The 56864-nt window shown below is 71.8% G+C and carries 53 protein-coding genes, 2 tRNA genes and 1 pseudogene (2 of these 56 running past the window's edge); 37 read left to right on the top strand and 19 right to left on the bottom strand.

Annotated features, from left to right (window positions below):
- The 3 genes from ADL34_RS04825 to ADL34_RS04815 form a co-directional block, all read left to right on the top strand.
- On the top strand, positions 1–1542 hold the 3' portion of the coding sequence (locus tag ADL34_RS04825; protein WP_062665263.1) for a HelD family protein. It extends 816 nt beyond the left edge of the window; the window shows 1542 of its 2358 coding nt (coding positions 817–2358); its start codon lies off the left edge, out of view; its stop codon occupies positions 1540–1542.
- Positions 1543–1860: 318 nt separating this feature from the next.
- The gene (locus ADL34_RS04820; RefSeq protein ID WP_062665261.1) at positions 1861–3282 is read left to right on the top strand and encodes an NAD-dependent malic enzyme; all 1422 of its coding nucleotides are present in this window, start codon (positions 1861–1863) and stop codon (positions 3280–3282) included.
- 352 nt (positions 3283–3634) lie between these two features.
- The gene (locus ADL34_RS04815; protein ID WP_007498188.1) at positions 3635–3916 is read left to right on the top strand and encodes an HU family DNA-binding protein; all 282 of its coding nucleotides are present in this window, start codon (positions 3635–3637) and stop codon (positions 3914–3916) included.
- An 84-nt stretch (positions 3917–4000) separates the two neighbouring features.
- On the opposite strand, the gene murA is transcribed toward ADL34_RS04815, so the two are convergent.
- Entirely contained in the window at positions 4001–5347 is a 1347-nt protein-coding gene (gene murA, locus ADL34_RS04810; RefSeq protein WP_062665259.1) for a UDP-N-acetylglucosamine 1-carboxyvinyltransferase, read from the bottom strand.
- A 299-nt stretch (positions 5348–5646) separates the two neighbouring features.
- Between murA and ADL34_RS04805 the strand changes: the two genes are divergently transcribed.
- From ADL34_RS04805 to ADL34_RS04760, 10 genes are all read left to right on the top strand, one after another.
- Positions 5647–6219, top strand: coding sequence for a YqgE/AlgH family protein (locus ADL34_RS04805; protein ID WP_062665257.1), 573 nt, complete (start codon positions 5647–5649; stop codon positions 6217–6219).
- Positions 6220–6248: 29 nt separating this feature from the next.
- On the top strand, positions 6249–6536 hold the full coding sequence (locus tag ADL34_RS04800; protein WP_019754409.1) for a DUF3039 domain-containing protein: 288 nt from the start codon (positions 6249–6251) through the stop codon (positions 6534–6536).
- Positions 6537–6753: 217 nt separating this feature from the next.
- Positions 6754–8067 carry an extracellular solute-binding protein gene (locus tag ADL34_RS04795; RefSeq protein WP_062665255.1) on the top strand — a complete coding sequence of 438 codons (1314 nt, stop codon included), beginning with the start codon at positions 6754–6756 and terminating at the stop codon, positions 8065–8067.
- The gene (locus tag ADL34_RS04790) at positions 8064–8969 is read left to right on the top strand and encodes a carbohydrate ABC transporter permease (protein ID WP_062665254.1); all 906 of its coding nucleotides are present in this window, start codon (positions 8064–8066) and stop codon (positions 8967–8969) included. The genes ADL34_RS04795 and ADL34_RS04790 overlap by 4 nt, the downstream gene beginning before the upstream one ends.
- Before the next feature lie 5 nt (positions 8970–8974).
- Positions 8975–9817, top strand: coding sequence for a carbohydrate ABC transporter permease (locus tag ADL34_RS04785; RefSeq protein ID WP_062665252.1), 843 nt, complete (start codon positions 8975–8977; stop codon positions 9815–9817).
- Between the two features lie 11 nt (positions 9818–9828).
- Positions 9829–11460 carry a beta-N-acetylhexosaminidase gene (locus ADL34_RS04780; protein WP_062665302.1) on the top strand — a complete coding sequence of 544 codons (1632 nt, stop codon included), beginning with the start codon at positions 9829–9831 and terminating at the stop codon, positions 11458–11460.
- Positions 11461–11684: 224 nt separating this feature from the next.
- Positions 11685–12578 carry an FAD binding domain-containing protein gene (locus tag ADL34_RS04775; RefSeq protein WP_062665250.1) on the top strand — a complete coding sequence of 298 codons (894 nt, stop codon included), beginning with the start codon at positions 11685–11687 and terminating at the stop codon, positions 12576–12578.
- The gene (locus ADL34_RS04770) at positions 12575–14080 is read left to right on the top strand and encodes a 2Fe-2S iron-sulfur cluster-binding protein (RefSeq protein ID WP_062665249.1); all 1506 of its coding nucleotides are present in this window, start codon (positions 12575–12577) and stop codon (positions 14078–14080) included. Before ADL34_RS04775 ends, ADL34_RS04770 begins: the two co-directional genes overlap by 4 nt.
- The gene (locus ADL34_RS04765) at positions 14077–16386 is read left to right on the top strand and encodes a xanthine dehydrogenase family protein molybdopterin-binding subunit (protein WP_062665247.1); all 2310 of its coding nucleotides are present in this window, start codon (positions 14077–14079) and stop codon (positions 16384–16386) included. Before ADL34_RS04770 ends, ADL34_RS04765 begins: the two co-directional genes overlap by 4 nt.
- A gap of 242 nt (positions 16387–16628) precedes the next feature.
- Positions 16629–17816, top strand: coding sequence for an SUKH-4 family immunity protein (locus ADL34_RS04760; RefSeq protein ID WP_062665245.1), 1188 nt, complete (start codon positions 16629–16631; stop codon positions 17814–17816).
- Positions 17817–17868: 52 nt separating this feature from the next.
- Here ADL34_RS04760 and ADL34_RS04755 read toward each other — a convergent pair whose 3' ends face one another.
- Complete coding sequence (locus ADL34_RS04755; RefSeq protein WP_062665244.1) at positions 17869–19098, bottom strand: LPXTG cell wall anchor domain-containing protein; 1230 nt, start codon at positions 19096–19098, stop codon at positions 17869–17871.
- Positions 19099–19312: 214 nt separating this feature from the next.
- Positions 19313–19384, bottom strand: a tRNA-Cys gene (locus ADL34_RS04750).
- Between the two features lie 208 nt (positions 19385–19592).
- Here ADL34_RS04750 and ADL34_RS04745 point away from each other — a divergent pair.
- The 6 genes from ADL34_RS04745 (at position 19593) to ADL34_RS04720 (ending at position 27081) form a co-directional block, all read left to right on the top strand.
- On the top strand, positions 19593–21047 hold the full coding sequence (locus ADL34_RS04745; RefSeq protein ID WP_062665243.1) for an MFS transporter: 1455 nt from the start codon (positions 19593–19595) through the stop codon (positions 21045–21047).
- Positions 21048–21345: 298 nt separating this feature from the next.
- Entirely contained in the window at positions 21346–23136 is a 1791-nt protein-coding gene (locus ADL34_RS04740) for a DEAD/DEAH box helicase (RefSeq protein ID WP_062665242.1), read from the top strand.
- A gap of 372 nt (positions 23137–23508) precedes the next feature.
- Positions 23509–24150, top strand: a complete 642-nt coding sequence (locus tag ADL34_RS04735) for an IclR family transcriptional regulator (RefSeq protein WP_062665241.1) — start codon at positions 23509–23511, stop codon at positions 24148–24150.
- A 74-nt stretch (positions 24151–24224) separates the two neighbouring features.
- On the top strand, positions 24225–25037 hold the full coding sequence (locus tag ADL34_RS04730) for a hypothetical protein (protein ID WP_062665240.1): 813 nt from the start codon (positions 24225–24227) through the stop codon (positions 25035–25037).
- On the top strand, positions 25034–26143 hold the full coding sequence (gene menC / locus ADL34_RS04725) for an o-succinylbenzoate synthase (RefSeq protein ID WP_062665239.1): 1110 nt from the start codon (positions 25034–25036) through the stop codon (positions 26141–26143). The genes ADL34_RS04730 and menC overlap by 4 nt, the downstream gene beginning before the upstream one ends.
- Before the next feature lie 146 nt (positions 26144–26289).
- The gene (locus ADL34_RS04720; RefSeq protein ID WP_062665238.1) at positions 26290–27081 is read left to right on the top strand and encodes a PDZ domain-containing protein; all 792 of its coding nucleotides are present in this window, start codon (positions 26290–26292) and stop codon (positions 27079–27081) included.
- Positions 27082–27092: 11 nt separating this feature from the next.
- On the opposite strand, the gene ADL34_RS04715 is transcribed toward ADL34_RS04720, so the two are convergent.
- The 5 genes from ADL34_RS04715 to ADL34_RS04695 form a co-directional block, all read right to left on the bottom strand.
- On the bottom strand, positions 27093–28013 hold the full coding sequence (locus ADL34_RS04715; RefSeq protein ID WP_062665300.1) for a glycine betaine ABC transporter substrate-binding protein: 921 nt from the start codon (positions 28011–28013) through the stop codon (positions 27093–27095).
- Positions 28014–28093: 80 nt separating this feature from the next.
- A complete protein-coding gene (locus ADL34_RS04710) occupies positions 28094–28924 on the bottom strand; it encodes an ABC transporter permease (protein WP_062665235.1) in 831 nt (276 codons plus the stop codon).
- Positions 28921–30159, bottom strand: a complete 1239-nt coding sequence (locus ADL34_RS04705; RefSeq protein WP_062665233.1) for a betaine/proline/choline family ABC transporter ATP-binding protein — start codon at positions 30157–30159, stop codon at positions 28921–28923. The genes ADL34_RS04710 and ADL34_RS04705 overlap by 4 nt, the downstream gene beginning before the upstream one ends.
- Positions 30152–30799: an ABC transporter permease gene (locus tag ADL34_RS04700; RefSeq protein ID WP_062665298.1), complete on the bottom strand. Its 648-nt coding sequence runs from the start codon at positions 30797–30799 to the stop codon at positions 30152–30154. The genes ADL34_RS04705 and ADL34_RS04700 overlap by 8 nt, the downstream gene beginning before the upstream one ends.
- Positions 30800–30826: 27 nt before the next feature.
- Entirely contained in the window at positions 30827–31306 is a 480-nt protein-coding gene (locus ADL34_RS04695; protein WP_055624583.1) for an Lrp/AsnC family transcriptional regulator, read from the bottom strand.
- A 125-nt stretch (positions 31307–31431) separates the two neighbouring features.
- Between ADL34_RS04695 and hppD the strand changes: the two genes are divergently transcribed.
- A complete protein-coding gene (gene hppD / locus ADL34_RS04690; protein WP_062665226.1) occupies positions 31432–32577 on the top strand; it encodes a 4-hydroxyphenylpyruvate dioxygenase in 1146 nt (381 codons plus the stop codon).
- Positions 32578–32599: 22 nt separating this feature from the next.
- Here hppD and ADL34_RS04685 read toward each other — a convergent pair whose 3' ends face one another.
- Complete coding sequence (locus ADL34_RS04685; protein WP_062665296.1) at positions 32600–34048, bottom strand: tetratricopeptide repeat protein; 1449 nt, start codon at positions 34046–34048, stop codon at positions 32600–32602.
- A gap of 102 nt (positions 34049–34150) precedes the next feature.
- On the opposite strand from ADL34_RS04685, the gene ADL34_RS04680 reads away from it, so the two are divergent.
- Positions 34151–35557, top strand: a complete 1407-nt coding sequence (locus ADL34_RS04680; protein WP_062665225.1) for an FAD-binding oxidoreductase — start codon at positions 34151–34153, stop codon at positions 35555–35557.
- Between the two features lie 19 nt (positions 35558–35576).
- Here the strand turns inward: ADL34_RS04680 and ADL34_RS04675 are convergent, their stop codons facing one another.
- The gene (locus ADL34_RS04675) at positions 35577–35990 is read right to left on the bottom strand and encodes an SsgA family sporulation/cell division regulator (RefSeq protein ID WP_062665223.1); all 414 of its coding nucleotides are present in this window, start codon (positions 35988–35990) and stop codon (positions 35577–35579) included.
- A gap of 262 nt (positions 35991–36252) precedes the next feature.
- Between ADL34_RS04675 and ADL34_RS04670 the strand changes: the two genes are divergently transcribed.
- Together ADL34_RS04670 and ADL34_RS04665 are read left to right on the top strand one after the other, a co-directional pair.
- On the top strand, positions 36253–37698 hold the full coding sequence (locus tag ADL34_RS04670; RefSeq protein ID WP_062665219.1) for an RDD family protein: 1446 nt from the start codon (positions 36253–36255) through the stop codon (positions 37696–37698).
- Positions 37699–37787: 89 nt separating this feature from the next.
- Complete coding sequence (locus tag ADL34_RS04665; protein WP_062665217.1) at positions 37788–38525, top strand: RDD family protein; 738 nt, start codon at positions 37788–37790, stop codon at positions 38523–38525.
- A gap of 7 nt (positions 38526–38532) precedes the next feature.
- On the opposite strand, the gene ADL34_RS04660 is transcribed toward ADL34_RS04665, so the two are convergent.
- A complete protein-coding gene (locus ADL34_RS04660; protein WP_086871270.1) occupies positions 38533–38790 on the bottom strand; it encodes a hypothetical protein in 258 nt (85 codons plus the stop codon).
- A 389-nt stretch (positions 38791–39179) separates the two neighbouring features.
- Here ADL34_RS04660 and ADL34_RS04655 point away from each other — a divergent pair, with 389 nt between their 5' ends.
- Positions 39180–41525, top strand: coding sequence for an immune inhibitor A domain-containing protein (locus ADL34_RS04655; protein ID WP_062665212.1), 2346 nt, complete (start codon positions 39180–39182; stop codon positions 41523–41525).
- A 158-nt stretch (positions 41526–41683) separates the two neighbouring features.
- Positions 41684–42049 carry a hypothetical protein gene (locus ADL34_RS04650; RefSeq protein WP_062665210.1) on the top strand — a complete coding sequence of 122 codons (366 nt, stop codon included), beginning with the start codon at positions 41684–41686 and terminating at the stop codon, positions 42047–42049.
- A gap of 23 nt (positions 42050–42072) precedes the next feature.
- Here the strand turns inward: ADL34_RS04650 and ADL34_RS04645 are convergent, their stop codons facing one another.
- The gene (locus ADL34_RS04645) at positions 42073–42663 is read right to left on the bottom strand and encodes an isochorismatase family protein (RefSeq protein ID WP_062665208.1); all 591 of its coding nucleotides are present in this window, start codon (positions 42661–42663) and stop codon (positions 42073–42075) included.
- Between the two features lie 134 nt (positions 42664–42797).
- Positions 42798–44156 (bottom strand): nicotinate phosphoribosyltransferase, encoded by a 1359-nt coding sequence (locus tag ADL34_RS04640; protein ID WP_062665202.1) that lies wholly within the window; start codon positions 44154–44156, stop codon positions 42798–42800.
- Between the two features lie 91 nt (positions 44157–44247).
- On the opposite strand from ADL34_RS04640, the gene clpS reads away from it, so the two are divergent.
- From clpS to ADL34_RS04610, 7 genes are all read left to right on the top strand, one after another.
- On the top strand, positions 44248–44565 hold the full coding sequence (gene clpS, locus ADL34_RS04635; RefSeq protein ID WP_055623360.1) for an ATP-dependent Clp protease adapter ClpS: 318 nt from the start codon (positions 44248–44250) through the stop codon (positions 44563–44565).
- A 12-nt stretch (positions 44566–44577) separates the two neighbouring features.
- Positions 44578–45186 (top strand): DUF2017 domain-containing protein, encoded by a 609-nt coding sequence (locus ADL34_RS04630; protein WP_062665196.1) that lies wholly within the window; start codon positions 44578–44580, stop codon positions 45184–45186.
- Between the two features lie 351 nt (positions 45187–45537).
- A complete protein-coding gene (locus ADL34_RS04625; RefSeq protein WP_062665192.1) occupies positions 45538–46977 on the top strand; it encodes an amino acid permease in 1440 nt (479 codons plus the stop codon).
- 158 nt (positions 46978–47135) lie between these two features.
- Complete coding sequence (locus ADL34_RS04620) at positions 47136–47558, top strand: Mov34/MPN/PAD-1 family protein (protein WP_062665191.1); 423 nt, start codon at positions 47136–47138, stop codon at positions 47556–47558.
- A 136-nt stretch (positions 47559–47694) separates the two neighbouring features.
- The gene (locus ADL34_RS37095) at positions 47695–47790 is read left to right on the top strand and encodes a putative leader peptide (protein ID WP_309544746.1); all 96 of its coding nucleotides are present in this window, start codon (positions 47695–47697) and stop codon (positions 47788–47790) included.
- Positions 47791–47903: 113 nt separating this feature from the next.
- Positions 47904–48182 (top strand): MoaD/ThiS family protein, encoded by a 279-nt coding sequence (locus ADL34_RS04615; RefSeq protein ID WP_062665190.1) that lies wholly within the window; start codon positions 47904–47906, stop codon positions 48180–48182.
- 5 nt (positions 48183–48187) lie between these two features.
- Positions 48188–49138 carry a PLP-dependent cysteine synthase family protein gene (locus ADL34_RS04610; protein WP_062665189.1) on the top strand — a complete coding sequence of 317 codons (951 nt, stop codon included), beginning with the start codon at positions 48188–48190 and terminating at the stop codon, positions 49136–49138.
- 12 nt (positions 49139–49150) lie between these two features.
- Here ADL34_RS04610 and ADL34_RS04605 read toward each other — a convergent pair whose 3' ends face one another.
- Complete coding sequence (locus ADL34_RS04605) at positions 49151–49609, bottom strand: type II toxin-antitoxin system PemK/MazF family toxin (protein WP_062665292.1); 459 nt, start codon at positions 49607–49609, stop codon at positions 49151–49153.
- Positions 49610–49830: 221 nt separating this feature from the next.
- Here ADL34_RS04605 and ADL34_RS04600 point away from each other — a divergent pair, with 221 nt between their 5' ends.
- Positions 49831–50583 carry an MBL fold metallo-hydrolase gene (locus tag ADL34_RS04600; protein WP_062665187.1) on the top strand — a complete coding sequence of 251 codons (753 nt, stop codon included), beginning with the start codon at positions 49831–49833 and terminating at the stop codon, positions 50581–50583.
- Between the two features lie 78 nt (positions 50584–50661).
- Here ADL34_RS04600 and ADL34_RS04595 read toward each other — a convergent pair whose 3' ends face one another.
- Both ADL34_RS04595 and ADL34_RS04590 read right to left on the bottom strand, forming a co-directional pair.
- Positions 50662–51915, bottom strand: coding sequence for a PTS transporter subunit EIIC (locus tag ADL34_RS04595; protein WP_062665186.1), 1254 nt, complete (start codon positions 51913–51915; stop codon positions 50662–50664).
- 162 nt (positions 51916–52077) lie between these two features.
- Positions 52078–53367 (bottom strand): PTS transporter subunit EIIC, encoded by a 1290-nt coding sequence (locus ADL34_RS04590; protein ID WP_062665185.1) that lies wholly within the window; start codon positions 53365–53367, stop codon positions 52078–52080.
- Between the two features lie 176 nt (positions 53368–53543).
- Here ADL34_RS04590 and ADL34_RS04585 point away from each other — a divergent pair, with 176 nt between their 5' ends.
- The 4 genes from ADL34_RS04585 to rdgB all read left to right on the top strand — a co-directional run bounded on the left by ADL34_RS04585 (position 53544) and on the right by rdgB (position 55800).
- Positions 53544–53777: a glucose PTS transporter subunit EIIB gene (locus ADL34_RS04585; protein ID WP_030943649.1), complete on the top strand. Its 234-nt coding sequence runs from the start codon at positions 53544–53546 to the stop codon at positions 53775–53777.
- An 88-nt stretch (positions 53778–53865) separates the two neighbouring features.
- Positions 53866–54612 (top strand): ribonuclease PH, encoded by a 747-nt coding sequence (gene rph, locus ADL34_RS04580; protein ID WP_062665184.1) that lies wholly within the window; start codon positions 53866–53868, stop codon positions 54610–54612.
- A gap of 146 nt (positions 54613–54758) precedes the next feature.
- Positions 54759–55163, top strand: a complete 405-nt coding sequence (locus tag ADL34_RS04575; protein WP_062665182.1) for a hypothetical protein — start codon at positions 54759–54761, stop codon at positions 55161–55163.
- Positions 55164–55197: 34 nt separating this feature from the next.
- A complete protein-coding gene (rdgB, locus tag ADL34_RS04570; RefSeq protein WP_062665181.1) occupies positions 55198–55800 on the top strand; it encodes an RdgB/HAM1 family non-canonical purine NTP pyrophosphatase in 603 nt (200 codons plus the stop codon).
- Positions 55801–55857: 57 nt separating this feature from the next.
- Here the strand turns inward: rdgB and ADL34_RS04565 are convergent.
- The 3 genes and pseudogenes from ADL34_RS04565 to ADL34_RS04555 all read right to left on the bottom strand — a co-directional run.
- Positions 55858–55941, bottom strand: a tRNA-Leu gene (locus ADL34_RS04565).
- Positions 55920–56615: an HNH endonuclease gene (locus tag ADL34_RS04560; RefSeq protein WP_079034020.1), complete on the bottom strand. Its 696-nt coding sequence runs from the start codon at positions 56613–56615 to the stop codon at positions 55920–55922. The genes ADL34_RS04565 and ADL34_RS04560 overlap by 22 nt, the downstream gene beginning before the upstream one ends.
- Positions 56612–56864: pseudogene (locus ADL34_RS04555) on the bottom strand (HNH endonuclease signature motif containing protein) (its annotated part continues 248 nt past the right edge of the window); the annotation flags it as partial. The pseudogene ADL34_RS04555 and the gene ADL34_RS04560, both read right to left, overlap by 4 nt.

Raw genomic sequence — 56864 nt, 5'->3', positions numbered from 1 at the left:
ATCCTCATCGTCTCGCCGACCCCGCTGCTCGTGGCGTACACCGAGGGCGTGCTCCCCTCGCTCGGCGAGGAGGGCCAGGTCGCCATCCGCGCCATCGGCTCCCTGGTCGACGGCGCCGAGGCCACGCTGTACGACTCCCCGGCCACGGCCCGCGCCAAGGGCTCGTACCGCATGCTCAAGGTCCTGCGGAAGGCGGCGCGCGGCGCGCTGGAGCTGGGAGCGGCCGCCCGCGCGGGAGGCGGGGACCGCGGCGGGCAGCTCGCGTTCGGCGACGACCCCGCCCAGGTGCCCGCCGGACCCCCGACCCGGCTGCGCGTCGTCGCCTTCGGGCGCCGGCTGGAGCTGGAGGCCGGCGCCCTCGACCGCGTCCGCCGCACCGCCCTCGGCGGCACCGCGCCCGTGAACCTGCTGCGCCCGCGCGCCCGCAAACTGCTGCTCGACGCCCTGTGGGAGCAGTCCGGCGGCGCCAAGCGGCACAGCGACCCCGAGCTCGCCGCCGAGCTGCGCTCCTCCTTCGACGAGGACGTGACCTCGGAGGACAGCTTCATCTCGTTCCTGGACGCCTGGTGGCCCGAGCTCACCCCGGCCGCCGTCCTCGCGGCGATGGCCGACGAGCGCCGGCTCGGCCGCTGGGCCCGCCGGGTCCTCAACCCGGGCGAGGTCCGCAAGGTCGCCCGCTCGCTGCGCCGCGACGGCCTGTCCGTGCACGACATCGCCCTGCTGGACGAGCTCCAGGCGATCCTCGGCACCCCGGCCCGCCCCCGCCGCAAGCGCGAACTGGACCCGCTCGACCAGCTCACCGGCCTTGAGGAGCTGATGCCGGTGCGTGAGGAGTCGCAGCGCGAGCGCGCCGAGCGGCTGGCCGCCGAACGCACCGAGTACGCGCACGTCATCGTCGACGAGGCCCAGGACCTCACGCCGATGCAGTGGCGCATGGTCGGCCGCCGCGGCCGGCACGCCACGTGGACGGTCGTCGGCGACCCGGCCCAGTCCTCCTGGTCCGACCCGGACGAGGCCGCCGAGGCGCGCGACGAGGCCCTGGGCAGCCGGCCCCGCCGCCGCTTCCAGCTCACCGTGAACTACCGCAACCCCGCCGAGATCGCCGAACTCGCCGCGAAGGTGCTCGCGCTCGCCATGCCGGGCTCCACCTCCCCGTCGGCGGTGCGTTCGACCGGCGTACGGCCCCGCTTCTCGGTCGTGGAGGACTCCCTCGCCGGGACCGTCCGCGCGGAGGCGGCCCGGCTGCTGGACCAGGTCGACGGCACGGTCGGCGTGGTCGTCGCCATGCAGCGGCGCGAAGAGGCGGCCCGCTGGCTGGCCGGGCTCGGCGACCGGGTCGTCGCGCTCGGCAGCCTGGAGGCCAAGGGGCTGGAGTACGACGCCACGGTGGTGGTCTCCCCGGCGGAGATCGCCGACGAGTCCCCGGCCGGACTGCGGGTGCTGTACGTGGCGCTGACCCGCGCGACCCAGCAGCTCACGGTGGTGTCGGGGGAGCGCGACGAGCCGGACGCCGCCGGGGTCCCGGACCTGCTGAGGGACTGATGGGAAGGAACCCCGCCGGAGGGAATGGCCTCAGGCCATCCGTTTGTTAGCCTGGACGTGACACCGGCTCGATCCAAGCCCCCGGGCCCAACCTTCGTCGCTACGAGCGACCACTTGCCGCGAGGCGAGCATGGCGGGTCGGTGTCACCTACGTAGGGGAGAGGCCCGCGTCACGAAATGTGACGCGGGCCTCTTCTCCTTTGAAGACGTGGCGAACAAAACGTTCGCAATCCCGGCCCGGCTAACTCCTACTCGACGGTAGGTGCGACGATCGGACGGCAGATCGCAGCTATACGGTGAAAGCAGAGGAAGTCGGCCATGGCAACGGCGCCCAGCGTCTCCTACTCGATGACGGTCCGGCTGGAGGTGCCCGCGAGCGGAACCGCGGTCTCCCAGCTCACCACGGCCGTGGAGTCCCACGGAGGCTCGGTGACCGGCCTCGACGTGACCGCGTCCGGCCACGAGAAGCTCCGGATCGACGTCACCATCGCCGCGACCTCCACCGCGCACGCCGACGAGATCGTCGAACAACTGCGCCTGATCGAGGGCGTCACGCTCGGCAAGGTCTCCGACCGTACGTTCCTGATGCACCTCGGCGGCAAGATCGAGATGGCGTCCAAGCACCCCATCCGCAACCGTGACGACCTGTCCATGGTCTACACGCCCGGCGTGGCCCGGGTCTGCATGGCGATCGCGGAGAACCCCGAGGACGCCCGCCGGCTGACCATCAAGCGCAACTCCGTCGCGGTCGTCACCGACGGCTCCGCGGTCCTCGGCCTGGGCAACATCGGCCCGAAGGCCGCGCTGCCGGTCATGGAGGGCAAGGCGGCCCTGTTCAAGCGGTTCGCGGGCATCGACGCCTGGCCGATCTGCCTGGACACCCAGGACACCGACGCGATCGTGGAGATCGTCAAGGCGATCGCCCCCGGCTTCGCGGGCATCAACCTGGAGGACATCTCCGCGCCGCGCTGCTTCGAGATCGAGGCGCGGCTGCGCGAGGCCCTGGACATCCCCGTCTTCCACGACGACCAGCACGGCACGGCGATCGTCGTCCTGGCGGCGCTGACCAACGCCCTTCGGGTCACGGGCAAGGCGATCGAGAACATCCGCGTGGTGATGTCGGGCGCCGGCGCCGCCGGTACGGCCATCCTCAAGCTGCTGCTCGCGGCAGGCGTGAAGAACGCCGTCGTGGCCGACATCCACGGCGTGGTGCACACGGGCCGTGAGGACCTGCGCCAGGCCCCCGCGGACTCGCCGCTGCGCTGGATCGCCGACAACACCAACCCGGAGAATCTGACGGGCACCCTCAAGGAGGCCGTGCGCGGCGCCGACGTCTTCATCGGCGTCTCGGCCCCCAACGTGCTCGACGGGGACGACGTGGCCGCGATGGCCGAGGGCGCGATCGTGTTCGCGCTCGCGAACCCGGACCCCGAGGTCGACCCGGCAATCGCCCGTCAGACCGCCGCAGTTGTGGCCACGGGCCGCTCGGACTTCCCGAACCAGATCAACAACGTGCTGGTCTTCCCGGGTGTGTTCCGCGGTCTGCTCGACGCGCAGTCCCGCACCGTCAACACGGACATGATGCTCGCGGCCGCGAAGGCCCTGGCGGACGTGGTGACCGAGGACGAGCTCAACCCGAACTACATCGTCCCCAGCGTCTTCAACGACAAGGTGGCGGGTGCCGTCGCCGGCGCGGTCCGCGAGGCCGCGAAGGCGGCGACCGCCTCCCAGGGGGCGTAAGCCCCGTGCGGCGGGGTAACCGGCACGTGTGACCGGGCTGTGAGGATCGCCACGGCAAGCCCTTGTGACGGCGCGTCGCGGAAGCTGACGCCTGTTTTCGCCGTTTATCGTGACGGCCAGGCTCAGGCCCTCTCTTCGTGTGACTCCCAAGGGTGTTCTCACGACTCCTCCGGGTGCCGGATTGGCTTTCCCGCCGCAGGTAGGGGCAGGATGCGTCCCTGGGCGCGAGGGTCTGGCCACGGACCCGGTCCGGGGACCGACCGAGGACCCTGGCAGCATCGACACCGCTGTGCCCGACATGCGGCTCCGCCGCGTGGCACGCCTCAAGGCAATTGAACACGGGAGTAAGAACATGAACCGCAGTGAGCTGGTGGCCGCGCTGGCCGACCGCGCCGAGGTGACCCGCAAGGACGCCGACGCCGTGCTGGCCGCGTTCGCCGAGACCGTCGGCGAGGTCGTCGCCAAGGGCGACGAGAAGGTCACCATCCCTGGCTTCCTGACCTTCGAGCGCACCCACCGTGCCGCTCGCACCGCCCGCAACCCGCAGACCGGCGACCCGATCCAGATCCCCGCCGGCTACAGCGTGAAGGTCTCCGCGGGCTCCAAGCTCAAGGAAGCCGCCAAGGGCAAGTAAGCGCTCCGCACCGAGCGAGAGACGCCGAAGGGGCGGTCACCCGATTCCGGGTGACCGCCCCTTCGCCATGAGCCTCGGAGAGCGTCAGCCGAGCGCCTTGCCCGGCAGTTCGACCTTCGCGCCCAGTTCCACGAGCTTCTCCATGAAGTTCTCGTAGCCGCGGTTGATCAGTTCGATGCCGTGGACCCGGGACGTGCCCTGGGCCGCCAGCGCGGCGATGAGGTACGAGAAGCCGCCGCGCAGGTCGGGGATCACGAGGTCCGCGCCCTGGAGCTTCGTCGGGCCGGAGACGACCGCCGAGTGCAGGAAGTTGCGCTGGCCGAAGCGGCAGTCGGAGCCGCCCAGGCACTCGCGGTACAGCTGGATGTGCGCGCCCATCTGGTTCAGGGCGGACGTGAAGCCGAGCCGGGACTCGTAGACCGTCTCGTGGATGATGGACAGGCCGGTCGCCTGCGTCAGCGCGACCACCAGGGGCTGCTGCCAGTCGGTCTGGAAGCCGGGGTGCACGTCCGTCTCGAGCGCGATGGACTTCAACTGGCCGCCCGGGTGCCAGAAACGGATGCCCTCGTCGTCGATCTCGAAGGCCCCGCCCACCTTCCGGTAGGTGTTGAGGAACGTCATCATCGAACGCTGCTGCGCGCCGCGGACGTAGATGTTGCCCTCGGTGGCGAGCGCCGCGGACGCCCAGGAGGCGGCCTCCAGGCGGTCCGGCAGGGCGCGGTGGGCGTAACCGCCGAGCTTGTCCACACCGGTGATGCGGATCGTGCGGTCGGTGTCCATCGCGATGATGGCGCCCATCTTCTGCAGGACGCAGATGAGGTCCTCGATCTCCGGCTCGACGGCCGCGTTGGAGAGCTCGGTGACGCCCTCCGCGAGGACGGCCGTCAGCAGCACCTGCTCGGTGGCGCCGACGGACGGGTACGGCAGGCGGATCTTGGTGCCGCGCAGCCGCTGCGGAGCCTCCAGGTACTGTCCGTCGGCCCGCTTCTCGATCCGCGCGCCGAACTGCCGCAGCACCTCGAAGTGGAAGTCGATGGGCCGGCCGCCGATGTCGCAGCCGCCGAGGCCGGGGATGAAGGCGTGGCCGAGGCGGTGCAGCAGGGGGCCGCAGAACAGGATCGGGATGCGGCTCGAGCCCGCGTGGGCATCGATGTCAGCGACGTTGGCGCTCTCGACGTGCGACGGGTCCATCACCAGCTCGCCGGGTTCCTCGCCCGGACGGACCGTGACGCCGTGCAGTTGGAGCAGGCCGCGGACGACCCGGACGTCCCGGATGTCCGGAACGTTGCGCAGTCGGCTGGGGCCACTGCCCAGGAGGGCGGCGACCATGGCCTTCGGTACGAGGTTCTTCGCACCGCGGACACGGATCTCGCCCTCGAGCGGGGTTCCGCCGTGGACAAGCAGTACATCGTCATTGCCGTTGACGGTCATGTATCTCGCGTTCCGATGAGTCGGGCAGGGGCCAGAAGGGAAAGGGTAATCGCCGCGCACCCCCCTGGAGTAAGCCCGAGTGGGGCTCAGCATCGTCATAGTCGTGTCACAACACGAACGGTTCCGCACCGGCCACGAGCGGTCACCGGGCGGGGCCCCGCACAGGGGCGTCGCCCCCCTGCCCCAGGGGCCCCGCCGGACGCGGCCCCACCAGGACGCTCCCTCCGGCGCCTGCCGCGTTCCCCCGCGAAGCGGCATTGCCTCCCCACACCGGGGGAAGATGCGGGATCATGTCTGGCATGACCGAGGTGTCCTCGCTCACAGGGCGGCTGCTCGTGGCCACGCCCGCCCTGGCGGACCCGAACTTCGACCGCGCGGTGGTGCTCCTTCTCGACCACGACGAGGAGGGCTCCCTCGGTGTCGTCCTCAACCGGCCGACCCCCGTCGACGTCGGCGACATCCTGGAGGGCTGGGCGGACCTCACCGGCGAGCCCGGTGTCGTCTTCCAGGGCGGCCCCGTGTCGCTGGACTCGGCGCTCGGCGTCGCCGTGATCCCGGGCGACGCGGCCGGGGAGAGCGCGCCGCTGGGCTGGCGCCGGGTGCACGGCGCGATCGGCCTGGTGGACCTGGAGGCGCCGCCGGAGCTGCTGGCCTCGGCTGTCGGGTCGTTGCGGATCTTCGCCGGGTACGCCGGCTGGGGTCCCGGCCAGCTGGAGGACGAACTGGTCGACGGCGCCTGGTACGTCGTCGAGTCCGAGCCCGGTGACGTGTCGTCCCCGGCGCCGGAGCGGCTGTGGCGGGAGGTGCTGCGCCGCCAGCGCAACGAGCTCGCGATGGTGGCCACGTATCCGGACGACCCGTCGCTCAACTGATGGACGTGAGCTTCAGTACCCTTGGCGCTATGAGCACTCTCGAGCCCGAGCGCGGGACTGGTACGGGGACCCTCGTCGAGCCCACGCCGCAGACTTCCCACGGCGACGGTGACCACGAGCGCTTCGCCCACTACGTCCAGAAGGACAAGATCATGGCGAGTGCCCTCGACGGCACCCCCGTCGTGGCACTCTGCGGCAAGGTCTGGGTGCCCGGCCGCGATCCCAAGAAGTATCCCGTGTGTCCCATGTGCAAGGAGATCTACGAATCCATGGGCGCCGGCGGCGACGACAAGGGCAAGGGCAAGGGCGACAAGTAGGCCGGCCTTCCTCCGGGCCCGCGTGCCGAGGCCCCCGGGGTGCGTTTCGCGCACCCTGGGGGCCTTTGTGTTGTTCGGCCGTTGCACGGAGTGCGTCCGCCGGTCACAGAGTGGTTGAGACCTCTTGTGGTCGTGTTCATGAACTCCCTAGCCTCCCGGTGTTGTGCACAGCGAAACCGTCATTGCGCATGCTGCAACGCCTCATCGGAGGAGTGCCATGAACACCCGGAAGCCAGCTGTCCGCGTCCTCGGGGCCACGGCCCTCGCGGCCGCCACCCTGATCGTCTCCGCCTGCGCCCCCCAGACCACCGGCGACTCCTCCTCCGACAAGGACGAGAAGACCGGCACCCTGCGGGTCTGGCTCTTCCAGGAGGTCGGCAACAAGCCCAAGGAGAAGGTCGTCGACGCGGTCGTCGCCGGCTTCGAGAAGGAGCACGAGGGCACGAAGGTCGACGTCGAGTACATTCCCGTCGAGACCCGCACCCAGCGCGTCAAGGCCGCCTTCAACGACCCCAAGTCCGCGCCGGACCTCATGGAGTACGGCAACACCGACACCGCCGGCTACGTGAAGGACGGCGGACTCCTCGACGTCAGCGAGGAGTTCGCCGCCTGGGACGAGGCGAAGGACACCGACCCCACCGCCCGGCAGTCCGTCACCGTGGACGGCAAGGTCTACGGGGCGCCCTTCTACGTCGGCGTCCGCGCCCTGTACTACCGCACCGACGTCTTCGACGAGCTCGGCCTGGAAGTGCCGAGGACCATGGACGAGTTGGCGTCCACCGCCCGCAGGATCCGCGCGGAGAAGCCCGAGTTGTACGGCCTGGTGGTCGGCGGCGCCTACACCTACGGCGCCATGCCGTTCGTCTGGGCCAACGGTGGGGAGCTCGCCGAGGGCAAGGGCGGCTCGTACGCCTCCGCGATCGACAGCGCCCAGGCCCAGAAGGGCATCAAGGCCTACACCTCCCTCTTCTCCGACGACAACTGTCCGGTCGCCAAGTGCGCCGGCATGGGCGGCAACGACACCGTCACCGCGTTCGCCGCGGGCAAGGCGGGCATGGCCATCGGCGGCGACTTCAGTCACGCCGCGGTCGAGGCCGGCAAGGTCAAGGGCAAGTACGGCGTCGTCCCCCTGCCCGGTGTGAAGGCCGGCACGGTCGCCCCCGCGTTCGCGGGCGGCAACAACATAGGCGTCCTGGAGAGCACGTCCCACCGCACGCTGGCCGTCGAGCTGATGGAGCGGCTGGCCGCGAAGGACACCCAGGAGTCGATGTTCGAGGCGATGGGATTCCTGCCGACCTTCGCCGACGTGCGCCGGCAGGCCGCGGCGAAGAAGCCGTACGTGAAGCCGTTCGTCGAGACGCTGGCCGCCGGGACCAAGTTCGTGCCCGCCTCGCCCGCCTGGGCCCAGATCGACTCGTCGCTGGTGCTGCCGACCATGTTCCAGGAGGTCGTCAGCGGCAAGAAGGACGTCGCCGGGGCCTCGCGCGACGCGGCGAAGAAGATGGACGCGGCGTTCGGCTCCGCCGGATGACAGCGCCCGCCCGGCCGCGGGCCCGCCGCCCGCGGAGCACGACACCCTGGCTCTACCTGGCACCCGCCCTCGTCGTCATCGGCGGACTGCTCGTCTACCCCGTCTACCAGCTCGGCCTGATCTCGTTCTTCGAGTACACCCAGGCCCAGGTCAGCGGCGGCGAGCCGACCACCTTCCAGGGGTTCGGGAACTACGCGGAGCTGTTCTCCGACGAGCAGTTCTGGCAGGTGCTGCTCGCCACCGTCGCCTTCGCGGCGGCCTGCGTCGTCTCGACGCTGGCCGCCGGCTGCGCGCTGGCCGTACTGCTCACCAGGGTGCGGGCCGTGCCGCGGCTGGCCCTGATGCTGGCCGCGCTCGGCGCCTGGGCCACCCCCGCCATCACCGGCTCCACCGTCTGGCTGTTCCTGTTCGACCCGGACTTCGGGCCGGTCAACCGCCTGCTCGGGCTCGGCGACCACTCGTGGACGTACGGGCGCCTCAGCGCCTTCCTCCTGGTCCTGCTCGAAGTGGTCTGGTGCTCCTTCCCGTTCGTGATGGTGACGGTCTACGCCGGTATCCGGGCCGTCCCCGCCGAGGTGCTGGAGGCGGCCTCCCTGGACGGCGCCTCGCAGTGGCGGATCTGGCGCTCGGTGCTCGCGCCGATGCTCCGGCCGATCCTCGTGGTCGTCACCATCCAGTCGGTGATCTGGGACTTCAAGGTCTTCACCCAGATCTACGTCATGACCAACGGCGGCGGTATCGCCGGCCAGAACCTCGTGCTGAACGTGTACGCCTACCAGAAGGCCTTCGCGTCCTCGCAGTACAGCCTGGGCTCGGCGATCGGCGTCGTGATGCTGCTGATCCTGCTGGCGGTCACGCTCGTGTACCTGCGGCTGCTGCGGCGGCAGGGAGAGGAACTGTGAGGCCGATGAACCTGACGCGCCTCGTACGGCGCCCCTGGCGGCTGCTCGCGGAGGCCACCGCGCTGCTGATCGCCGTGGTGGTCGCCTTCCCGCTGTACTGGATGGTGCTCGGCGCCTTCAAACCGGCCGGGGAGATCGAGTCCACCGAGCCGCGGCCGTGGACCCTGTCGCCCTCCCTGGATTCCTTCCGCAGGGTCTTCGAGCAGAACCAATTCGGCCGCTACTTCGTCAACAGTCTCGTCGTGGCGTGCACGGTCGTGGTCGTCTCCGCGCTCATCGCGTTTCTCGCCGTGACGGCGGTGACGCGATTCCGGTTCCGCTTCCGCACCACCCTGCTCATCATGTTTCTGGTGGCCCAGATGGTGCCCGTGGAGGCCCTGACGATTCCGCTGTTCTTCCTCATGCGGGACTTCGGACAGCTGAACACGCTCGGGTCGCTGATCCTGCCCCACATCGCCTTCTCGCTGCCCTTCGCGATCTGGATGCTGCGGGGGTTCGTGAAGGCCGTTCCGGAGGCCCTGGAGGAGGCCGCCTACATGGACGGCGCGAGCCGGTCGCGATTCCTGTGGCAGATTCTTTTCCCGCTCGTCTTCCCGGGCCTCGTGGCCACGAGCGTGTTTTCCTTCATCTCCGCCTGGAACGACTTCCTGTTCGCCAAGTCGTTCATCATCAGCGACACCTCCCAGTCGACCCTTCCGATGGCCCTGCTCGTCTTCTACAAGCCCGACGAGCCGGACTGGGGCGGCGTGATGGCGGCGTCCACGGTGATGACGATTCCGGTGCTGATCTTCTTCGTCCTCGTGCAGCGGCGACTCGTGTCGGGGCTGGGCGGGGCGGTCAAGGACTAGAGGTGACCGACGTGACTTCTGCTGGGCAACTGATTCCCGCGCCGCGCGCGACCGAGGGTCTGGGGGAGGGCACCCTCACGCTCGGCGCCGACACCACCCTGTGGGCGGCCGACGGCACCGGCACCACGGAACGCTGGCTGCGCGCCACCCTCGGCGCGGCGTTCGGCCTGCCGCTGCGACCTGGGCCGCAGGACGCGCCGGGCGCCGTCAGGCTGCTCCTGGACGACACCCTGGACGCGGAGGCGTACCGGCTCACCGCCGGCCCGGACGGCGGCGTCGAGATCCGCGGAGGCGCCGCCGCCGGCGTCTTCTGGGGCGCCCAGACCCTGCGTCAGCTCCTCGGCCCCGACGCGTTCCGCCGCGCCCCGGTCCGGCCCGGCACCCGTCCCGTCCTCGCGCACGGCACCGTCGAGGACGCCCCCCGGTTCCGCTGGCGCGGCCTCATGCTCGACGTGGCACGGCACTTCATGCCCAAGGACGGCGTCCTGCGCTACCTGGACCTGATGGCCGCCCACAAACTCAACGTCTTCCACTTCCATCTGACGGACGACCAGGGCTGGCGCGTCGAGATCAGGAAGTACCCCCGGCTCACCGGGACCGGCTCCTGGCGGGCGCGCACCAAATTCGGCCACCGCGCCTCCCCGCTCTGGGAGGAGAAGCCGCACGGTGGCTTCTACACCCAGGACGACATCCGCGAGATCGTGGCGTACGCCGCGCAGCGGCACATCACCGTCGTCCCGGAAATCGACGTGCCCGGCCACTCGCAGGCCGCGATCGCCGCGTACCCGGAACTCGGCAACACCGACGTCGTCGACACCACCACCCTGTCCGTCTGGGACTCCTGGGGCATCTCCCCGAACGTACTCGCCCCCACCGACACCACCCTGCGCTTCTACGAGGGGGTGTTCGAGGAAGTCCTGGAACTGTTCCCGGGCGAGTTCGTGCATGTCGGCGGTGACGAATGCCTCAAGGACCAGTGGCGGAGTTCACCCGCCGCGCAGGAACGCATCCGGGAACTCGGCCTGAAGGACGAGGACGGTCTCCAGGCGTGGTTCATCGGCCATTTCGACCGGTGGCTGTCCGCGCGCGGGCGCCGGCTCATCGGCTGGGACGAGATCCTGGAGGGCGGACTCGCGCCGGGCGCCGCCGTGTCGTCCTGGCGCGGCTACGCGGGCGGCGTCGCGGCGGCCCGCGCGGGCCACGACGTCGTCATGTGCCCCGAGCAGCAGGTGTACCTGGACCACCGGCAGGACGCGGGCGCCGACGAGCCGGTGCCGATCGGGTACGTGCGCACCCTGGAGGACGTCTACCGGTTCGAGCCCGTGCCCGGGGAGTTGACGCCGGAGGAGGCCCGGCACGTGCTCGGCACGCAGGCCAACGTCTGGACCGAGGTGATGGAGGACGCCGCGCGCGTCGACTACCAGGCGTTCCCGCGGCTCGCCGCCTTCGCCGAGGTCGCCTGGAGCGCCCTGCCCGCCCCGGCCGAGCGGGACTTCGCCGGCTTCGAGCGGCGGATGACGGCCCACTACGCGCGCCTGGACGCCCTCGGCGTCGCCTACCGGCCGCCGTCCGGACCGCGGCCCTGGCAGCGGCGCCCCGGGGTGCTCGGCCGTCCGATCGAGGGACCGCCCCCGAACAGATGAGGGAAAAACCGGCGCGGTGTCACCGAAGAGTGTCAATCGGTACTCATCGGTGATGCCGTCCCAAAACGGACCATCTCCCTGATGAGGTGGGCGAATGCCTCCTAGCGGACCCGTGTCCGCGTGCCCTGGGAAGATGTGCCAGAGTTGCCACGTCCGCCCTGTCAGCACGTACCGTACGGCAACACAGGTGGGACCAGGTGGGGCAGCGGGAAGGGGCAGCCGGTTTGACCACGCACGCACCGCAGGCGGCGCAGGCCGTCACGCTGCCCACGACACTGGACGAGGCCGTGGCGGCGCTCACCGCCATGCCCGCCGCCGTACCCGTCGCGGGCGGCACCGACCTCATGGCCGCCGTCAACTCCGGACAGCTGCGGCCCGCCGCCCTCGTCGGCCTCGGCAAGATCAGCGAGATCCGCGGCTGGCAGTACCAGGACGGCCACGCCCTGCTCGGCGCCGGGCTCACCCACGCGCGTATGGGCCGCCCCGACTTCGCCGCCCTGATCCCGGCGCTCGCGGCCGCCGCGCGCGCCGCGGGCCCGCCGCAGATCCGCAACGCCGGCACCCTCGGCGGCAACGTGGCCTCCGCGTCCCACACCGGTGACGCGCTGCCGGTCCTCGCCGCCCTGGAGGCGACCCTGATCGTCGCGGGCCCGGGCGGGGCCCGCCGCGAGGTCCCCGTGTCGCACCTGCTGGCGGGCGTGGACACGCTGCGCGCCGGTGAACTCATCGGCTACGTGCGCGTGCCGCTGCTGCACGCCCCGCAGGTTTTCCTCAAGGCCACCGGCCGCACCGGCCCCGGGCGGGCCCTCGCGTCCGTCGCGGTCGTCCTCGACCCGGCCCGGCGCGGCATCCGCTGCGCGGTCGGCGCCATAGCGCCGATGCCGCTGCGGCCCCTGGAGGCCGAGCAGTGGGTCGCCCAGCTGATCGACTGGGACAACAGCCGCGCGATCGTCCCCGAGGCCCTGCAGGCCTTCGGCGAGTACGTCGCCGCCGCCTGCATCCCCGACCCGGCCCCGGCCGAGGACGGGACCGTGGCCCAGCATCCGCCCGCCGTTCTGCACCTGCGGCGCACGGTCGCCGCGCTGGCCCGACGAGCACTGGGGAGGGCGCTGTCGTGACCGACGACCGGCACGGAGAGGGCGCGCCCCGCGGCAACGGCCGCTGGGACCCGCTGCCCCAGGGCGAGTACGACGACGGCGCCACGGCCTTCGTCGAGCTGCCCGAGGGCGGCATCGACGCCCTCCTGGCCTCCTCGGACAGCCCGCTCGCCGCACCCGGCCAGGGGTACGTGCCGCCGCGGATCACCGCCGCGCCCGGCAGCACCGACCCGGCCGCCGCCGGCTGGCCCGCCGCCGGCACGCCCGGCGAGGGCGCCGGATGGCCCGGCACCGACGCGGCCGCCCCCCAGGACAGCGGCGACCGGTTCACGTACGACCCCGCGGCCACCCAGCAGTGGAACCTCCCGGACGCCCAGAGCCGGCCGCCCGGGCAGGACGTCACCGGGCAGGACGTCACCGGGCAGTGGTCGATCCCGCTCGCCGGAGGGGACCTTCCGGACGAGTCGGGCGAGTTCACCACCTCCTCCCTCGTCGAGCAGTGGGGCGGCGGAGCCCCGGCCACGCTGCCGGGCGGTGCCGCCGCCCCGTGGGCGCCCCTGCAGCCCGAGCAGCCCTGGGAGCAGCCCGCAGCGGCACCCGGCGCGCCCATGGCGGACGGCCCGCACGACGCCCGTGCCGAGCGGCCCGGCGCCCACGGTCCCGGTCACGACCAGCCTCCGGGGGCGCACGCCGCCGAGGAGGCCGCCGAGAACGCCGCACAGGCCGCCCAGGCCGCCCGTGAGGCGGGCGAGGCAGCGGCGGCAGCCGAGGACGCCCGGGACGCCACGGAGGCCGCCCAGAGCCCCGCGGAGCCCTCCGCCGACCCCGCCGAGGGCGACGCCGACGGCGCCCGCGCCGAGGAGTCCGGCGAGACGCCCCCGCCCCCCGGCGAGGAACACCCCCTCGCCTCCTACGTCCTGCGCGTCAACGGCGCCGACCGGCCCGTCTCCGACGCCTGGATCGGCGAGTCGCTGCTGTACGTGCTGCGCGAGCGCCTCGGCCTCGCGGGCGCCAAGGACGGCTGCTCGCAGGGCGAGTGCGGTGCCTGCAACGTCCAGGTCGACGGCCGGCTCGTCGCGTCCTGCCTGGTGCCGGCCGTGACCGCCGCCGGCAGCGAGGTGCGCACCGTCGAAGGGCTCGCCGCGGACGGGCACCCCTCCGACGTGCAGCGCGCCCTCGCCCGCTGCGGCGCCGTGCAGTGCGGCTTCTGCGTGCCGGGCATGGCGATGACCGTGCACGACCTGCTGGAGGGCAACCCGGCCCCGAGCGAGCTGGAGACCCGCCAGGCCCTGTGCGGCAACCTCTGCCGCTGCTCCGGCTACCGGGGCGTCGTCCGGGCCGTCCAGGAGGTCGTCGCGGAACGCGCGGCCCACGCGGCGGAGGCCCCCGAGGGCGACGAGGGCGAGCCGCGCATCCCGCACCAGGCGGGCCCGGGGGCCGGCGGCGTCCACGCCTCGGCGTTCGAGGCGCCCGGCGCCATGGGACCGCATGACCCGTACGGCCAGGACGGAGGCCAGGCGTGAGCAACGAAGCCGCCACCGCGACCACCGCAGCGGAGGCAGCCCCCGCCCCCGAGCAGGTCCCGCACGGCCTCGGCGCCTCCCTGCCGGCCGCCGACGCCCGCGCCAAGACCGAGGGCACCTTCCCCTACGCGGCCGACCTGTGGGCCGAGGGCCTGCTGTGGGCGGCCGTCCTGCGCTCACCGCACCCGCACGCGCGCATCACGTCCATCGACACCTCCCACGCGCGGGAGATGCCCGGCGTCCGCGCCGTCGTCACCCACGAGGACGTCCCCGGCACCCCGATGCTCGGCCGCGGCCGGGCCGACCGGCCCGTCTTCGCCTCCGACGTCGTGCGCCACCACGGCGAGCCCATCGCCGCCGTCGCCGCCGACCACCCCGACACCGCGCGCCTCGCCGCCGCCGCCGTCATCGTCGAGTACGAGGTGCTCGACCCGGTGACCGACCCCGAGCAGGCCTTCGAGGCCGAGCCGTTGCACCCCGACGGCAACCTGATCCGGCACATCCCGCTGCGCCATGGAGACCCCGACGCGGCCGGCGACGTCGTCGTCGAGGGCCTGTACCGCATCGGCCGCCAGGACCCGGCCCCCATCGGCGCCGAGGCCGGACTCGCCGTCCCGCGCCCCGACGGAGGCGTGGAGCTCTACCTCGCCTCGACCGACCCGCACAGCGACCGCGACCGCGCCGCCGCCTGCTTCGGCCTGGAGCCCGAGCGTGTCAAGGTCGTCGTCACCGGCGTGCCCGGCGCCACCGCCGACCGCGAGGACCAGGGGTTCCAGCTGCCCCTCGGACTGCTCGCGCTCAAGACCGGCTGCCCGGTGAAGCTCACGGCCACCCGCGAGGAGTCCTTCCTCGGCCACATCCACCGGCACCCCACCCTGCTGCGCTACCGCCACCACGCGGACGCCGAGGGCAAGCTGGTCAAGGTCGAGGCGCAGATCCTGCTGGACGCCGGCGCCTACGCCGACACCTCCTCCGAGGCGCTGGCCGCCGCGGTCTCCTTCGCCTGCGGCCCGTACGTCGTCCCGAACGCCTTCATCGAGGGCTGGGCCGTACGCACCAACAACCCGCCCTCCGGCCATGTGCGCGGCGAGGGCGCCATGCAGGTGTGCGCCGCGTACGAGGCGCAGATGGACAAGCTGGCCAAGAAGCTCGGCGTGGACCCGGCCGAACTGCGCCTGCGCAACGCGCTCGCCACCGGCGACGTCCTGCCGACCGGCCAGTCCGTCACCTGCCCGGCGCCGGTCGCCGAACTGCTCCAGGCCGTACGGGACCATCCGCTGCCGCCGCTGCCCAAGGACACCCCCGAGGAGGAGTGGCTGCTGCCCGGCGGCCCCGAGGGCGCGGGCGAACCGGGCGCCGTGCGCCGCGGCGTGGGCTACGGCCTCGGCATGGTGCACATGCTCGGCGCCGAGGGCGCCGACGAGGTGTCCACGGCCACCGTGAAGGTCCACGACGGCGTCGCGACGGTGCTGTGCGCCGCCGTCGAGACCGGCCAGGGCTTCACCACGCTCGCCCGGCAGATCGTCCAGGAGACGCTGGGCGTCGACGAGGTGCACGTGGCACCGGTCGACACCGACCAGCCCCCGGCCGGCGCGGGCTGCCGCGGCCGGCACACCTGGGTCTCCGGCGGCGCCGTCGAGCGGGCCGCCAAGATGGTCCGCACCCAGCTCCTGCAGCCCCTGGCGCACAAGTTCGGCATGTCCACCGAGCTGCTCCAGATCACCGACGGCAAGATCACCTCGTACGACGGCGTCCTGTCGACCACCGTCACCGAGGCGCTGGAGGGCAAGGAACTGTGGGCCACGGCCCAGTGCCGCCCCCACCCGACCGAGCCGCTGGACGGCGCCGGCCAGGGCGACGCGTTCGTGGGCCTGTCCTTCTGCGCGATCCGCGCGGTCGTCGACGTCGACATCGAGCTCGGCTCGGTGCGCGTGGTCGAGCTGGCCCTCGCCCAGGACGTCGGCCGGATCCTCAACCCCGCCCAGCTGGAGGCGCGGATCGAGGCGGGCGTGACGCAGGGCGTGGGCATAGCGCTCACGGAGAACCTGCGCTCCGCGCGCGGACTGATCCGCCACCCCGACCTGACCGGCTACGCGCTGCCCACCGCGCTGGACGCCCCCGACATCCAGATCGTGAAACTGGTCGAGGAGCGGGACGTCGTCGCGCCGTTCGGCGCGAAGGCGGTGAGCGCCGTGCCGGTGGTGACGTCGCCCGCGGCCGTCGCCTCGGCCGTGCGCGCCGCGACCGGCCGCCCGGTCAACCGTCTGCCGATCCGCCCCCAGGCCGCGGTCGTCCACACCCAGTGACCGGACCCGGTGGACGTGCCGCCGGGCCCGATCTCCCGCGGAAAACGGCGCGTTGTGGGAACGTACCCGGGGTGCTCGGGCGTCTACTGAGGTGAAGCGCTCTCCGTGGCCGTGCCGGGCCCGGTGCGATGTCAGTGGTGGCGCGTAGTGTTCTGGGCAGTGGGGACGACGGCCGGATGCGGTGACCGGCCGGACAGGCGTGTCGTGCCCAGGGGCGGTGAGCAAGCGCATGCGGGGGAGCCATGAGCACGACGATCACGACCCAGGCGGGTGACCGGACGATCATCCTGTCCGAGCCCGAGCTCGATCCGTACGTCACCCACGCGTCCACGCGGCGCTGGCTGACCGGCCCCGGACTCCCCGGCGGCAACTCGGTGCTGAGCTTCGCCGAGCTGTCCCGTGCCGGCCTGCGCACGGTCGCCGACTCCACCGGGGACGCGGGCCGGCTCACGGCCGAGCTGCGCGACCAGCTGGTGATAGGCGGACTGCTCGGCCCCGGCGGCCGCGAGACCGAGTCCGTACTCCTCGACGGCGCGACCGGCGAGGTCTCCACGACCCATCTGCTGCACGACCGGCCCGAGCTGATGGACCGCCGCGCCCTGGCGCCCTCCCTGCGCACCCTGGTCCGCTTCGCCGAGGCCACGGACGAACTCGCGGGTCTGCGCGGCCAGTTCGCCTCGTACGCCGGGCGGTACGGCACCAAGGCGGTCGCGGAGGCGTCCCGGCATCTGCTGTCGGTGTTCGAGGAGGGCACGGACGGCGAGCCCGCCCCGTTCTGGAAGATGGCGGCGCTGATCCGGCCGCTCGCGCTCGTCGCGGGCCGCGCCGGGCAGTCCGGGCTGGCCCTGGACCTGCCGGCGCGGCTGCTGGACGAGGAGTTCGGCCGGCGCGCGGTGGTCCGCTTCGAGGAGGTCGACTTCCCGTCCGCCCTCGGCCACGAGCCCACCCGCCGCTTCCTGCGCGAAGTGGGCCTGCCGGAGGGCGGTTTCCTGTTCACCCTGGACACCGACGCGCCGCTGGCCACCCTGGACGAGTACGACACCGACCGCGAGACCCCGGCCGAACTGCCGCCCCTCGCCGCGTCCTTGATCCGCCTCGGCGACCTCGCGGAGGACGGCAGCCTCGTCCTCGACGGCGTGACCGGTGCCGTCCTGCACTGGAGCGAGCGCGAGGGACGCCTGTACCCGCTGAACACGGACGTCTCCACGCTCGCCTTCACCCTCTGGCTGCTGCACCGCGAGCGGGCGATCGACGCGGAGTCCCACCACGAGCTGACGACCGCCACCTACGACCAGCTGGCGATGACGATGCTCCAGGTCCTCTCCACGGTCGACCCGACGGGCACGGCGACGGACGGCGCGGCCCGCCACTACTGGACTGAGGCCTTCCAGGACGAGACGGTCGGCGTACTGGAGTCCTGCGCCCGCTGAACCGACCGGGGACCGCTCCTGGGACCGCCGGCCCCAGGAGCGGGTGTGCCCGTCAGCTGGACCGGGCGGCGCGCCGCCGGCGGACGGCCAGGAAGAGGCCGGCGCCCAGGGCCGAGGCGGCGGCAGCGGCGCCCGCGATCAGCGGGGTGCCGTCCGAGCCGGTGCTCGCGAGGTTGCCATCGACGGAACCGGTGGTGGAGCCAACCGCCGAGCCACTGCCTGCCCCACCGGAGCTCCCGGAGCCACCGGTGGTCTGGCCGGACGGGTCGTTGCCGCCGCCGGTGGAGCCGCCGTCCGCCGAGCCACCCCCGGTGGCGGACGAGCCGGAGGGCGTCGGCTCGGGCTCGTAGTCCGTCGGGATGGCGACGCGGATGACGTCCTTGTCGTTGGCGGGGTTCTTGTCGAAGGCGGGGTGGATGTCGTACACCGACGTCGCCTTCACCTCACCGGTCGTCGTCTCGGTGTCCTTGCCGATCTCCAGCATGATCGTGAACAGCGCCTCCTCACCGACGTCGAGCGTGTTGTCGTCCGGCGTGCAGACGTACGTCGACTTGCCCGGCGTCCCGCCCGGCGCGTTCGGTCCGTCGATGCCGAACGGCGCGCACTGCTTCGGCGCCATCGAGGCGGTGGTGCCCTTCGGGATGCGGACCATCAGCGCCGGCTGGTCGTCGCTCTCCTGGTTCCGGATCCAGCCGGGCCCGTCGTTGCGCAGCCGCACGGTGATCGACTGCCGGTCACCGGCCAGGGCCTCGGTGTCCTCCCCGACGGCCGCCAGGTCGGCCGAACTGTCCGCCGTCAGCGCGAGCCGACGGTGGCTGTCGCCGTACCCCTCGCCCGGGGCCTCACCGGTGGCCCCGGTGCCGTACTCGACGGCCTCCATCAGGGCGTTGGGCAGCGCCTTGAACCGCACGGGTGTCTCGATGGAGGCGCCCGGCTCGATGACCTCGTCGATCTCGCACAGCGCCTGGCGGACCTGGTCCTCGACGGTCGAGTAGGTGCACCCCGGCACCTGCGACGGGAAGTCCAGCCCACGGGTCAGCCGGACCCGGAAGGTGAGCCCGTCCGCGGCGGCGGTGCCCTTGTTGGTGACGACGACGTTCTCGTCGTACACCTCGCCCGGCTTCGGAGACGTCTTCGGCAGCTCCGATATCACCAGGTCCGCCGCACCCTCCTCCGCGTACGCCGAGGGAGCGGCGAGCGCGGGAACGGCGGCGGCGATCGCGGCGGCGGCCACGAGGGCGGCCGAGGTACGAAGGTGCGAGGTGCGGATGCGCTGGCGCACGGGTGGGTCTCCTCGGTGGACAGGAAGCACGGCGGCCGAGGCCAGAACCCCGACACCAGGAGGACCCCCGGCGGTGGCGGAGGGTTGTGCTCCTGTGTGCGGAGGGACGGGGGAGGAGTTGTGGGGCGAGGAGGCACCGGTGCGGAAACGGGCGGCACCTCAGAGGTGCCGCCCCATGCCTCGCCTGGTCGTGCCTCGCCTGGTCGTGCTCCGGAGGCCGTGGCGGGAATCGAACCCGCGTAACTCGCTTTGCAGGCGAGTCCCTGAACCACTCGGGCACACGGCCGTTCGCAGGTCCGGTGGGCCGGGCCTGGTCGGTGGTTCGACCGTACGGGCCGGGTGGGACGCGGCTCAAGGGAAACGGGCGGGGTGCAATGTGACTGCCATGCCGCGTTCATGAATGGCGGGGAGTGGCGGTCGTACGACCAAGGTCCCAGAGGAGGTGAGGCCCCCGACAGGGGTCAATGTCAGTCACGGCCCTTACTCTGGCGACCATGACTGCCCTCGAGCCGCGCGACACCGATGTCGCCAAGACGTCCGCCGTCCCCTCCGCCGCCGCGCCGGAGGAGACCGTGCTGGGGCGGTCGTACCGGGCCCTGAGCATCGGGATCGTCTCCGTCGTGCTCCTCATCGCCTTCGAGGCGACCGCCGTCGGCACGGCGATGCCGGTCGCCGCGCGCGAGCTGGACGGGGTGTCGCTGTACGCCTTCGCGTTCTCCGGGTACTTCACCACCAGCCTGTTCGGCATGGTGCTGTCGGGCCAGTGGTCCGACCGGCGCGGGCCGCTCGCGCCGCTGACCTGCGGAATCGCCGCGTTCGGGGCGGGGCTCCTGCTATCCGGCACCGCGGGCGCCATGTGGCTGTTCATCCTCGGCCGGGCCGTCCAGGGGTTCGGCGGCGGACTCGTCATCGTCGCCCTGTACGTCGTCGTCGGCCGCGCCTACCCCGAACGGCTGCGCCCGGCGATCATGGCGGCGTTCGCCGCGAGCTGGGTCGTGCCGTCGATCGTGGGCCCGCTGGCCTCCGGCGCGGTCACCGAGCACCTGGGCTGGCGGTGGGTGTTCGTCGGCATCCCCGTGCTGGTGCTCCTCCCGCTGGCCCTCGCCCTGCCGCAGATACGCCGCCGCGCCGCCGGACCCGTGCCGGGTGCCGGGGCCGACGCCTCCTTCGACCGGCGCCGCATCCGGCTCGCCCTCGCGATCTCCTTCGGCGCCGGGCTGCTGCAGTACGCCGCCCAGGACCTCAGGTGGATCTCCCTCGTCCCCGGCGCCCTGGGCGCCGCGCTCCTCGTGCCGGCCGCGCTCGGACTGCTCCCGCGCGGCACCTACCGGGCGGCGCGGGGCCTGCCGTCCGTGGTCCTGCTGCGCGGCGTGGCCGCCGGGTCCTTCATCGCGGCCGAGTCCTTCGTGCCGCTGATGCTGGTCACCCAGCGGGGTCTGTCGCCGACGCTCGCCGGCTTCTCGCTCGCGGCCGGCGGGGTCACCTGGGCGCTGGGTTCCTGGGTGCAGTCCCGGCCGCGCGTGGAGCCGTACCGGGAGCGGCTGGCGACCGCCGGGATGGTGCTGGTCGCCGCGGCCGTGGCGGCGGCGCCGAGCGTGCTCATCCAGTCCGTGCCCGCCTGGACGCTCGCCGTGGCCTGGGCCTTCGGCTGCTTCGGCATGGGCCTGGTGATCTCCTCCACCAGCGTGCTGCTGCTCAAGCTCTCCGCCCCCGAGGAGGCCGGTACCAACTCCGCCGCCCTCCAGATCTCCGACGCCCTGTCGAACGTCGTCCTGCTGGCGGCGGGCGGCGCCGCGTTCGCCGCGCTGGGCGGTGGCGCGCTGAGCCACGCCCCGCTCGACACGTCCGGCGCCGGTTCGCACCCGGCGGCCTTCGCTGCGGTGTTCCTGCCGATGGCGGCGGTCGCCCTGGTGGGCGCCTGGGTGACCACCCGGCTCCGGGAGAACTGAGCCCGACTCCTGGGTGACCACCCGGCTCCGGGAGAACTGAGCGGGGCGGGGTGGTGACCACCCCGGCTCCGGGAGCACTGAGCCGGGCGGATGGGTGACCACCCGGCTCCGGGAGCGCTGAACCCACCCCCCGTGGGCCTTTCCCGTTGTGACGTCAGTCCCACCCGCGTGTGACCCGGCCCCGTCCGAGTCGGGCCGGTGCCGGGCCGCCGGTAGGGTGGCCCGGTTGTCATACGCAGGCCCAGCCGCCCGCCCAGCGGATCGGCGTGGCCCTTGAACCGACCCCCGTACGGAGACCGTGACTACCACCGCCGCCTCCTCCCACCACCTTTCCCCCGCCTTCCCCGGACGGGCCCCCTGGGGCACCGCGAGCAAGCTGCGCGCCTGGCAGCAGGGTGCGATGGAGAAGTACATCCAGGAGCAGCCGCGCGACTTCCTCGCGGTCGCCACGCCCGGCGCCGGAAAGACGACCTTCGCCCTCACCCTCGCCTCCTGGCTGCTGCACCACCACGTCGTGCAGCAGGTCACGGTGGTCGCGCCGACCGAGCACCTGAAGAAGCAGTGGGCGGAAGCGGCGGCGCGCATAGGTATCAAGCTGGACCCCGAGTACAGCGCCGGCCCGCTCGGCAAGGACTACCACGGCGTCGCCGTGACGTACGCGGGCGTCGGCGTGCGCCCCATGCTGCACCGCAACCGCGTCGAGCAGCGCAAGACCCTCGTCATCCTCGACGAGATCCACCACGCCGGTGACTCGAAGTCGTGGGGCGAGGCGTGCCTGGAGGCCTTCGAGCCGGCCACCCGCCGGCTCTGCCTGACCGGTACGCCCTTCCGGTCCGACACCAACCCCATCCCGTTCGTCACGTACGAGGAGGGGAACGACGGCATCCGCCGCTCCGCCGCCGACTACACCTACGGGTACGGCAACGCGCTCGCGGACCACGTCGTGCGGCCCGTCATCTTCCTCTCCTACAGCGGCAACATGCGCTGGCGCACCAAGGCCGGCGACGAGATCGCCGCCCGCCTCGGCGAGCCGATGACCAAGGACGCGATCAGCCAGGCCTGGCGGACCGCCCTGGACCCGCGCGGCGACTGGATGCCGTCCGTGCTGCGCGCCGCCGACCAGCGGCTGACCGAGGTGCGCAAGGCCATCCCGGACGCCGGGGCCCTCGTCATCGCCTCGGACCAGGACTCCGCCCGCGCCTACGCCAAACTGATCCGCGAGATCACCGGGCACAAGGCGACCCTCGTGCTGTCCGACGACGCCGGCGCCTCGAAGCGGATCGACGACTTCAGCGGCAGCGAGGACCGCTGGATGGTGGCGGTCCGCATGGTGTCCGAGGGCGTCGACGTGCCCCGCCTCGCGGTCGGCGTCTACGCCACCACGATCTCCACGCCGCTCTTCTTCGCGCAGGCCGTCGGCCGTTTCGTACGGTCCAGGCGGCGCGGCGAGACGGCGTCCGTCTTCCTGCCGACCGTGCCCGACCTGCTCACCTTCGCCAACGAGATGGAGGTCGAGCGCGACCACGCCCTCGACAAGCCGAAGAAGGAGGGCGAGGAGGACCCGTACGCCGAGTCCGAGAAGGAGATGGAGGAGGCGAACAAGGAGCAGGACGAGGAGACCGGCGAGCAGGACATGCTGCCCTTCGAGGCGCTGGAGTCCGACGCCGTCTTCGACCGGGTCCTCTACGACGGCGCCGAGTTCGGCATGCAGGCCCACCCGGGCAGCGAGGAGGAGCAGGACTACCTCGGCATCCCCGGGCTGCTGGAGCCGGACCAGGTGCAAATGCTGCTCCAGAAGCGGCAGGCCCGGCAGATCGCGCACAGCCGCAAGAAGCCGGACGCCGAGGCCGACCTGCTCGAACTGCCCGCCGAGCGGCGCCCCGTCGTCTCGCACAAGGAGATGATGGAGCTGCGCAAGCAGCTCAACACGATGGTCTCCGCCTACGTCCATCAGAGCGGCAAGCCGCACGGCGTCATCCACACGGAGCTGCGGCGCGTGTGCGGGGGACCGCCGAGCGCCGAGGCGACGGCCGGGCAGCTGCGCCAGCGGATCGCCAAGGTGCAGGAGTGGGCCACCCGGATGCGGTGATCCTCGCGTCCGCCACCTCGATACGGTGACCCCGGCGCGCGCCCCGTACCGCGACGGCGCGCGCCCCACCGGACACCCCACGCCCCTCCCGTAACCCGGTGCGCCGCACATATACGGGCGAACCCGTGCGGTCCGTACCAGCGCATGCCCGGATTCTGGACGGAGCCTTCCGCTCAGCGAACCGGCTTCGCTAATGTCCGCCTACGCATACGCCCCGTGGCAGCGCCGCCGCGGAGCGCAGCCGTGAAGCGACGCGGTCCGGAAGGCCGGACCGCCGGCCGATCGGCGGCCTCTGAAGCGCGTGACCGACGGGACTCGGTGACGCATCCGCCGCGACGAGGCCGTCGACCTCACCACTAAGGAGTGGGCGTCGTGACCGCGGAGACCTCTCAGACGCTCGACAGGGGACTGCGCGTCCTCAAGCTGCTGGCCGATACGGACCACGGACTGACCGTCACCGAGCTATCCACCAAACTGGGCGTGAACCGGACCGTCGTGTACCGGCTGCTCGCCACGCTCGAACAGCACGCCCTCGTACGCCGCGACCTCGGGGGCCGCGCCCGCGTCGGGCTCGGCGTGCTGCGGCTCGGCCGCCAGGTGCATCCGCTGGTGCGCGAGGCCGCGCTGCCCGCGCTGCGCTCCCTGGCCGAGGACATAGGCGCGACGGCCCACCTGACGCTCGTGGACGGCTCCGAGGCGCTGGCCGTTGCCGTGGTGGAGCCGACCTGGACCGACTACCACGTGGCCTACCGTGCGGGTTTCCGGCACCCCCTGGACCGCGGGGCCGCGGGCCGCGCCATCCTCGCCGCCCGGAAGCAGCCCCCCGAGGGCCCCGGGTACACCCTGACCCACGGCGAGCTGGAGGCCGGTGCGAGCGGAGCCGCCGCCCCGCTGGTGGGCGTCACCGGGGTCGAGGGCAGCGTGGGCGTCGTGATGCTGGCCGACGCCGTACCGGAGCGGGTCGGGCAGCGGGTCGTGGACGCGGCCCGGGAGGTCGCCGAAGCCCTCCGCTGACGCGCCTTCCGGACGGCCCGGGCCTGGCGTGCGGCCCTCTAGGCAGCCCCCGCGCCACCTCCGACACTCGTGTCATGACCTCAGAGAGCATCCGCACCGTCCACGACACCGCCGGGTTCGCCGCCGTCGCCGACTACTTCAGCGACGTGTGGCAGACGCCGCGCAGCGCGCCGCCGCTGCTGCCCGAGACGCTGAACAGCCTCGCCCACGCGGGCGGTGCGGTGCACGCCGCGTACGACGGGGAGCGCGTCGTCGGCGGCTGCGTCGCCGTGTTCGGGCCGCCGGCGGCCAGAGCGGCGTACTCGCTGCTCGCGGCCGCCGAGCGCGGGCTCGGGCCACGGCTCAAGGAGGCCCAGCGGGCGTGGGCGCTGGGGCTCGGGGCGCGCACCATGCGCTGGACCTTCGACCCGCTGGTCGGCCGCAACGCCCGCTTCAACCTCGTCAAGCTCGGCGCCGAGGGCACCGGCTACCTCGTCGACTTCTACGGCCCCATGGCCGACGGCGTGAACGACGGCGACGAGAGCGACCGGCTGGAGGTCACCTGGGACCTGACCGGCACGCGGCGGTCGTCCGCCGGAACGACCACTGGTACGACCACCGACACCACCGCCGCGCGCGAGGCCGCGCCCGTCACCCACCCGGCGCCGGACGGCGGGTCGCTCGCCCGCCGCGACCCCGGGGACCGGTACGTGTGGTGCCGGGTGCCGCAGGACATCGTGGCGTTACGGGCCACGGACGCCGAGCGGGCCCTCGGCTGGCGGCGGGCCGTGCGCGAGGTGTTCACCAAGGCGTTCGCCGAGGGGTTCACGGCGACGGAGATGTCCCGCGACGGCTGGTACACGCTCACGCGCCGGGAGGACGCCCGCATGGAGGAGGACACCCCGTGAAGCTGGAACGCGTCGAACTGCTCCGGGTCGCGATCCCGCTCGTGACCCCGTTCCGCACCTCCTTCGGCACGATGACGACGAAGGACACCTTCCTGCTGCGGGCCGTCACCGACACCGCCGAGGGCTGGTCGGAGTTCGCCGGCGACCCCGAGCCGCTGTACTGCGCGGAGTTCGTGGCCGGCGCGGAGATCGTGCTGCGGGACGTCCTGCTGCCCCGGGCCGCCGCCCTGCCCGCGCTCACCGCGCCCGCCCTCGGCCCGGCGCTGGCCGCCGTCAAGGGACACGAGCTGGCGAAGGCGGCCCTGGAGACGGCGGTCCTCGACGCCGAGCTGCGGTCGTACGGCATGTCCCTGGCCACGTATCTCGGGGCGGTGCGCGAGCGGGTGCCCGCCGGGGTGTCGGTGGGGATCAGGCCGACCGTCGGGGAACTGCTGGACGACGTCGAGGGGTACCTCGCCGAGGGGTACGTGCGGATCAAGCTGAAGATCGAGCCCGGCTGGGACCTGGAGCCGGTCCGGGCGGTACGGGAGCGCTTCGGGGAGGCGGTGCCGCTCCAGGTCGACGCCAACGCCGCCTACACGCTCGCGGACGCCGAGCACCTGCGGCGGCTCGACGCGTTCGGGCTGCTGCTGGTCGAGGAGCCCCTCGCCGGAGGCGACCTGTACGCGCACGCCCGGCTCCAGCAGCGGCTCGCGACCCCCGTCTGCCTGGACGAGTCGCTGCACAACGCCCGCGACACCGCGTCCGCGATCACGCTGGACGCCTGCCGGGCGGTGAACGTGAAACCGGCCCGGGTCGGCGGCTACCTGGAGGCGCGGCGCGTCCACGACGTGGCGCACGCCCACGGGGTGCCGGTGTGGTGCGGCGGCATGCTGGAGACGGGTATCGGCCGCGCGGCCAACCTGGCGCTGGCCGCACTCCCCGGCTGCATCCTGCCGGGCGACACCTCCGCCTCCGCCCGCTACTTCGCCGAGGACATCACGGAGCCCTTCGTCCTCACCGACGGCCACCTGCCGGTGCCACGGGGCCCCGGCATCGGCGTCCGTCCCCTACCGGAGGCCCTGCGACGCTTCACCACGGCCCGCAGGGACCTGTACCGCGCCTGAACGCAGCCCGGCGCCTCCGGCTCCGCACCGCGCCCGAGCGCGCCGCCCGGCGCCCGCCGCCCGCGCGACCTGTAGCCGTGCTGACGCCGCCCAGCACCGCCCCGGCCCCGGTCCGGGGCGGCACGCCGTCACGTTAGATTTGGTCCGTGCTCTCACGCCTCACGCGCCCCCGGGCCCTCGCCGTCTGTGCGCTGCCGGTGGTGGCCCTGCTCGCCACCGCGGCCTTCGCGCCCCTGCCGTTCTCGCTGACGCAGCCCGGTCTGACGGCGAACGTGCTCGGCGACAACCGGGGCGAGCCGGTCATCACGATCTCCGGTGCGCCGACCCGCGACACCAGCGGCCAGCTGCGCATGACGACGATCGAGGCGACGTCGCCCGACACCACGGTGCGGCTCGGTGACGTGATCGACGCCTGGTTCAGCACCGACCAGGCGGTCATGCCGCGCGACTCGGTCTATCCCAGCGGACAGAGCACCCGGGAGATCGAGCGGTTCAACACCCGGCAGATGAAGGAGTCCCAGGACGACGCCACCGAGGCCGCCCTGACCTACCTCGACCTCGACGGCAAGGACGTCCGGGTCACCCTGAAGCTCGCGGACGTGGGCGGCCCGAGCGCCGGTCTGCTCTTCTCGCTCGGCATCGTCGACAAGCTCGACGGCGACGGCAGCGGCGGCGACCTCACGGGCGGCCGCGTCATCGCCGGCACCGGCACCATCGACCCGGACGGCAAGGTCGGCGCGGTCGGCGGGGTCTCCCTGAAGACGCAGGCCGCCCGGCGGGACGGCGCGACGGTGTTCCTGGTGCCGAAGGACGAGTGCGGCGACGCGAAGGCGGAACTCCCGAAGGGCCTGCGCCTGGTCCCGGTGACCACCCTGAAGGGCGCGATCGGCGCGCTCGACGCGCTCAGGACGGGCAAGGGCACGGTCCCGGCCTGCTGAGAACGGGAGCGCTACTTCACGAGGCCCTCCTGCTTCAGCCAGTCCAGCGCCACCTGGTGCGGGTCCTCCCCGTCGACGTCCACCTTCGCGTTCAGCTCCTGCGCCACCGTGTTGTCCAGCTTCTTCGTGATCGGGTCCAGGACGTCGGGGATCGCCGGCCACTTCCGCAGGGTCTTGGTGTTGATCATCGGGGCGGCGTTGTAGTTCGGGAAGAAGTCCTTGTCGTCGTCCATCACGACCAGGTTCATCGACTTGATCCGGCCGTCGGTGGTGAAGACCTCGCCGTAGGTGCAACTGCCCTTCGCGGTCTGGGTGTAGATGATCCCGGTGTCCATCTGCGTGATGTTCCGCGACGGCACGTCCATGCCGTACGTCTCCTCCATGCCGCGCAGGCCGTCGGCCCGGTTGGCGAACTCGACCTCCACGCACAGCGTGACCGCGGACGGGTTCGACTTCGACAGGGCGGCCACCTCGGAGAGGGTGTTCGTGCGGTACTTGCGGTGGTTGGCCTGGTTCATGGCCAGCGCGTACGTGTTGTCCAGCCGGGCCGGCGGCAGCCAGGTCACCCCGTTGCCCGCGTCCTCCTTCTTCACCGCCTCCCACTGCTCGTGCGGGTCGGTGATCGGATCGCTGTGCCCGAGATACGTGATCCAGGCCGTGCCCGTGTACTCGTACCCGGCGTCCGCCTCCCCCTTGACCACGGCCTCCCGGCTGCCGATGGAGCCCTGGATGCCGGTGCGGTCCACCACCTCGGCACCGGCCGCCTCGAAGGCGATGCCCATGATCGCGCCGAGGATCAGCTGCTCGGTGAACGACTTCGACGTCACCGTCAGCTTGGCGCCCTCCAGCGGTTCGCCCCGCCCGATCGAGCCGGGCTCCACGTCGTCGACCATGGGGGAGCCGCTGGTCAGCCCGCAGGCCGCCGCCGTCATCACCAGCCCCGCCGCCAGCAGCACGGCCGGCCGCCTCACCGGCCGCACCTGCCCGACCCGCCTCACAGCTCCGCTCCGCCTCACAGGTCCAGCCCCCTCGGCCGCAGCAGCACCTCGGCCAGCGACGCCAGCCAGTCCACCAGGAGCGCCAGCGACACGGTGAGGATCGAGCCCAGCACCAGCACCGGCATCCGCTGGTTGGTGATGCCGGCCGTGATCAGCACGCCCAGCCCGCCGCCCCCGCCGAACACCGCGAGGGTCGCCGTACCGACGTTGAGGACGAGGGCCGTGCGCACACCCGCCAGGATCAGCGGCACCGCCAGCGGCAGCTCGACCCGGGTCAGCACGCCCGCCGGGGACATCCCGATGCCCCGCGCCGCCTCCAGCAGCGTCGGGTCGTTCGCCTTGAGACCGGCGATCGTGTTGGACAGCACCGGCAGGACGGCGTAGATGATGATGCCGATCAGCGCGGCACGGCGGCCGATGCCCAGCCAGATCACCAGCAGGGCGAGCAGCCCGATCGCCGGGGTCGCCTGGCCCATGTTGGCGAACGCCAGTGCCACCGGTGTGGCCTTGCGGAAGGCCCGCCGGGTCAGCAGGATCCCGAGCGGGATCGCGATGATCAGCACGAAGAACGTGGAGATGACGGTCAGTTCGATGTGCTCCCACAGGGCCTGCGAGACCTGCCCGTCGGACAGCGCGTTCTCGGAGACCGGGTCGAGGTCGGCCTGCCGGAACCACAGCCAGGTCGCCAGCAGCAGCACGACCAGCATCGCCGGGACGATGGTGAGCTTCTGCCAGCTCAGCTTGCGCGGCGGCCGTTTCGGGGGCGGGGGAGGGGGCGCCTCGTCGTCCTCGGGGACGGGCGGTTCCTCCCGTGCCGGCGCGCCCGGCGCCTGGGAGGTGCTCACGCCATCCGCCCTTCCGTGCCGCCCTCCTGCTCGGCATGGGTGACCTCGCTGCGCTGGCCCTCCAGCTCGTGCTGCGCCTCCAGCGCCTCCAGCCGGTCGGCCTCCAGCAGTTCGTGCACGGAGTTGATCAGCGTCTCCATGTCGACGACGCCCGTGTACTCGCCGCGCCGCCCGGTCACCGCGACCCGTCCCGCGTTGTCGGTGAGGACCGCCTCCAGGGCGTCCCGCAGGGTGGCGTCCCGGGTCACGGTGTCGCTGACCAGCGTCCCGGCCCGGGCCAGCGAGCCGCGGGCCCGCATCAGGTCGCCGCGCCGCACCCACTTGTAGGGGCGGCGCCGCTTGTCGAGCAGCAGGATCTCGTTGGTGCCGCTGGAGCGCAGCCGGTTGAAGATCTCCTGGAGCGGGTCGTCGACGGTCACCGTCGGGTAGTCGGTGATCTCCACGTCCCGCACCCGGGTCAGGTTGAGCCGCTTCAGCGCCGCGCCCGCGCCGACGAACCCGGAGACGAAGTCGTCGGCCGGGTTGGTGAGGATGGCCTCCGGGGTGTCGAACTGGGCGATGTGGGAGCGCTCGCGGAGCACCGCGATCCGGTCGCCGATCTTGATGGCCTCGTCGAAGTCGTGCGTGACGAACACGATGGTCTTGTGCAGTTCGTGCTGGAGCCGGATCAGCTCGTCCTGGAGGTGGTCCCGGGTGATCGGGTCGACCGCGCCGAACGGCTCGTCCATCAGCAGGACGGGCGGGTCGGCGGCCAGCGCCCGTGCCACGCCGACCCGCTGCTGCTGCCCGCCGGAGAGCTGGCGGGGGTAGCGGCCGTGGAACTCGCCGGGGTCCAGGCCCACCAGGTCGAGCAGCTCCTCGACGCGGGAGGCGATCCTGGACTTCGACCAGCCGATCATCTTCGGCACCAGGCCGATGTTCTGGGCGACCGTCATGTGCGGGAACAGCCCGGCGGACTGGATGGCGTAGCCGAGGCGGCGGCGCAGCTTCACCGGGTCCATGTCGGTGACGTCCTCGCCGTCGATGCGGATCCGGCCGCCGGTCGGCTCGATCAGACGGTTGATCATCTTCAGCGTCGTGGACTTCCCGCACCCTGAGGGCCCGACGAAGATCACCACCTCGCCCGCCTTGATCTCCATGTTCACGTTGTCGACGGCCGGCTGCGCGCTGCCGGGGTAGCGCTTGGTCAGGTTCTCCAGCTCGATGGAGGCGCCGTGGTGCTCGCTCTCAGACACGGATCCCCCTGGGGATGGTCAGCCGTCCGAGGACGACGTACGCGGCGTCGAACAGCAGCGCGAGGATGATGATCCCGATGGTGCCCGCGAGCACCTGGTTGAGCGCGTTGGCGCTGCCCAGCGAGGCGAGCCCGCGGAAGATCACGTTGCCGAGGCCGGGGCCCGAGGCGTACGCGGCGATCGCTGCGATGCCCATCAGCATCTGCGTGGCGACCCGGATGCCGGTCAGGATCGGCGGCCAGGCCAGCGGCAGCTCCACCCGCAGCAACTGCGCGAGCCGGGACATCCCGATCCCGCGGGCCGCGTCCACCAGGGCGGGGTCGACGCCGCGCAGGCCGACGATGCAGTTGCGCACGATCGGCAGCAGCCCGTACAGCGTCAGCGCGATCACCGTCGGCGCCACGCCCAGCCCCACGATCGGGATGAGCAGGCCGATCATGGCCAGCGACGGGATGGTCAGGATGCCCGAGGTGGTCAGCGTGGCCAGGTTCCCGGCCCACTCGCTGCGGTACGTCAGCACCCCGATCAGCACCCCGATGAGGGTGGCCACCACCATGCACTGCAGGACCGCGCTCGCGTGCTGCAGGGCGTCGGCGAACAGCTGCTGGTGGCGGCTGCCCAGGTACTCCCAGAAGTTCACGAGGCTCACCCCCAGCTGATCGGGCCGCTAGCTGCTCTCCCGGTCCTCCGCCGCCTGCTCCACCAGAGGGATGACCCGCAGCGGAACGGGGTTCTCCATGACGATCGCGGTGGAGGCCCGGACGATCCCATCGAAACCGACGACCCGGTCGATCACACGTTGAAGATCGGCGTTCGAGCGCGCCACCAGACGGCACAGCATGTCCCCGGTGCCGGTGGTGGTGTGCAGCTCCAGCACCTCCGGCACGGACGCCAAGTGCGCGCGCACGTCGGCTCCTTGACCCTGCCGGATCTGCAGCGTGGCGAACGCCGTGACCGGGTAGCCGAGGGCCGCCGGATCGACCTCCGGCCCGAAGCCGCGGATGACTCCGTTCGACTGAAGGCGGTCCAGCCGCGCCTGCGCGGTCCCACGCGCCACCCCCAGCCGCCGGGACATCTCCAGCACCCCGATCCGCGGCTCGCGCGCCAGCAGCGCGATGATCCGCCCGTCCAGCCGGTCGATCGCCATACGCCCCCCTTCCGGGGTGGTCATCCTGTACAGAAAGTCCGCGTGGACCGCCCTGATGCCCTACAGATTGCCCAGCGGAAAACGAAACTATTGCGCACCTTGCCGTGCCGGGTGAGGCTGCGCCTATGACGCAGACCACACACCACACTCCCGACACCGCACGGCAGGCCGACCCCTTCCCGGTCAAGGGAATGGACGCGGTCGTCTTCGCCGTGGGCAACGCCAAGCAGGCGGCGCACTACTACTCCACCGCCTTCGGCATGCAGCTGGTCGCATACTCCGGACCGGAGAACGGCAGCCGCGAGACCGCCTCGTACGTGCTGGAGAGCGGCTCGGCCCGCTTCGTGTTCACCTCCGTGATCAAGCGGTCCACCGAGTGGGGCGCCTTCCTCGAGGACCACGTGGCCGCGCACGGCGACGGCGTGTACGACCTCGCCATCGAGGTGCCGGACGCCCGCGCCGCCTACGCCTACGCGATCGAGCACGGCGCCACGTCCGTCGCCGAGCCGTACGAGCTGAAGGACGAGCACGGCACCGTGGTGCTGGCCGCCATCGCCACCTACGGCAAGACCCGCCACACGCTGGTCGAGCGCACCGGCTACGACGGCCCGTACCTGCCCGGCTACGTCTCCGCCGCCCCGATGGTCGAGCCGCCGGCCAAGCGCTCCTTCCAGGCCGTCGACCACTGCGTCGGCAACGTCGAGCTCGGCCGGATGAACGAGTGGGTCGCGTTCTACAACAAGGTCATGGGCTTCACGAACATGAAGGAGTTCGTGGGCGACGACATCGCGACCGAGTACAGCGCGCTGATGTCCAAGGTCGTGGCCGACGGCACGCTCAAGGTCAAGTTCCCGATCAACGAGCCCGCCATCGCCAAGAAGAAGTCCCAGATCGACGAGTACCTGGAGTTCTACGGCGGCGCCGGCGTCCAGCACATCGCGCTGAACACCAACGACATCGTGCACACCGTCCGCCAGATGCGCGCCGCCGGCGTGCAGTTCCTGGACACCCCGGACTCGTACTACGACACCCTCGGCGAGTGGGCGGGCGAGACCCGGGTGCCCGTCGAGACGCTGCGCGAGCTGAAGATCCTCGTCGACCGCGACGAGGACGGCTACCTGCTGCAGATCTTCACCAAGCCGGTCCAGGACCGCCCGACCGTCTTCTTCGAGATGATCGAGCGCCACGGCTCCATGGGCTTCGGCAAGGGCAACTTCAAGGCGCTGTTCGAGGCCATCGAGCGCGAGCAGGCCAAGCGCGGCAACCTCTGACGGCCCGGCCCGCCGGGGAGGCTCACTCCCCGGCGGACCAGTCCTCGAAGTCCGGGACGTCCTCCACCGACGGCTCCCCGAGCTCCCGCAGCGCCTCCTCCGCCTTCGGCGCCAGCGTCGGCGAGAAGCGCGGACTGATCCGCAGCGCCTCCTGGAGGTGCCGCCGCGCCGGCCCCTCCCGGCCCAGCTCCCGCTCGATCATCCCCAGGTGGTAGCTGTACAGCGCGCTGCGCACCGCGCCCCCCTTGGCCCGGTCCGTGGCCCGCCGGGCGAACGTCAGGGCCTCCTCGTCCTCCCCGGCCCGGTGCAGCGCCCAGCCCAGCGCGTCCGCGACCGCGATCCCCGGCTGACGCCGCCACTCCGCGCGCAGCCGCTCCACCGCCGACTCCGCGTCCCCGTGGTCCGCCTCGAACCGGCCCAGGACCAGCTCCTCGTCCACCCCGGCCGCCGCGGCCCGCGCCGCCCGCTCCCGCAGCAGGTCGTACTGCACGCGTGCCGCCTGCCCGAGACCCATCGACTCGTACAGCTCGCCCAGCTCCAGCGCGTACTCCGGGCACGGCTGCCGCGCGAGGGCCGCCCGGTAGGCGGTCAGGGCCTCCGTGGTGCGGCCCAGCGCGGCCAGTGCCCGGCCCTGCCCGGCCAGCGCCGCCCGCTGGTCCGGGTCGAGCCGCACCGCCTCCTGGAAGTGCCGCAGCGCCACGTCCACGTCACCGCTCTCGAACGCCAGCTGCCCGGCCCGCTCCAGATAGTCCGCACGCTCGGCCGGGTTCGCCGCGCCGGCCGCCGCGTCGGACAGCGCCGCCGCCGCGTCCTCGCCCAGCCCCCGGTCCCGGTACACGGCCGCCGCCCGTGCCCGCACCGCCGGGCCCGAGCGCAGCTTCAGCAGCCGGTCCAGGGCCCGCCCCGCCGCCTTGTGGTGACCGAGGCCGGTGTGCGCGTCGATCAGCTGCGGATACGCCGTCCAGCGCTTCGGGTCCGCCTTCACCGCCGCCTCCGCCCAGGTCAGCGCCGCCCCGAAGTCCCGCCGGGCGTTCGCCAGGGCCGCCATGCCGCTCAGCGCCCCGGCGTTGCGCGAGCGGACCTCCAGCGAGGCGCGCAGCGCTTTCTCCGCCTTCGGGTAGTACGCCGGCTGCGCGGTCCGCCGCCCCTGCTCGACGTACGCGGCCCCCAGCACCGCCCACGACACGGCGTCCCGCGGATGCGCGCGCACCCGCCGCTCGCGCCGGTCGATCAGCGCCGCCAGATCGGGCAGCGCCGCCGGCACCCCCGAGGTCACCGCGGTCAGCGCCCGCGCCCCCGGTGCCGGCGCCGGTGCGGGCGGCCGCGCGGGCCCGGGCCCCGGCCCGGACGGCAGCAGCGCCAGCGCGCCGCCGAGCACGGCACAGCCCGCCACCGACGCGATGAGGACCCGGCGCCGCAGGCGCCGCCGGGCGGTCGCGTCCTGTCCCTGGTCCACGGCCTCGTTCTCCATGGCGTTACTGTGCGCGAAACGGGGCGTGGACACGACGACCACACCCGCCCGGCCACGGGTGCCGCGCGCGGGGTTCACACCGATGGCCCCGGGTGTCACGCTGTGATCATGAGCCGTACCGAAGCCGCACCCGACCAGGCCCTGGGTGACCTCACCGAACGGCTGCTCGCCGGTCTGCCCGCCGAGGCCGTCCTCACCGACACCGACGTCACCGCCTCCTACGCACACGACATGGCGAGCTTCTGCCCGGCCGGCACGCCCGCCGTCGTCGTGCTCCCGCGCACCGTCGAAGAGGTCCAGCACGTGATGCGCACCGCCACCGCGCTGCGCGTCCCCGTCGTCCCGCAGGGCGCCCGCACGGGCCTGTCGGGCGGCGCCAACGCCTCCGACGGCTGCATTGTGCTGTCCCTGACGAAGATGGACCGCATCCTCGAGATCAACCCGGTCGACCGGATCGCCGTCGTGGAGCCCGGCGTCGTCAACGCGACGCTCTCCCGCGCGGTGGGCGAGCACGGCCTGTACTACCCGCCGGACCCCTCCAGCTGGGAGATGTGCACCATCGGCGGGAACATCGGCACCGCCTCGGGCGGGCTGTGCTGCGTGAAGTACGGGGTGACGGCCGAGTACGTCCTCGGCCTCGACGTCGTCCTCGCCGACGGACGCCTGATGAGCACGGGCCGCCGCACCGCCAAGGGCGTGGCGGGCTACGACCTGACGCGGCTCTTCGTCGGCTCCGAGGGCTCGCTCGGCATCGTCGTGCGGGCGGTGCTCGCGCTGCGCCCCAAGCCGCCCCAGCAGCTCGTGCTGGCCGCCGAGTTCGCCTCCGCGGCCGCCGCCTGCGACGCGGTGTGCCGGATCATGGCCGGCGGACATGTGCCGTCGCTGCTGGAGCTGATGGACCGTACGACCGTCGCGGCCGTCAACGCCATGGCGAAGATGGGGCTGCCGGAGACCACCGAGGCACTGCTGCTGGCCGCCTTCGACACCCCCGACCCGGCCGCCGACCTCGCCGCCGTCGGCGCGCTGTGCGAGGCGGCCGGCGCCACCCAGGTGGTCCCGGCGGACGACGCCGCCGAGTCCGAACTCCTGCTCCAGGCACGCCGGCTGTCCCTCACCGCGCTGGAGGCGGTCCGGGGCGTCACCATGATCGACGACGTGTGCGTGCCGCGTTCCCGGCTCGGCGACCTGATCGAGGGCGTGGAGCGGATCGCGGACCGGCACCGCCTCACCATCGGGGTCGTCGCGCACGCGGGCGACGGCAACACCCACCCCACCGTCTGCTTCGACGCCGCCGACCCCGACGAGTCCCGGCGCGCCCGTGAGTCGTTCGACGAGATCATGGCGCTCGGCCTGGAACTCGGCGGCACCATCACCGGCGAGCACGGCGTGGGCGTGCTGAAGAAGGAGTGGATGGCCCGCGAGATCGGCCCCGTCGGGATCGAGATGCAGCGAGGGATCAAGCGGGTCTTCGACCCGCTGGACCTCCTCAACCCCGGCAAGCTGTTCTGACCCGCCCCCTGGGCGCCCGTCACCGGGCGAGCAGCTCGTCGAGCGCGTCGTCGATCCCGAGCTGGCCGGCCTCGGTGCCCGGCGGCACCACCCGCAGCGTCCGCTCCAGCCAGGCCGACACCTGCGCGGCGGGCGCCTCCAGCAGGGCGTCCCCGTCGGGCGAGCTCAGCGCCATCAGCACCACGCTGCGGCCCTCCGACTTCGTCGGCCACACCCGCACGTCCCCGTGCCCGCACGGGCGGAACACCCCCTCGACCAGCAGATCGCGGGAGAACGTCCAGTGCACGGGCTGCGCGGAGGTGATGTGGAAGGTGACGTGGACGGCGTAGGGGTCGTCGCTGTGGTAGCCCAGCCGGGCCGGGACGGGGACGCTGCGCTCGGGCGACAGGATGAGCCGCAGCTCCAGTTCGCGCTCGACGACGGTGTGGGACATGGCAGGGGTCCTCTCTCGTGACACGTACGGGTTCCCCGGGTGGGCCCCGTACGAGTGGAGAGGGACGACCCCGCGTCGCATTACGCGACTCGGGCGGACTTTTTTCCGGCCCGGCCCCCCGCCGGGCTTTCGTACCTGTGACGTACGTGCACGAGGTTGCCCGGAAAGGGGCGGGTCCCGTAGGACCGGCGGTGGCGGGTGCGTCCGTCTGATAGATGTGGAGCCCCCGTAGTGACCCACGAGCAGATACCGGACGACGGACATGAGCGCCCCAACCCCGGCCCCCGGTGACGACCGGCCCCGCGAAGGGTATTACCCGGACCCGTCCATTCCTGGATATGTCCGGTACTGGAACGGCGCCTCCTGGGTGCCGGGCACCAGCCGTCCCGCCCCGACCGACGGCGAGCCGCTCGCCCCGCCGCCGGGCGCCCGGCCGGCCGACGCCCCGGCCCAGGTAGAGGAGACCGGCCCGCACTTCTTCGACGAGGACCCGGTCGCCCGGCAGGCCCCCGGCGAGGCCCAGCACGGCAGCCGCCCCGAACCCGCCTCCGCCTGGGGCGCCGACCGCTCCCGGCAGACCGGGTTCGGCGGCGACCAGGACCGCCGGGTCTCCTGGGGTGCCCAGCAGGAGGGCGCCGACCCGCGTGTCCCGGCGCCCGCCGAGCCGGAGGCGGAGTCCGGCGGCGGACCCACGCCCGACACCTTCATGATGCGCCGGCCCGTGACGGACGGCGGGGGAGCGCGGTCCGCCGCGGCCCCCGACCCCGGCACCATGGCCATCCGCGCGGTGAACCCGCGCGGCGGCACGCAGGAGCCGCCCTCCGCGGCACCCTCCGCCGCGTCGGGCGCGGCGGCGAACGCCCCGCAGGGCCCCGGCTTCAGCGCCGGCAAGGCCGCCGCGGCCCCCTCGCCGGCCCAGGGGACGCCCGCGGTCCCGCCCGCCGCCCAGCCCGCCCCCGCGCCTCCTGCCGGCCCCCAGCAGGCCACGCCGGGCATCCCCCAGCAGTCGGGCGGACCGCAGCCCGCGCCCGCCGCTCCCGCCGCCTCCGGGGCGCCGATCGCGCCGGGTCCCGGCGGCGGTCAGTCCTCCTGGGCGCAGCAGGTCCACCGGCTCGCGGAGCCGGGCGCCGACGTCCGGCCGCCGTCCGCCGAGGGCCGGCCCCCGGTCGCCCCGTGGAAGCCCGTGCGGGAGGACCCGTTCGCGGCGGCCGCCCTGCGGCAGGCCGCGGCCCGGCCCGCCGGCCTCGGCAAGCGGCTCGCGGCCCGGCTGGTGGACACCGTGGTGCTCGCCGCCGTCACGGCGGTGGCCGCCGTGCCGCTCGGCGGCAAGGCGCTCGACCACGTCGACGACAAGATCGAGGCGGCCAAGCTCTCCGGACGGACCGTCACCGTCTGGCTGCTGGACGGCACCACGTCGGTCTACCTCGGCATCATCCTGGCCGTGCTGCTGGTCGCCGGCGGGCTCTACGAGGCCGTGCCCACCGCCAAGTGGGGCCGCACGCTGGGCAAAAAGCTGTTCGGCCTGGAGGTGCGCGACATCGAGGCGCACGAGCCGCCGGAGTACGGCGCTGCGGTGCGCCGATGGCTCGTGTACAGCGTGCCGGGCGTGCTCGTCGTCGGGGTGGTCGGCGTTCTGTGGTGCCTGTTCGACCGGCCCTGGCACCAGTGCCTGCACGACAAGGCAGCCCGTACGTTCGTCGCCGGATGAGCGGGTCCGCCGTCCGGCCCGGATGATTCCGTACTCCGGACGGCCCCGTGCCGGATGCGCGGCTGTGCCGTTCGCGGTCGACTCGGGCCATGAGCAGCGAACCGCCTCCCGGCCCCGGCCCGCAGCCCCCGGACGACGACCCGTTCAGGAAGCAGCCCCCGCCCGGCGGCGGCCCGGGCGGGCCGTACGGCGACCAGCCGCCCCAGGGCGGGCAGCCCCCGCCGCCACCCGGCGGTGAGGGCGGTCCCTACGGCGGTCAGCCGCCCCCGCCCCCGCCCGGTGGCGGTGGCCCGTACGGCGGCGGTCCCTACGACGGCGGCGGCCCGTACGGAGGCGGCGGCCCGTACGGAGGCGGGCCCGCCGACCCGCTGGCCGGGATGCCGCCGCTCGCCGACAGCGGCAAGCGCACGCTGGCCCGGCTCATCGACCTGATCCTGGTGGCGGTCGTCGTCTGGCTGATCACCTGGGGGTTCGGGGTCACCGAGCTGGACGTGGACACCGACAAGGTGCAGTTCGGGAAGTCCTTCGCCCAGTCGCTGATCGCCGCCGTGCTGTTCGTCGGCTACGACACGGTCATGATCTCCCGGACCGGTCAGACGCTCGGCAAGAAGCTGCTGCACCTGCGGGTCGCCAACCTCGACAACGGGGCCACGCCCTCGGTGCAGACCACGCTGATCCGCTCGCTGGTGCTGTGGATCCCGTTCGCGTTCTGCTGCGCCTGTATCTGGACCGCGATCGCCGGCGGCTGGAGCTTCTTCGACCGGCCCTACAAGCAGGGTCTGCACGACAAGGCGGCGAAGACCGTGGTCGTCAGCACGGACGCGTGAGCGCGGGTCAGGACTTGCTGAGGGCGGGCTCCTCGGTCTTCTCCCGCTCCGCCCCGGCGGAGCGGCCCACCGTCACCACACGGGACCCGCGCGGCACGGGCACCGTCATGGCGACCAGGAGTCCGAGCAGCATCGCGGCGAAGGCGATGATCGCGATCCCGGCGCCCGAACCGGTCTGTGAGAGCAGCAGCATGGCGAGCGTCGAGAAGACCACGGTGCACGAGCCGTAGGCGAGCTGTGCGGCAGTCGGACGAGGCATGGTCATCGTGTCCTCGGAATCGGGGGTGCACGGGGGATTCGGCCTGGCTTTGCGCCGACGTCCGGGCGTTCCGCCATCCGACTCTAACGGCGTCCATGCCCGAGAGGAACGTTCGGTAAGCGTGACCTGACCAACAGTGCCGGTGCACGGGGGGCGCACGGATTCATGGCGTCCACCAGGTGGACGGCGGTGCGCGCCCGTCCTCCGGCCGCCGTTCGGTAACTGGACAGTCACTCCGCATAGTGCAATTGACCTGTTCAAGTCAAGGTCTGTTTTTTCTGCTTAACCTCTAGTCAAATGACGTCACTTGACTACACGCGTTGATCACGTGCGCGCGGATCCTATGTTGACCAGGACCCTCCTTCCGCGCGCCCGAACGCGGGGGAGGATCTCAAGTGACCAGTAGACCCTGGACGTTCCGTACGGCGGCGACCGCCGTCGCGCTCGCGACAGCCGCGGCGACGTTCTCGACCTTCGCGGTGGCTCAGGCCGACGAAGGCGCACCGGCCTCCGTGGACCGTCGTGACCCGGCGGACCGGCAGCACGCCGACCACGACCTCGAAGGCCCCCTGAGCAAGACCGTGGAGGCGCAGCGGCAGGAAGCGCTCAACCAGGTCATCTCGGGCAAGAGCAAGGTGAAGAACCGCGACGGTTCGAAGGTCGTCGAGCTCAAGAGCAAGAAGGGCGACAGCAAGTACGTCGAGCTGGGCCGCGAGAAGACCGACAAGATCTTCACGATCCTGGTGGAGTTCGGCGACCAGATCAGCCAGTTCGGTGGCACCCCCGGCCCGCTGCACAACCAGATAGCCAAGCCGGACCCGAAGAAGGACAACTCGACGGCCTGGAAGGCGGACTACAACCGCCAGCACTTCCAGGACATGTACTTCGGCACCGGCAAGAAGACCGAGTCGGTCAAGAAGTACTACGAGAAGCAGTCCTCGGGCCGCTACTCGGTCGACGGCGAGGTCTCGGACTGGGTCAAGGTGCCCTACAACGAGGCCCGTTACGGCAACAACGCCTGCGGCGACACGAACTGCTCCAGCGTCTGGAACATCGTCAGCGACGGCCTGAACTCCTGGGTCGCGCAGCAGAAGGCGGCCGGCCGCACCGACGCGCAGATCAAGGACGACGTCGCCCAGTTCGACCAGTGGGACCGCTACGACTTCGACGGCGACGGCGACTTCAACGAGCCGGACGGCTACATCGACCACTTCCAGATCGTCCACGCCGGTGAGGACGAGTCCGCGGGCGGCGGCGTCCAGGGCACGGACGCCATCTGGGCGCACCGCTGGTACGCGTTCGGCACGGACGCCGGTGCCACCGGTCCCGCGCAGAACAAGCTGGGCGGCGCCCAGATCGGCAACACCGGCATCTGGGTCGGCGACTACACCGTGCAGCCGGAGAACGGCGGCCTCGGCGTCTACGCGCACGAGTACGGCCACGACCTCGGTCTGCCGGACCTCTACGACACGCAGGGCGGCGAGAACTCCACCGGGTTCTGGACGCTGATGTCCTCCGGTTCCTGGCTGGGCACCGGCAAGAAGGAGATCGGCGACCTGCCCGGCGACATGACCGCCTGGGACAAGCTGCAGCTGGGCTGGCTGAAGTACGACACGGCCAAGGCCGCCACGAACTCGTGGCACAAGCTGGGTGTCGCCGAGTACAACACCAAGCACAAGCAGGCCCTCGTGGTCGAGCTGCCGAAGAAGAAGGTCACCACCGAGATCGTCCAGCCGGCGCAGGGCGAGAACCAGTGGTGGAGCGGCAGCGGTGACAGCCTCTCCAACACGCTGACCCGTTCGGTCGACCTGACCGGCAAGTCGGCCGCCTCGCTGACCCTCGACGGCTGGTGGGACATCGAGGCCGGCTACGACTACCTCTACACCGAGGTGTCCACCGACGGCGGCGCCAACTGGACGGCCCTGGACGGCACCGCCGACGGCACCGCCCTCGGCAAGGACGCCAGCGGCAAGTCCGCGATCGACGGCACCTCCGGCGCCTGGAAGAAGCTGGTCTTCCCGCTCGACGCGTACGCGGGCAAGAAGGTCGACCTGCGCTTCCGCTACCAGACGGACGGCGGCGTGGCCCAGAAGGGCTTCACGGCCGACAACATCGCGGTGACCGCCGACGGTTCGGCGGTGTTCTCGGACGACGCCGAGACCGCCGACGACGCCTGGGCGAAGAAGGGCTTCTCGCGCATCGGCGCGTCCATCACGGACGACTACGCCCAGTACTACATCGCCGAGAACCGTCAGTACGTGTCGTACGACAAGACGCTGAAGACGGGCCCGTACAACTTCGGCTTCTCGACGACCCGTCCGGACTGGGTGGAGCACTACGCCTACCAGAACGGTCTGCTCATCTGGAAGTGGGACACCTCGCAGCTGGACAACAACACCAGCCAGCACCCGGGTGCCGGTCTGATCCTGCCGATCGACTCGCACCCGACCCAGCTGAAGTGGACGAACGGCACGCTGATGCGCAACCGCATCCAGGCCTACGACTCCCCGTTCAGCACCTTCCGCACGGACGGCATGACGCTGCACAACGCGGACGTCGCCGCGAAGATCCCGTCGCGTCCGGGTGTGGGGGTCTTCAACGACCGCACCAACACCTACTACGACGCGTCGAACCCCTCCGCGGGTGTCAAGATCACTGACACCAACACCAAGATCAAGATCGTCAAGGAGGCCAAGGACGGCTCCACGATCGAGCTCGAAGTGGGCCCTGCGGCGAAGTAAGAAGTAAAACTGCAGGTCAGAGCATGATCGGCGGCAGCCCCCTGGCGGGGTTGCCGCCGGTCGTGTTTAGGTGCACCCTGTGCTTCCGTTATTGACACCGGCTCCGGCACCGGAGCCGGACCCGACCTCGACACCGCATCGCACGGGGGTGTGACCGTATGGCCGCAGGAGGTTTCTGCAAGCTGCCGACCGGCAGCGTGGTGGTGGCGCTGAACCTGCCCAGACCCACCGCCGACGGCACGGGCAGCGTCCGTGTCCTGGTGCACGCCCGCAACCGCGCCCGAGCCCTGACCAGGCTCCGCAACCTGGGCATGCGCGCCGTCTACCTGCGGGGGAACGCCGCCCCGCCGACCCCGGACGAGATCACGGCGGTCCTGCACCACCCCGACGGCCTGATATGGCGCACGGCCCCCTGCCCGGACGTCGTCCCCGCCGTGCCGCAGCCCGTCCCGGGACCGGCCCAGGAGCTCTGGCACCCCATCCGGGCCCTGATGCGCCGCCCCGCCGCCCCCGCCCAGCCGTAGCGGGCCTCGCGGCCCCCCGGGGGCTACGCCACCACGGGCTTGCCGGTCAGCTCCACCCCGGCCTCGCGCAGCTCCTCCAGCGCCCGCTCGGTGGTCTCCGCGGCCACTCCGGCGGTCAGGTCCAGCAGCACCTGCGTACGGAAGCCCTCGCGCGCCGCGTCCAGCGCCGTGGCCCGCACACAGTGGTCGGTGGCGATGCCCACCACGTCCACCTCGGTGACCTCCCGGGCCCGCAGCCAGTCCGCGAGCCGTACGCCGTTCTCGTCGGCGCCCTCGAACCCGCTGTACGCCGCGGCGTACGCCCCCTTGTCGAAGACGGCGTCGATCGCGCCGGAGGCGACCGCGGGCGCGAAGTTCGGGTGGAAGCCCACGCCCTCGGTGCCCGCCACACAGTGCGCCGGCCACGACTGGACGAAGTCGGGATGGGCCGAGAAGTGGCCGCCCGGCGCGATGTGGTGGTCGCGCGTGGCCACGACGTGCTGGTAGCCGGACCCGGCCGCCTGGCCGATCAGCTCCGTCACGGCGGCGGCCACGTCGGCGCCACCGGCCACCGCGAGGCTGCCTCCCTCGCAGAAGTCGTTCTGCACGTCTACGACGATCAAGGCGCGGCGCATGGGCGGTGTCCTTCGGTTATGGACGCTGAGGTCGGGACGGTGGATCGGCGGGCCCGGCCGTGAACCTCCGAGCCTAGAGACTTCGTGTGCGGTGCGGGAGGGGGCATGGAGCGGGCACTGCGGGCGCGCCCGTTTCACGCCCCCGTCTGGCTACCCGGCCGCTCGTGGGCGTACTCCGTCGGAATGACGGGTTCCCCCCGGGACAGCTGCATCGCGGACAGCGGCAGGTCGGCGCGGGCCTGCGCGTGCCGGTTCCGTACGGCGTCCAGCGGCTCGCGCGCCACGACGTCCCCGCCCTTGACGAGCTGGACCAGCAGCTGCCGGCCGGCGAGTTCGGCGGGCACCGGCCCGGTGCCGATCACCTCGGCCTCCGCGACCCCCTCGGCGTCGAGCCGGCGCGCCGCCCACTTGCGGCCGCCGACGGAGGTCTTTCCGCCCGTCGACCGCTTCGCCACCGGCACGAGCGGTGCCGAGGCGTCGGCGGACTCGGCGCGGGCGACCAGCTTGTAGACCATGGAGGCCGTCGGGTGCCCGGACCCGGTCACCAGCTGGGTGCCGACGCCGTACGCGTCCACGGGCGCCGCCGCCAGCGAGGCGATGGCGTACTCGTCCAGGTCGGAGGTGACGAGGATCCTCGTGCCGGTCGCGCCCAGCTCGTCCAGCTGCTGGCGGACCCGGTGCGCGACCAGCAGCAGGTCGCCCGAGTCGATGCGGACGGCGCCCAGCTCGGGTCCGGCGACCTCCACGGCCGTACGGACCGCCTCGGCGACGTCGTAGGTGTCGACCAGCAGCGTGGTGCCGCGGCCCATGGAGTCCACCTGGGCCCGGAAGGCGTCCCGCTCCTGGTCGTGCAGCAGCGTGAAGGCGTGGGCGCTGGTGCCGACGGTCGGGATGCCGTACCGGAAGCCGGCGGCCAGGTCGGAGGTGGAGGTGAAGCCGCCGATGTAGGCGGCCCGGGAGGCGGCCACCGCGGCCAGCTCATGGGTGCGCCGGGCCCCCATCTCGATCAGCGGACGGTCCCCGGCCGCCGCGGACATCCGGGAGGCCGCCGCGGCGATCGCCGAGTCGTGGTTGAGGATGGAGAGGATCACCGTCTCCAGCAGCACGCACTCGGCGAAGCTGCCCTCCACCCGCAGGATCGGCGAGCCCGGGAAGTAGACCTCGCCCTCCGGGTAGCCCCAGATGTCCCCGGAGAAGCGGTAGTCCGCCAGCCAGCGCAGCGTCGGCTCGTCGACGACGGCCCGCTCGCGCAGGAAGCCGAGGACGTCCGCGTCGAAGCGGAAGTTCTCCACGGCGTCCAGAACGCGTCCGGTGCCGGCCACCACGCCGTAGCGCCGGCCGTGCGGCAGGCGCCGGGTGAAGACCTCGAACACGCTGCGCCGCTCGGCGGTGCCCGCGCGCAGCGCGGCCTGCAGCATCGTCAGCTCGTACTGGTCGGTGAAGAGCGCCGTCGAGGGGACTTCCACCGGCAGCCCAAGGTCCGCTGTGTTCATGGCAACGCATCGTACCCCCATTTCGTCAGTCTGACGATTTGGGGGTGGGGAGGGCCGGGGATTTGTGCGACCACCCCCCTGCGGTGGCAGCATGGGCACTGTGACGTCACCCGCTCCCCTAGAGATCGAACGCACCGAGTCGGCGGAGGAAGTGTTCGCCGTCCCCGAGCCCGACGTCCCCTGGGTCACGATCGTCCACAACGACCCGGTCAACCTCATGAGCTACGTGACGTACGTCTTCCAGACGTACTTCGGGTACAGCAAGGACAAGGCCACCAAGCTCATGCTCGACGTCCACCACAAGGGCCGGGCGGTCGTCTCCAGCGGATCCCGCGAGGAGATGGAACGCGACGTGCAGGCCATGCACGGCTACGGCCTGTGGGCCACCCTCCAGCAGGACCGGAAGTAGCGAATCGTCTCCATGCCAGGAACCTTCGAACCCGTCCCCGGCGGCGGCGCCGCCGTCGCTCTCGACGAAGTCGAGATCTCCATCATCCGGTCGCTGGCCGTCCAGCTGCTGGAACTCATCGGACCCGGCCCGGCCGGCGACGCCTCCGACGACCCGCTCGCCGAGCTGTTCGTTGACGGCCCCAGCGAGCCGCCCTCCGACCCCGTGCTCAAGCGCCTGTTCCCCGACGCCTACAGCGACCCCGAGGGCACCCCGCAGGCCCAGGAGGCCGAGGAACAGCGGGCGTACTCCGCCGAGTTCCGCCGGTACACGGAGAACGACCTGCGCGCCGGCAAGCGGGAGAACGCGCTCGCGGTGGTGCGCACCCTGGACGCGCTCAACGCCGAGAGCGCCGGCGAGGGCGGCGCGGTGCTCAAGCTGTCCACCGAGGAGTCCCAGCAGTGGCTCAGCGCCCTCAACGACCTGCGCCTGGCCATCGGCTCCCGGCTGGAGATCACCGACGAGGACGACACCGACCTGCTGTACCGCCTCCCCGACGAGGACTCCCGCAAGCCGATGGTGATGGCCTATCTGTGGCTCGGCGGCCTCCAGGAGACCCTGGTCGCCACCCTCATGCCCTGATCCACCCGGTCATGCGACCGTTCCGTGCCGATATGTAAGGGTTCTGTGTTCGCTCAGCGGACGCTCAAATCCGGATAACGATCTCGTCACCGCCGCCACCCGCTATGCGGGGCGGCGGTGATTTTGTCCGGTTCTCCTTGTGGGATGCGCCACACGTGCCCCCGCCGATCACCGTTGCCGCCGTGATAAATCTTCACGACCGCCCGCCGAGCACCACCCGAATGTTCGGCCGGGTGCGCCACAGGGCCGGCGGATCGCCGGCCGGGCACAGCTCCAGCAATCCGGGGGGGTCGAGACCCGATCCGCGGCCGACGAAAGGCCCGGGTCGGCATGGAGAAAGGCGCACACAACATGACCTCTTCGAAGGTCACCGACGAGACGGCCACGGGTGCCCCCGAAGAGGGGTACGAGCGCGGTCTCGGCAGCCGTCAGGTCCAGATGATCGCGATCGGCGGCGCCATCGGCGTCGGCCTGTTCATGGGTGCCGGTGCGAACATCGCAAAGGCCGGACCCAGCATCATCCTCATGTACGCCCTCGCGGGCGTCGTCATCTTCTTCATCATGCGGGCCCTGGGCGAACTGCTCCTGTACCGGCCCGTCTCCGGCTCCTTCGCCGAGTACGCCCGGGAGTTCCTCGGCCCGTTCTTCGGCTTCGTCACGGGCTGGACGTACTGGCTCATGTGGGTGGTCACCGGCATGGCCGAACTGACGGCCGCCGCGATCTACATCCACTTCTGGTTCCCGGAGATCCCGCAGTGGGTCAGCGCCCTGGTGTTCCTCGTGGTGCTCTTCGGCGTCAACCTGATCTCCGTCAAGATCTTCGGCGAGGTCGAGTTCTGGTTCTCGATGGTCAAGGTCACGGCCATCATCGGCATGATCGTCATCGGCCTCGGCGTGCTCACCCTGGGCTTCTCCGACGCCGGTGACACCGCCGCCGCCTCCAACCTCTGGTCGCACGGCGGCTTCTTCCCCAACGGCATCGGCTCCAGCCTGATGACCCTCCAGGGCGTCATGTTCGCCTACCTCGCCGTCGAGCTGGTCGGCGTCACCGCGGGCGAGTCCGAGAACCCCGAGAAGACCCTGCCCAAGGCCATCAACACGCTGCCCTGGCGCATCATCGTCTTCTACGTCGGCGCGCTGCTGGTGATCCTCTCCGTCGTGAAGTGGACCGAGTTCTCCGCCGGCGAGAGCCCCTTCGTGCACGCCTTCGGCAAGATCGGCATCCCGCTCGCCGCCGGCATCGTCAACTTCGTGGTCCTCACCGCGGCCCTGTCGTCCTGCAACTCCGGCATGTACTCCACCGGCCGCATGCTGCGCGACCTGGCCGCCAACAGCGAGGCCCCGCAGGCGTTCGGCAAGCTCAACAGCCGCAAGACGCCGGCCATCGGCATCACCGTCTCCGTGGCGCTCATGGGCATCGGCGTGATCCTCAACTACGTCGTCCCGGAGAAGGCGTTCCTCTACGTCACCTCCGTCGCCACCGCGGCCGGCATCTGGACCTGGATGATGATCCTCGTCAGCCACATCCGCTACCGTGCCGCCGTCGACGCGGGCCGGCTGCGCGCCTCGTCCTTCCCCGCCCCCGGCGGCGCCCTCTTCAGCTGGGTCGCGCTGCTCTTCCTCATCGGCGTGACCTGCATGATCGCGTACGACAAGGACGCGCGGGTCTGCCTCTACGTCGCCGCCGGCTGGGCCGTGGCCCTCGGCGTCGGCTGGTCGGTCCTCAAGAGCCGCAACCCCGGCATCGCCACGCGCGGCGGCGAGGAGCCGGAGCTGGAGAAGGTCGGCTGATCCACGCGCGGACGCCCGGTCGCGGGGAGCACTCGTGGTGCCCTCCGCGCCCGCCGCTCAGGGCGTCCGCGCCCCCGGGACGTGACCGCACGTCCGGCATGTGGGCCGCCCCGTACCAACCCTCGGTACGGGGCGGCCCCTCTGCTTATCCTGGCCGCATGCTGACCATCACCCAGGCCCTCGTCGACCAGATCGTCGCCCACGCGCGCAAGGACCACCCGGACGAGGCGTGCGGAGTCGTCGCGGGCCCGGCCGGCTCCGACCGCCCCGAACGCTTCATCCCGATGCTGAACGCGGCGATGTCCCCCACGTTCTACGAGTTCGACTCCGGTGACCTGCTCAAGCTCTACCGCGACATGGACGACCGCGACGAGGAGCCGGTGATCGTCTACCACTCGCACACGGCCACCGAGGCGTACCCGTCGCGCACCGACATCTCCTACGCCAACGAGCCCGGCGCCCACTACGTCCTCGTCTCCACGGCCGACACCGACGGCCTCGGCGAGTTCCAGTTCCGCTCCTTCCGCATCCTCGAGGGCGAGGTCACGGAGGAGGAGGTCAGGATCGTCGAGTCCTACTGACCACCCGGCCCCGTACGACGGAACCGGCCCCTCGAGGACCCGGTCCGCGGGGCCCGGTCTCACCACGCGACCCGTCACCGTCCGCGATGTGGGATCACATTCCAGGACCCGGACCGGGAATCGATACGATGACCCCATGGTTCTCCACGACGTGAGCGGGAAGACGCCGGGCATGCTGCTCGTGGCGCGGCTGCACGTCGACCTGTGCAGGCTCGCCAGCGCCATCTGTTGACGCGTTCCCCTGCCGCCGTCCGGCCGTGAGCCGCGGCGCCGCACTCACGCACCGATGCACTCCCAGCGCTGCCGCGCGCCCCGACCGACTACTCCCGACAGGAGCCCCGACCCATGGCCATCGAGGTCCGCATCCCGACCATCCTCCGCACCTACACCGACGGTCAGAAGGCGGTGGAGGGCAGCGGTGAGACCCTCGCCGACCTGTTCGCCGACCTCGAGACCCGCCACACGGGCATCCAGGCGCGCATCGTCGACGGCGACCAGCTGCGCCGCTTCGTCAACGTCTACCTGAACGACGAGGACGTCCGCTTCCTCGACGGCATCAACACCAAGCTCAGCGACGGCGACAACGTCACGATCCTGCCGGCCGTGGCCGGCGGTATGGCCTGATCGGGATGCGGTACGACTCCCCCCTCGCCGCGGTCGGCAACACCCCCCTGGTGTGCCTGCCGCGGCTGTCGCCGTCCGACGACGTCCGGATCTGGGCCAAGCTGGAGGACCGCAACCCCACCGGCTCGATCAAGGACCGGCCCGCCCTGCACATGATCGAGCAGGCGGAGAAGGACGGCCGGCTCACCCCGGGCTGCACCATCCTGGAGCCGACCAGCGGCAACACCGGCATCTCCCTCGCCATGGCGGCCAAGCTCAAGGGCTACCGCATGGTGTGCGTCATGCCCGAGAACACCTCGCAGGAGCGCCGGGACCTGCTCGGCATGTGGGGCGCGGAGATCATCTCCAGCCCCGCCGCGGGCGGCTCCAACACCGCCGTACGGGTCGCCAAGGAACTCTCCGCCGAGCACCCGGACTGGGTGATGCTCTACCAGTACGGCAACCCGGACAACGCGGGCGCGCACTACGCGACGACCGGCCCGGAGATCCTCGCCGACCTCCCCTCCATCACCCACTTCGTGGCGGGCCTCGGCACCACCGGCACGCTCATGGGCGTCGGCCGCTACCTGCGCGAGCACAAGCCCGACGTGAGGATCGTCGCCGCCGAACCGCGCTACGACGACCTCGTCTACGGCCTGCGCAACCTCGACGAGGGCTTCGTCCCCGAGCTGTACGACGCCTCGGTCCTCACCACCCGGTTCTCGGTCGGCTCCGCCGACGCGGTCACCCGCACCCGGGAACTCCTCCAGCAGGAGGGCATCTTCGCGGGCGTCTCCACCGGCGCCGCCCTGCACGCCGCGATCGGCGTCGGGAAGAAGGCGCTGCAGGCGGGGGAGAGCGCCGACATCGTGTTCGTCGTCGCCGACGGCGGCTGGAAGTACCTGTCGACGGGCGTCTACACGGCCGCGACGACGGAGGAAGCCATCGAAACCCTCCAGGGCCAGCTCTGGGCCTGACCGCCCCCGCGGTCACGACGACAGGTGACGGACCTGGTCCCACACGGCCGGGTCCATCACCCCGACCCGCCGCCGGAAGTCCCGCACCGGGACGACCCGCAGCTCACCCGTCTCCAGATAGCTCGCCCGGCCCCCGGCGTCCCCGACCGACCCCGGCGGCAGCGCGATGACACCGCCGCGCTCGGCGCGGTTCCTGCTGGTGATCTTGGCGACCGTGACGCGCTGCCCGCGCACCGCCAGCACCAGACACGGCCGGTCCTTGGCCCCCGGCCGGTCCTCGTAGGGCACGTTCGCCCACCAGATCTCCGCCGGCTCCGGCAGCCGCGCCGGCACCCGCCCCCTCGCGCGCCCCCGGGGACGCCCCGGCGGCCGGGTCCGCGGCCTACGCCCCCGCCCCCACCCGTCAACGAGCGTGGCGACCAACGCGAGCAGGACGACCGCACCGAGCGCCGGCCACCATGACGTGTCCATAACCCCGAACATACCGGCGCCCACCCTGCCCGCGCGCCGCCGCGCACCCCTCGTGCGCCCCGGGTCCAGCCGAACGCGTGACACCACAGGTGAGTTCGCCCACAACAGAGCTGCGCGGAGGAGCGACCGGAGGTTTTGCGCCTTACGCTCGACAAACCGCACGACCCCCGACGCCCCCCATCCCCGATCTTCGGATTTCCGCCAGCGGAGGTTTCTGTTTCATGAAGCTCACCGTCGTCGGCTGCTCGGGGTCGTTCCCGTCCGCGGAATCGGCCTGCTCGAGCTACCTCGTCGAGGCCGACGGCTTCCGGCTGCTCCTCGACATGGGCAACGGCGCCCTGGGCGAGCTGCAGCGCCACTGCGGTCTCTACGACCTCGACGCGATCTACCTCAGCCACCTGCACGCCGACCACTGCATCGACATGTGCGCGTACTTCGTGGCGCGCTACTACCGGCACGACGGCGGCCGCTGCGACCCCATCCCGGTCTACGGCCCCGAGGGCACCGAGCACCGCCTGACCACGGCCTACGCGGACACCCCCACCGCCTCCTCCATGAGCGAGGTCTTCGACTTCCACACGGTCAAGCCGTCCACCTTCGAGATCGGCCCGTTCACGGTGCACACGGAACGCGTGGCCCACCCGGTGGAGGCGTACGGCATCCGGATCGAGCACGGTGGCCGGGTGCTGACCTACTCCGGCGACACGGGCATCAGCACCGCCCTGGACGAACTCGCCCGCGACGCCGACCTGTTCCTGTGTGAGGCCGCCTTCACGCACGGCAAGGAGAACATCCCCGACCTGCACCTCAACGGGCGCGAGGCGGGGCAGTCGGCGGCCCGCGCGGGCGCCCGGAGCCTGGTCCTCACCCACATCCCGCCGTGGACCGACCCCGAGGTCAACCTGGCGGACGCGCGCGAGGTCTACGACGGCCCGGTGACGCTGGCGGCGCCCGGCCGGACGTACGAGATCTGACGCCCGGCTCTTCCGCCGGTGGCACGGCGAAGGCCCCGGAACCCTCCCGGTTCCGGGGCCTTCGTCATGCCGTGTGGCTCACGCCTTGGTGAGGTCCTCGACCTCCTCCTCGGGCTCGCGGCCCGGGGTGGGGAGGTTCCACTTCGTGATGGCGAAGCGGAAGACGGAGTAGTAGATCGCCGCGAACACCAGGCCGATCGGAATGATCAGCCAAGGCTTGGTCGCCAGGTTCCAGTTGAGCGCGTAGTCGATGAAGCCCGCGGAGAAGGTGAAGCCCGCGTGGACGCCGAGCGCCCAGGTGACCGCCATCGACAGGGCGGTGAGCACCGCGTGGATCACGTACAGCACCGGGGCGATGAACATGAACGCGAACTCGATCGGCTCGGTCACACCGGTCACGAAGGAGGTCAGCGCCAGCGAGACCATCATGCCCATCACGGCCTTGCGGCGCTCGGGGCGGGCGCTGTGGGCGATGGCGATGGCGGCGGCCGGCAGACCGAACATCATGATCGGGAAGAAGCCGGACATGAACTGACCGGCGGTCGGGTCACCGGCGAAGAAGCGGTTCAGGTCACCGTGGACGATCTCACCGGCGGCGTCCTTGAAGTCGCCGAGCTGGAACCAGGAGACGGTGTTCACGAACTGGTGCATGCCGACCGGGATCAGCGCACGGTTGATCAGGCCGAACAGACCCGCGCCGAAGGCGCCGAGGCCGGTCATCCACTCGCCGAAGTCGGCGATGACCTCACCGATCGGCTCCCAGACCAGACCGAAGAAGACACCCATCGCGGTGCCGACGAAGGCCATGATGATCGGGACCAGGCGGCGGCCGTTGAAGAAGCCCAGCCAGTCCACCAGCTTCTTGCGGTGGTAGCGCTGCCACAGCACGGCGGCCAGCAGACCCATGATGATGCCGCCGAGGACACCGGGGTTGTTGTAGGTCGCGGCTATGTCCGCGCCGTCCTGGACCTTCGCCTCGGTGACGGGGAACGCCTTGAGGACGTTGCTGTACACGAGGAAGCCGACGAGGGCGGCCAGGGCGGTCGAGCCGTCCGCCTTCTTGGCGAAGCCGATCGCGACACCGATGCAGAACAGCATCGGAAGGTTGTCGAAGATCGCCCCGCCCGCGGTGGCGAACACGGCGGCGACCTTGTCCCAGCCGAGTCCGTCCTTGCCGAAGACGTCGGGCTGGCCGAAGCGGAGCAGCAGACCGGCCGCCGGCAGCACGGCGATCGGGAGCTGAAGACTGCGGCCGACCTTCTGAAGGCCCTGGATCAGGCCTGATCCCCACTTCTTCGTGGGGGCCGCCGTTGGCGAGGTGGCGGTACTCATAGACTTCCTCCATCGGGTGGTGGTCTACACCACTCAGTGGTGTAGACCTGTTGTACACGATGAAGGTGCGATAAGGAACCCGCGATTCCCGAGCGTTGCCCGGACCGTTATCCCGCCTTATTCGGACCTTTGTGGAGGCCCCCCGGAGCCCCTCACGGGCTGTCAGCCCTTGGTGACGTCCTCCACCTCCTCCTCCGGCTCCCGGCCCGGCGTCTTCAGGTCGAACCTCGTGATCGCGAAACGGAAGATCGCGTAATAGAGGGCGGCGAAGCACAGACCGATCGGGATGATCGCCCACGGTCTCGTCGCCAGGTTCCAGTTGATGACGTAGTCGATCAGCCCCGCCGAGAAGCTGAACCCGTCGTGCACCCCCAGCGCCCACGTCACCGCCATCGACACACCCGTCAGCACCGCGTGCACCGCGTACAGCAGCGGCGCCACGAACAGGAAGGAGTACTCGATGGGCTCCGTGATCCCCGTGACGAACGACGTCAGCGCCACCGACAGCATCAGACCGCCGACCTCCTTGCGGCGCCGCGGCCTCGCACAGTGCGTGATCGCCAGCGCCGCCGCCGGCAGCGCGAACATCATGATCGGGAAGAAACCCGACGTGAACTGACCGGCGTCCGGGTCACCCGCCAGGAACATGTTGATGTCACCGTGCACCACCCGCCCGTCCGGCGTGGTGAACGTCCCGAACTGGAACCAGATGGGCACGTTCAGGAACTGGTGCAGCCCCACCACCAGCAACGCCCGGTTCGCGACACCGAAGACACCCGCGCCCCACGCGCCCAGATCGCTCATCCAGTCGCTGAAGCTCTCCAGCGCGTCACCGATCGGCGGCCACACCCACAGGCACAGCGCCGCGAACGCGATCGCCACGAACGCCATGATGATCGGCACCAGCCGCCGGCCGTTGAAGAAGCCGAGCCAGTCCACCAGCTTCGTCCGGTGATAACGCGCCCAGAAGAAGGCCGTCAGCAACCCCATGACGATCCCGCCGAACACCCCCGGATTCTGGAACTCGAAGACCGTCACCGAGCCGTCCTGCAACTGACAGCCCACGTTCGGGACCGCCTTGGAGCCCTCCGCGCAGTCGTCCGGGAACTGCCGCAGCACCGTGTAGTACACGAGGAACCCCGCCACCGCCGCCAGCGCCGTCGAACCGTCCGACTTGCGCGCCATGCCGATGGCCACACCCACACAGAACAACAGCGGCAGGCCGAGCGCGCCGTCGAGCAGCGCGCTGCCCGCGCCCACCATCACCCGCGAGACATCGGTCCACCCCAGACCGTCGTCCCCGAACACATCCGGCTGCCCCAGCCGGTTCAGGATGCCCGCGGCCGGCAGCACGGCGATGGGGAGCTGAAGACTGCGCCCCATCTTCTGCAACCCCTGGAACAGGGCGTTCCAGCGCGCCCGCCCGGGGGAGACCGTACTGTCGGCAGCCATCCGAACCCCTGTCGTCGCCGGGCGGTTTGTCGGCCGTCCCCCTGGTGGTGTAGACCAGTCGCGGACGGTTCCGCTGTCGTGAAGGCCATCCTTCGACACAGACGGCACGACCGCTCGCGAAGATGGGCCAACTGTGGGTTACTGCGACAAAGCGGTTCGGATCAGGGAGAGGGAACATGGCCAGCAAGGCTGAGAAGATCGTCGCCGGGCTCGGCGGCATCGACAACATCGAGGAGATCGAGGGCTGCATCACCCGTCTCCGCACCGAGGTCAGCGACGCCTCGCTCGTCGACGAGACCGCCCTCAAGGCCGCCGGCGCCCACGGCGTCGTCAAGATGGGCACCGCCATCCAGGTCGTCATCGGCACCGACGCCGACCCGATCGCCGCGGAGATCGAAGACATGATGTGAAGCGCGGGCATCGTCCCCGGCTTCACCCCCTGAAGGGCCCCTCCCCACACGGGACGGGCCCTTCTTCCGGTCCCGCTAGGCTCACGCCATGTCCTCACAGCCCCGCATCGACGGCCGCACCCCCGACCAGCTCCGCCCGGTCACCATCGAACGCGCCTGGAGCAAGCACGCAGAAGGCTCCGTCCTCGTCTCCTTCGGCGACACCAAGGTGCTGTGCACCGCCTCCTTCACCGAAGGCGTCCCGCGCTGGCGCAAGGGCAGCGGCGAAGGCTGGGTGACCGCGGAGTACGCCATGCTGCCCCGCGCCACCAACACCCGCGGCGACCGCGAATCCGTCCGCGGCAAGATCGGCGGCCGCACCCACGAGATCAGCCGCCTCATCGGACGCTCCCTGCGCGCCGTCATCGACTACAAGGCCCTCGGCGAGAACACCGTCGTCCTCGACTGCGACGTCCTCCAGGCCGACGGCGGCACCCGCACCGCCGCCATCACCGGCTCCTACGTCGCCCTCGCCGACGCCATCGCCTGGGCCCAGGGCCGCAAGCTCATCAAGCCCGGCCGCAAGCCGCTCACCGGCACCGTCAGCGCCGTCTCCGTCGGCATCGTCGCCGGCGTCCCCCTCCTCGACCTGCGCTACGAGGAAGACGTCAAGGCCGACACCGACATGAACGTCGTCTGCACCGGCGACGGCCGCTTCGTCGAGGTCCAGGGCACCGCCGAGGCCGAACCCTTCGCCCGCGACGAACTCAACACCCTGCTCGACCTCGCCGTCGCCGGCTGCGGCGAACTCGCCGACCTCCAGCGCAAGGCCCTCGACACCTCCCTCGAACAGTAAAGAACAAACCAAGACACGAGGACGGCCGCGGGCAACCGCACCGCCTTCCCCGGCGTCACTACGGGTACGGGCGTACGGCACACCGCCGTACGCCCGGCCAGTGCACGGGGGCCCGCGAGGCCCGCGCAGGGAGGGGAACGTCCACCATGGCCACCAGCCGACGCCGCCGGAGCCGCATCGCCACAGCCGCCGCAGCCGTCGCGGCACTGGCCCTCACCGCCGGACTCACCACCGGCTGCGACGCCGTCGGCAAGGCGATGGACTGCGTCCGCACCGCCGACGCCATCGCCGACAGCGTCACCGAACTCCAGCAGGCCGTGGAGAACGCGAGCAACGACCCGACCCAGCTCGAGGAATCGCTGACCTCCATCGACAAGAACCTCGGCGAGATCGGCGACCAGACCGACGACGCCGACGTGAACAAGGCCGTCGACGACCTCCAGAAGGCCGTCACCAACGTCCGCGACGCCGTCAAGAACGGCGACGAGACCCCCGACATCAGCCCCGTCACCGACGCCGCCGGCGAACTCACCAAGGTCTGCACGCCCTGACCGGCCGAATCCGCCGTTGGCCATACTGGGGGCCATGACCCGCCTGATCCTCGCCACCCGCAACGCCGGAAAGATCACCGAACTCCGGGCGATCCTCGCCGACGCAGGACTCGACCACGACCTCGTCGGCGCGGACGCCTACCCCGAGATCCCCGACGTCAAGGAGACCGGCGTCACCTTCGCCGAGAACGCCCTCCTCAAGGCCCACGCCCTCGCCCAGGCCACCGGCCTCCCCGCCGTCGCCGACGACTCCGGCCTCTGCGTCGACGTCCTCGGCGGCGCCCCCGGCATCTTCTCCGCCCGCTGGGCCGGCAGGCACGGCGACGACCAGGCCAACCTCGACCTGCTCCTCGCCCAGCTCGGCGACATCGCCGACCCCCACCGCGCCGCCCACTTCGCCTGCGCGGCCGCCCTCGCCCTCCCCGACGGCACCGAACGCGTCGTCGAGGGCCGGCTCCGCGGCACCCTGCGCCACCGCCCCGCCGGCACCAACGGCTTCGGCTACGACCCGATCCTCCAGCCCGACGGCGACACCCGCACCTGCGCCGAACTCACCCCGGACGAGAAGAACGCCATCAGCCACCGCGGCAAGGCGTTCCGGGCCCTGGCACCGGTGGTGCGGGAACTGCTGGGCTGAGACTCACGGCAACGGCGACGGCCTGCGTCTCGATCTTCGAAACGCAGGCCGTTCAAGTGCGGCGGAAGGGATTCGAACCCTCAAGCCCGCTAAGGGCCACAGGACCTAAACCTGCTGTGTCAGCCATTGCACCACCGCCGCCAGGCGTCTGTCATCGTACCGGCAGACCCCGGCGGCCCGGCGCCTCCCCTGCACCAGGTCCCCGTGAGCGCGTGGCAGTTGGGACACAGCAGCCGCAGATTCTCCCGCCGGTCGTCCCGCCAGTCCCCGCTGATGTGGTCGACCTCCAGCGTCATGGGTTTGCCCAGCCACTCGGGACCCACGCCGCACCGCGCACACCGCTCCGGGACACCGGTCGCCAGGAGCGCCCGGCGCAGGCGGCTCGACTCGGTCCGGTGAGCGCGGTCGTGCCGGACCAGCACCTCCTGCGGGCTCTTGGCGTTCAGGGCCGGCCTGCCGCGTTGATGGGCCTTCCCCAGGAAGTGCGCGGTGTCGATCCCCTCCTCGGCCAGCCAGGCGCGCAGCCGGGCGCTCTGGGTGCCGTTGACCGTACGCCCGAGCCGCCGCAGGACCTGGGCGAGCGACGACGACTCCGCGACCGCCGCGCTCAGCTCCTCGCGCGAGGGCCGCGGACGTCTGCCGCAGGGCCGGAAATGCGAGACGTCGATGCCGAAGCGGGCGAAACGCGCCAGCAGGTAGCGACGCAGATTGGCGTATGGTCGCGTCCCCAGGAAGACGATGACCTCGTCGATGTCGCCGCACCGGCGGGCGGCTTCCGCCAGCCGCTCCCGGTCGTACCGAGTGCCCGCGCTCATGAGGCCCGCTCCCGGGCGCGCCGTGTGCCGCGTCCGCGGTAGCGGTCGGTCGTCGCATGGCAGTTGGGGCACAGGAGGCGCAGGTTCTCGAGCCGGTTGTCGCGCCAGTCGCCGTCGATGTGGTCGACCTCGAGCGGCAGGGGTTCGCCGAGCCACATGCCCTCGGCACCGCACAGCGCGCACCGCTCCGGCACGCCCTTCTCCCGCATCGCGCGTTTGAGGCGAGAGCCCGGCACGCGGCCGGCCCGC

The sequence above is a fragment of the Streptomyces sp. NRRL WC-3605 genome (assembly GCF_001509795.1).
GTDB lineage: Bacteria > Actinomycetota > Actinomycetes > Streptomycetales > Streptomycetaceae > Streptomyces > Streptomyces viridochromogenes.
The sequence above is the reverse complement of the archived record's forward strand: the minus strand, read 5'-3'. Positions and strand labels throughout refer to the sequence as shown.

Bases quoted from the DNA above. Each gene is read 5' to 3' on its own strand.
- ADL34_RS04820 (WP_062665261.1), top strand. From the start codon at position 1,861: ATGGCAACGGCGCCCAGCGTCTCCTACTCGATGACGGTCCGGCTGGAG.
- ADL34_RS04815 (WP_007498188.1), top strand. From the start codon at position 3,635: ATGAACCGCAGTGAGCTGGTGGCCGCGCTGGCCGACCGCGCCGAGGTG.
- murA (WP_062665259.1), bottom strand. From the start codon at position 5,347: ATGACCGTCAACGGCAATGACGATGTACTGCTTGTCCACGGCGGAACC.
- ADL34_RS04805 (WP_062665257.1), top strand. From the start codon at position 5,647: ATGACCGAGGTGTCCTCGCTCACAGGGCGGCTGCTCGTGGCCACGCCC.
- ADL34_RS04800 (WP_019754409.1), top strand. From the start codon at position 6,249: ATGAGCACTCTCGAGCCCGAGCGCGGGACTGGTACGGGGACCCTCGTC.
- ADL34_RS04795 (WP_062665255.1), top strand. From the start codon at position 6,754: ATGAACACCCGGAAGCCAGCTGTCCGCGTCCTCGGGGCCACGGCCCTC.
- ADL34_RS04790 (WP_062665254.1), top strand. From the start codon at position 8,064: ATGACAGCGCCCGCCCGGCCGCGGGCCCGCCGCCCGCGGAGCACGACA.
- ADL34_RS04785 (WP_062665252.1), top strand. From the start codon at position 8,975: ATGAACCTGACGCGCCTCGTACGGCGCCCCTGGCGGCTGCTCGCGGAG.
- ADL34_RS04760 (WP_062665245.1), top strand. From the start codon at position 16,629: ATGAGCACGACGATCACGACCCAGGCGGGTGACCGGACGATCATCCTG.
- ADL34_RS04745 (WP_062665243.1), top strand. From the start codon at position 19,593: ATGACTGCCCTCGAGCCGCGCGACACCGATGTCGCCAAGACGTCCGCC.
- ADL34_RS04730 (WP_062665240.1), top strand. From the start codon at position 24,225: ATGACCTCAGAGAGCATCCGCACCGTCCACGACACCGCCGGGTTCGCC.
- ADL34_RS04715 (WP_062665300.1), bottom strand. From the start codon at position 28,013: ATGACGGCGGCGGCCTGCGGGCTGACCAGCGGCTCCCCCATGGTCGAC.
- ADL34_RS04695 (WP_055624583.1), bottom strand. From the start codon at position 31,306: ATGGCGATCGACCGGCTGGACGGGCGGATCATCGCGCTGCTGGCGCGC.
- hppD (WP_062665226.1), top strand. From the start codon at position 31,432: ATGACGCAGACCACACACCACACTCCCGACACCGCACGGCAGGCCGAC.
- ADL34_RS04685 (WP_062665296.1), bottom strand. From the start codon at position 34,048: ATGGAGAACGAGGCCGTGGACCAGGGACAGGACGCGACCGCCCGGCGG.
- ADL34_RS04675 (WP_062665223.1), bottom strand. From the start codon at position 35,990: ATGTCCCACACCGTCGTCGAGCGCGAACTGGAGCTGCGGCTCATCCTG.
- ADL34_RS04670 (WP_062665219.1), top strand. From the start codon at position 36,253: ATGAGCGCCCCAACCCCGGCCCCCGGTGACGACCGGCCCCGCGAAGGG.
- ADL34_RS04665 (WP_062665217.1), top strand. From the start codon at position 37,788: ATGAGCAGCGAACCGCCTCCCGGCCCCGGCCCGCAGCCCCCGGACGAC.
- ADL34_RS04660 (WP_086871270.1), bottom strand. From the start codon at position 38,790: ATGACCATGCCTCGTCCGACTGCCGCACAGCTCGCCTACGGCTCGTGC.
- ADL34_RS04650 (WP_062665210.1), top strand. From the start codon at position 41,684: ATGGCCGCAGGAGGTTTCTGCAAGCTGCCGACCGGCAGCGTGGTGGTG.
- ADL34_RS04645 (WP_062665208.1), bottom strand. From the start codon at position 42,663: ATGCGCCGCGCCTTGATCGTCGTAGACGTGCAGAACGACTTCTGCGAG.
- ADL34_RS04640 (WP_062665202.1), bottom strand. From the start codon at position 44,156: ATGAACACAGCGGACCTTGGGCTGCCGGTGGAAGTCCCCTCGACGGCG.
- clpS (WP_055623360.1), top strand. From the start codon at position 44,248: ATGGGCACTGTGACGTCACCCGCTCCCCTAGAGATCGAACGCACCGAG.
- ADL34_RS04630 (WP_062665196.1), top strand. From the start codon at position 44,578: ATGCCAGGAACCTTCGAACCCGTCCCCGGCGGCGGCGCCGCCGTCGCT.
- ADL34_RS04625 (WP_062665192.1), top strand. From the start codon at position 45,538: ATGACCTCTTCGAAGGTCACCGACGAGACGGCCACGGGTGCCCCCGAA.
- ADL34_RS04620 (WP_062665191.1), top strand. From the start codon at position 47,136: ATGCTGACCATCACCCAGGCCCTCGTCGACCAGATCGTCGCCCACGCG.
- ADL34_RS37095 (WP_309544746.1), top strand. From the start codon at position 47,695: ATGGTTCTCCACGACGTGAGCGGGAAGACGCCGGGCATGCTGCTCGTG.
- ADL34_RS04615 (WP_062665190.1), top strand. From the start codon at position 47,904: ATGGCCATCGAGGTCCGCATCCCGACCATCCTCCGCACCTACACCGAC.
- ADL34_RS04610 (WP_062665189.1), top strand. From the start codon at position 48,188: ATGCGGTACGACTCCCCCCTCGCCGCGGTCGGCAACACCCCCCTGGTG.
- ADL34_RS04605 (WP_062665292.1), bottom strand. From the start codon at position 49,609: ATGGACACGTCATGGTGGCCGGCGCTCGGTGCGGTCGTCCTGCTCGCG.
- ADL34_RS04600 (WP_062665187.1), top strand. From the start codon at position 49,831: ATGAAGCTCACCGTCGTCGGCTGCTCGGGGTCGTTCCCGTCCGCGGAA.
- ADL34_RS04595 (WP_062665186.1), bottom strand. From the start codon at position 51,915: ATGAGTACCGCCACCTCGCCAACGGCGGCCCCCACGAAGAAGTGGGGA.
- ADL34_RS04590 (WP_062665185.1), bottom strand. From the start codon at position 53,367: ATGGCTGCCGACAGTACGGTCTCCCCCGGGCGGGCGCGCTGGAACGCC.
- ADL34_RS04585 (WP_030943649.1), top strand. From the start codon at position 53,544: ATGGCCAGCAAGGCTGAGAAGATCGTCGCCGGGCTCGGCGGCATCGAC.
- rph (WP_062665184.1), top strand. From the start codon at position 53,866: ATGTCCTCACAGCCCCGCATCGACGGCCGCACCCCCGACCAGCTCCGC.
- ADL34_RS04575 (WP_062665182.1), top strand. From the start codon at position 54,759: ATGGCCACCAGCCGACGCCGCCGGAGCCGCATCGCCACAGCCGCCGCA.
- rdgB (WP_062665181.1), top strand. From the start codon at position 55,198: ATGACCCGCCTGATCCTCGCCACCCGCAACGCCGGAAAGATCACCGAA.
- ADL34_RS04560 (WP_079034020.1), bottom strand. From the start codon at position 56,615: ATGAGCGCGGGCACTCGGTACGACCGGGAGCGGCTGGCGGAAGCCGCC.